42 protein-coding genes are annotated in these 49,231 nt (G+C 56.7%); 31 read left to right on the plus strand and 11 right to left on the minus strand.

Features of this window, described 5'->3' with window-relative positions; genetic code table 11:
- Positions 1–53: 53 nt before the first annotated feature.
- On the minus strand, positions 54–437 hold the full coding sequence (gene panM / locus GV764_RS16685) for an aspartate 1-decarboxylase autocleavage activator PanM (RefSeq protein ID WP_161661099.1): 384 nt from the start codon (positions 435–437) through the stop codon (positions 54–56).
- A 418-nt stretch (positions 438–855) separates the two neighbouring features.
- On the opposite strand from panM, the gene livK reads away from it, so the two are divergent.
- The 11 genes from livK (at position 856) to ugpQ (ending at position 11,222) form a co-directional block, all read left to right on the plus strand.
- Entirely contained in the window at positions 856–1,971 is a 1,116-nt protein-coding gene (livK, locus tag GV764_RS16690; RefSeq protein ID WP_161661100.1) for a high-affinity branched-chain amino acid ABC transporter substrate-binding protein LivK, read from the plus strand.
- A 48-nt stretch (positions 1,972–2,019) separates the two neighbouring features.
- Positions 2,020–2,946: a high-affinity branched-chain amino acid ABC transporter permease LivH gene (gene livH / locus GV764_RS16695; protein ID WP_161661101.1), complete on the plus strand. Its 927-nt coding sequence runs from the start codon at positions 2,020–2,022 to the stop codon at positions 2,944–2,946.
- Complete coding sequence (locus tag GV764_RS16700; RefSeq protein WP_161661102.1) at positions 2,943–4,220, plus strand: high-affinity branched-chain amino acid ABC transporter permease LivM; 1,278 nt, start codon at positions 2,943–2,945, stop codon at positions 4,218–4,220. The genes livH and GV764_RS16700 overlap by 4 nt, the downstream gene beginning before the upstream one ends.
- Positions 4,217–4,984 (plus strand): high-affinity branched-chain amino acid ABC transporter ATP-binding protein LivG, encoded by a 768-nt coding sequence (gene livG, locus GV764_RS16705; protein ID WP_161661103.1) that lies wholly within the window; start codon positions 4,217–4,219, stop codon positions 4,982–4,984. Before GV764_RS16700 ends, livG begins: the two co-directional genes overlap by 4 nt.
- A 1-nt stretch (position 4,985) precedes the next feature.
- Positions 4,986–5,699, plus strand: coding sequence for a high-affinity branched-chain amino acid ABC transporter ATP-binding protein LivF (livF, locus tag GV764_RS16710; protein WP_161661104.1), 714 nt, complete (start codon positions 4,986–4,988; stop codon positions 5,697–5,699).
- 116 nt (positions 5,700–5,815) lie between these two features.
- Positions 5,816–6,115: a hypothetical protein gene (locus GV764_RS16715; RefSeq protein WP_161661105.1), complete on the plus strand. Its 300-nt coding sequence runs from the start codon at positions 5,816–5,818 to the stop codon at positions 6,113–6,115.
- 197 nt (positions 6,116–6,312) lie between these two features.
- Positions 6,313–7,626: a sn-glycerol-3-phosphate ABC transporter substrate-binding protein UgpB gene (ugpB, locus tag GV764_RS16720; protein WP_161661106.1), complete on the plus strand. Its 1,314-nt coding sequence runs from the start codon at positions 6,313–6,315 to the stop codon at positions 7,624–7,626.
- Between the two features lie 60 nt (positions 7,627–7,686).
- Positions 7,687–8,574 (plus strand): sn-glycerol-3-phosphate ABC transporter permease UgpA, encoded by an 888-nt coding sequence (ugpA, locus tag GV764_RS16725; protein ID WP_161661107.1) that lies wholly within the window; start codon positions 7,687–7,689, stop codon positions 8,572–8,574.
- Positions 8,571–9,416: a sn-glycerol-3-phosphate ABC transporter permease UgpE gene (gene ugpE / locus GV764_RS16730; RefSeq protein WP_161661108.1), complete on the plus strand. Its 846-nt coding sequence runs from the start codon at positions 8,571–8,573 to the stop codon at positions 9,414–9,416. Before ugpA ends, ugpE begins: the two co-directional genes overlap by 4 nt.
- A gap of 1 nt (position 9,417) precedes the next feature.
- On the plus strand, positions 9,418–10,485 hold the full coding sequence (locus GV764_RS16735) for a sn-glycerol-3-phosphate import ATP-binding protein UgpC (RefSeq protein WP_161661109.1): 1,068 nt from the start codon (positions 9,418–9,420) through the stop codon (positions 10,483–10,485).
- Entirely contained in the window at positions 10,482–11,222 is a 741-nt protein-coding gene (gene ugpQ, locus GV764_RS16740) for a glycerophosphodiester phosphodiesterase (protein WP_161661110.1), read from the plus strand. Before GV764_RS16735 ends, ugpQ begins: the two co-directional genes overlap by 4 nt.
- On the opposite strand, the gene GV764_RS16745 is transcribed toward ugpQ, so the two are convergent.
- Positions 11,219–11,695, minus strand: a complete 477-nt coding sequence (locus GV764_RS16745; protein ID WP_161661111.1) for a DUF2756 family protein — start codon at positions 11,693–11,695, stop codon at positions 11,219–11,221. The genes ugpQ and GV764_RS16745 overlap by 4 nt on opposite strands.
- Before the next feature lie 122 nt (positions 11,696–11,817).
- Here GV764_RS16745 and ggt point away from each other — a divergent pair, with 122 nt between their 5' ends.
- The 3 genes from ggt (at position 11,818) to GV764_RS16760 (ending at position 15,795) form a co-directional block, all read left to right on the plus strand.
- Positions 11,818–13,557 (plus strand): gamma-glutamyltransferase, encoded by a 1,740-nt coding sequence (gene ggt / locus GV764_RS16750; protein WP_161661112.1) that lies wholly within the window; start codon positions 11,818–11,820, stop codon positions 13,555–13,557.
- A 194-nt stretch (positions 13,558–13,751) separates the two neighbouring features.
- The gene (locus tag GV764_RS16755) at positions 13,752–15,395 is read left to right on the plus strand and encodes a methyl-accepting chemotaxis protein (RefSeq protein ID WP_161661113.1); all 1,644 of its coding nucleotides are present in this window, start codon (positions 13,752–13,754) and stop codon (positions 15,393–15,395) included.
- Between the two features lie 82 nt (positions 15,396–15,477).
- Positions 15,478–15,795, plus strand: a complete 318-nt coding sequence (locus GV764_RS16760; RefSeq protein ID WP_161661114.1) for a DUF2623 family protein — start codon at positions 15,478–15,480, stop codon at positions 15,793–15,795.
- Here GV764_RS16760 and yhhY read toward each other — a convergent pair.
- Positions 15,767–16,267, minus strand: a complete 501-nt coding sequence (yhhY, locus tag GV764_RS16765) for an N-acetyltransferase (protein ID WP_161661115.1) — start codon at positions 16,265–16,267, stop codon at positions 15,767–15,769. The genes GV764_RS16760 and yhhY overlap by 29 nt on opposite strands.
- Before the next feature lie 342 nt (positions 16,268–16,609).
- Here yhhY and GV764_RS16770 point away from each other — a divergent pair, with 342 nt between their 5' ends.
- From GV764_RS16770 to gntU, 4 genes are all read left to right on the plus strand, one after another.
- Positions 16,610–17,305 carry a pirin family protein gene (locus GV764_RS16770; RefSeq protein WP_161661116.1) on the plus strand — a complete coding sequence of 232 codons (696 nt, stop codon included), beginning with the start codon at positions 16,610–16,612 and terminating at the stop codon, positions 17,303–17,305.
- A gap of 144 nt (positions 17,306–17,449) precedes the next feature.
- Positions 17,450–18,445, plus strand: a complete 996-nt coding sequence (gene gntR / locus GV764_RS16775; protein ID WP_161661117.1) for a gluconate operon transcriptional repressor GntR — start codon at positions 17,450–17,452, stop codon at positions 18,443–18,445.
- A 145-nt stretch (positions 18,446–18,590) separates the two neighbouring features.
- On the plus strand, positions 18,591–19,124 hold the full coding sequence (gntK, locus tag GV764_RS16780) for a gluconokinase (RefSeq protein ID WP_161661118.1): 534 nt from the start codon (positions 18,591–18,593) through the stop codon (positions 19,122–19,124).
- Complete coding sequence (gntU, locus tag GV764_RS16785; RefSeq protein ID WP_161661119.1) at positions 19,121–20,461, plus strand: gluconate transporter; 1,341 nt, start codon at positions 19,121–19,123, stop codon at positions 20,459–20,461. Before gntK ends, gntU begins: the two co-directional genes overlap by 4 nt.
- A 44-nt stretch (positions 20,462–20,505) precedes the next feature.
- Here gntU and GV764_RS16790 read toward each other — a convergent pair whose 3' ends face one another.
- Positions 20,506–21,099: a YhgN family NAAT transporter gene (locus tag GV764_RS16790; RefSeq protein ID WP_002436499.1), complete on the minus strand. Its 594-nt coding sequence runs from the start codon at positions 21,097–21,099 to the stop codon at positions 20,506–20,508.
- Between the two features lie 175 nt (positions 21,100–21,274).
- On the opposite strand from GV764_RS16790, the gene asd reads away from it, so the two are divergent.
- The 6 genes from asd (at position 21,275) to glgP (ending at position 32,097) form a co-directional block, all read left to right on the plus strand.
- Positions 21,275–22,381, plus strand: a complete 1,107-nt coding sequence (gene asd / locus GV764_RS16795; protein ID WP_125292591.1) for an aspartate-semialdehyde dehydrogenase — start codon at positions 21,275–21,277, stop codon at positions 22,379–22,381.
- Positions 22,382–22,639: 258 nt separating this feature from the next.
- Positions 22,640–24,826: a 1,4-alpha-glucan branching enzyme gene (gene glgB, locus GV764_RS16800; RefSeq protein ID WP_161661120.1), complete on the plus strand. Its 2,187-nt coding sequence runs from the start codon at positions 22,640–22,642 to the stop codon at positions 24,824–24,826.
- Positions 24,823–26,805 (plus strand): glycogen debranching protein GlgX, encoded by a 1,983-nt coding sequence (glgX, locus tag GV764_RS16805; protein ID WP_161661121.1) that lies wholly within the window; start codon positions 24,823–24,825, stop codon positions 26,803–26,805. The genes glgB and glgX overlap by 4 nt, the downstream gene beginning before the upstream one ends.
- Positions 26,806–26,820: 15 nt before the next feature.
- Complete coding sequence (gene glgC, locus GV764_RS16810; RefSeq protein ID WP_125317941.1) at positions 26,821–28,104, plus strand: glucose-1-phosphate adenylyltransferase; 1,284 nt, start codon at positions 26,821–26,823, stop codon at positions 28,102–28,104.
- A gap of 92 nt (positions 28,105–28,196) precedes the next feature.
- A complete protein-coding gene (gene glgA / locus GV764_RS16815; protein WP_125292589.1) occupies positions 28,197–29,630 on the plus strand; it encodes a glycogen synthase GlgA in 1,434 nt (477 codons plus the stop codon).
- 19 nt (positions 29,631–29,649) lie between these two features.
- Positions 29,650–32,097 (plus strand): glycogen phosphorylase, encoded by a 2,448-nt coding sequence (glgP, locus tag GV764_RS16820; RefSeq protein WP_161661122.1) that lies wholly within the window; start codon positions 29,650–29,652, stop codon positions 32,095–32,097.
- A gap of 41 nt (positions 32,098–32,138) precedes the next feature.
- Here glgP and glpD read toward each other — a convergent pair whose 3' ends face one another.
- Complete coding sequence (gene glpD / locus GV764_RS16825; RefSeq protein ID WP_161661123.1) at positions 32,139–33,644, minus strand: glycerol-3-phosphate dehydrogenase; 1,506 nt, start codon at positions 33,642–33,644, stop codon at positions 32,139–32,141.
- A gap of 217 nt (positions 33,645–33,861) precedes the next feature.
- Here glpD and glpE point away from each other — a divergent pair, with 217 nt between their 5' ends.
- The 3 genes from glpE to GV764_RS16840 are packed head-to-tail and all read left to right on the plus strand — an operon-like array spanning position 33,862 to position 35,851.
- A complete protein-coding gene (gene glpE / locus GV764_RS16830) occupies positions 33,862–34,191 on the plus strand; it encodes a thiosulfate sulfurtransferase GlpE (RefSeq protein WP_144131671.1) in 330 nt (109 codons plus the stop codon).
- A 46-nt stretch (positions 34,192–34,237) separates the two neighbouring features.
- Positions 34,238–35,068 (plus strand): rhomboid family intramembrane serine protease GlpG, encoded by an 831-nt coding sequence (glpG, locus tag GV764_RS16835; RefSeq protein WP_161661124.1) that lies wholly within the window; start codon positions 34,238–34,240, stop codon positions 35,066–35,068.
- Between the two features lie 24 nt (positions 35,069–35,092).
- Complete coding sequence (locus GV764_RS16840) at positions 35,093–35,851, plus strand: DeoR/GlpR family transcriptional regulator (protein WP_161661125.1); 759 nt, start codon at positions 35,093–35,095, stop codon at positions 35,849–35,851.
- Between the two features lie 25 nt (positions 35,852–35,876).
- On the opposite strand, the gene malT is transcribed toward GV764_RS16840, so the two are convergent.
- On the minus strand, positions 35,877–38,582 hold the full coding sequence (gene malT / locus GV764_RS16845; RefSeq protein ID WP_161661126.1) for an HTH-type transcriptional regulator MalT: 2,706 nt from the start codon (positions 38,580–38,582) through the stop codon (positions 35,877–35,879).
- 490 nt (positions 38,583–39,072) lie between these two features.
- On the opposite strand from malT, the gene malP reads away from it, so the two are divergent.
- The gene (malP, locus tag GV764_RS16850; RefSeq protein WP_161661127.1) at positions 39,073–41,475 is read left to right on the plus strand and encodes a maltodextrin phosphorylase; all 2,403 of its coding nucleotides are present in this window, start codon (positions 39,073–39,075) and stop codon (positions 41,473–41,475) included.
- Between the two features lie 9 nt (positions 41,476–41,484).
- Positions 41,485–43,593: a 4-alpha-glucanotransferase gene (gene malQ, locus GV764_RS16855; RefSeq protein ID WP_161661128.1), complete on the plus strand. Its 2,109-nt coding sequence runs from the start codon at positions 41,485–41,487 to the stop codon at positions 43,591–43,593.
- Between the two features lie 63 nt (positions 43,594–43,656).
- Here the strand turns inward: malQ and nfuA are convergent, their stop codons facing one another.
- Positions 43,657–44,232, minus strand: a complete 576-nt coding sequence (gene nfuA / locus GV764_RS16860) for a Fe-S biogenesis protein NfuA (protein ID WP_002436473.1) — start codon at positions 44,230–44,232, stop codon at positions 43,657–43,659.
- Between the two features lie 58 nt (positions 44,233–44,290).
- A complete protein-coding gene (gntX, locus tag GV764_RS16865; protein ID WP_161661129.1) occupies positions 44,291–44,974 on the minus strand; it encodes a DNA utilization protein GntX in 684 nt (227 codons plus the stop codon).
- Between the two features lie 35 nt (positions 44,975–45,009).
- Here gntX and bioH point away from each other — a divergent pair, with 35 nt between their 5' ends.
- Both bioH and GV764_RS16875 read left to right on the plus strand, forming a co-directional pair.
- The gene (gene bioH, locus GV764_RS16870) at positions 45,010–45,795 is read left to right on the plus strand and encodes a pimeloyl-ACP methyl ester esterase BioH (RefSeq protein ID WP_161661130.1); all 786 of its coding nucleotides are present in this window, start codon (positions 45,010–45,012) and stop codon (positions 45,793–45,795) included.
- A 115-nt stretch (positions 45,796–45,910) separates the two neighbouring features.
- On the plus strand, positions 45,911–46,180 hold the full coding sequence (locus tag GV764_RS16875; protein WP_161661131.1) for a YdgH/BhsA/McbA-like domain containing protein: 270 nt from the start codon (positions 45,911–45,913) through the stop codon (positions 46,178–46,180).
- A gap of 58 nt (positions 46,181–46,238) precedes the next feature.
- Here GV764_RS16875 and feoC read toward each other — a convergent pair whose 3' ends face one another.
- From feoC to feoA, 3 genes are read right to left on the minus strand one after another with little or no spacing between them, the layout of a single operon-like run.
- The gene (gene feoC / locus GV764_RS16880) at positions 46,239–46,475 is read right to left on the minus strand and encodes a [Fe-S]-dependent transcriptional repressor FeoC (protein WP_161661132.1); all 237 of its coding nucleotides are present in this window, start codon (positions 46,473–46,475) and stop codon (positions 46,239–46,241) included.
- A 9-nt stretch (positions 46,476–46,484) separates the two neighbouring features.
- On the minus strand, positions 46,485–48,803 hold the full coding sequence (gene feoB, locus GV764_RS16885) for a Fe(2+) transporter permease subunit FeoB (protein ID WP_161661133.1): 2,319 nt from the start codon (positions 48,801–48,803) through the stop codon (positions 46,485–46,487).
- A gap of 19 nt (positions 48,804–48,822) precedes the next feature.
- On the minus strand, positions 48,823–49,047 hold the full coding sequence (feoA, locus tag GV764_RS16890) for a ferrous iron transporter A (protein WP_161661134.1): 225 nt from the start codon (positions 49,045–49,047) through the stop codon (positions 48,823–48,825).
- Positions 49,048–49,231 lie beyond the last annotated feature (184 nt).

Raw genomic sequence — 49,231 nt, forward strand, 5'->3', positions numbered from 1 at the left:
CGTTGACTGCGTTCGAAAACCCCGGTCACTGATAGTCAGCGACCGGGGTTTTTTTAGCGCTTCTCCCAACCACCTTCCTCGATCGAAAACCCCAGCGCCTGCATAAACGCATTCATTACGTTGCGGTCTTCGACGCCGACGTCGGAAATCCACCAGTGGTTGATTGCGGGGTTATCGCGGATCACCTCTTCAATCAGATAGTGTCCGACGCCGCGTCGGCGCGTCACTTCCCGGACCCGCAGTGAATCCATCGCGCCCTGATCGGCGGTTAACGTCACGCGGACCGCGCCCAGCAGCCGCTCGTTGAAACGCGCGGCGTAAATACGGTGGCCTTCATCAATTTTCAACGATGCGCTGGAGTATTCCGGCCAAATTTTGCCCAGGTCGATATGGTCCTGCGGCGTTAATGTCTGCAAACGAATAATAGTGAGTTTCATAGTGGCATCCCGAAGGCAGTTTGTCGGAGTGTATCCAAATTATTGACCATAACGCCTGCTCTTTTTTAACGGATTCAGTAGTTGAATAGTTTTTATCACGTATCAAAAGCAGTGCGAATCTTCCGGGAATGAAATTTAACCAGGTTTTTACTCTGACAGGTAGTGATTTGTTCGGCTTATTGCACCAATATTTTATGCTGAAATCTCTGCTTTTTTTTGTTTAACTCTGGCTGAATCCAGAATATTATCTTTGCTTAATGCCATGATATATAGACGTTTTAGCCTGTTGAGTAGCGAAATTTAGCGCTAACTCATTAAAGAGACAGGTAAAAATAGTGTTGTTTACAAAAACAGCAGAACATTTTTTAACCATAATAAAACCAGAAATTTACAACTGGCATGAATGGGGATGCACGGAATGAAATACAACGCGAAAACAATACTCGCAGGGATGGTTGCGCTGGCACTGACTCACACGGCAGCAGCGCAGGAGATTAAGGTCGCGGTCGTGGGGGCGATGTCCGGCCCGGTCGCCCAGTGGGGCGATATGGAATTTAACGGCGCGCGCCAGGCGATTAAAGACATTAACGCTAAAGGCGGGATCAAAGGCGATACCCTGGTGGGCGTGGAGTATGACGACGCCTGCGATCCAAAACAGGCGGTCGCGGTAGCCAACAAAATTGTTAACGACGGCATTAAATACGTGATCGGCCACCTGTGTTCATCATCGACCCAGCCGGCTTCTGATATTTACGAAGACGAAGGCATTCTGATGATCACCCCGGGCGCGACTAATCCGGAACTGACCCAGCGCGGCTATCAGATGATCATGCGTACCGCCGGGCTGGATTCCGCACAGGGCCCAACGGCGGCGAAGTACATTCTGGAAACCGTGAAGCCGCAGCGCATCGCCATCATCCATGACAAACAGCAATACGGCGAAGGCCTGGCGCGTTCCGTCCAGGACGGCCTGAAAAAAGGCGGCGCCAACGTGGTGTTCTTTGACGGCATCACCGCGGGCGAGAAAGATTTCTCCGCGCTGCTGGCGCGTCTGCAAAAAGAAAATATCGATTTCGTGTATTACGGCGGTTACTACCCGGAAATGGGCCAGATGCTGCGCCAGGCGCGCGCTACCGGCCTTAAAACCCAGTTTATGGGCCCGGAAGGCGTGGGTAACGCGTCGCTTTCCAATATTGCGGGCGATGCGGGCGAGGGCATGTTAGTGACCATGCCGAAACGCTATGACCAGGAAGCCTCCAACAAGGCTATCGTGGATGCCCTCAAAGCCGATAAAAAAGATGCCAGCGGCCCGTATGTGTGGATCACCTATGCCGCCGTACAGTCACTGGCGACGGCGATGGACAGAAGCGGTTCAAAAGAACCGGCTGATTTAATTAAGGATTTGAAACAGCACGGGGCTGATACCGTGATAGGGCCGCTGAACTGGGATGAAAAAGGCGATCTGAAGGGATTTGAATTTGGTGTATTCCAGTGGCATGCCGACGGGTCGTCGACCAACGTGGCGGCGAAATAAACGCGCACCGTGGATCGCTGACCTGAACGAGTGATAAAAGGTTACGTTATGTCCGAGCAGTTCCTCTATTTTTTGCAGCAAATGTTTAATGGCGTCACGCTGGGGAGTACCTACGCGCTGATCGCCATCGGCTACACCATGGTGTACGGCATTATCGGCATGATTAACTTCGCCCACGGCGAGGTATACATGATCGGCAGTTACGTCTCCTTTATGATCGTGGCGGCGCTAATGATGATGGGTATCGACGCCAGCTGGCTGCTGGTGGGCGCGGCCTTTATCGGGGCGATTGTCATCGCCAGCGCCTACGGCTGGAGCATCGAGCGGGTCGCCTACCGACCGGTGCGTAGCTCCAAGCGCCTGATCGCGCTGATTTCCGCCATCGGGATGTCCATTTTCCTGCAAAACTACGTCAGCCTGACCCAGGGCTCACGCGATGTGGCGCTGCCGAGCCTGTTTAACGGCCAGTGGCTGGTGGGCAGCAGTGAAAACTTCTCTGCCACCATCACCACCATGCAGCTTGTTATCTGGATCGTCACCTTCCTGGCGATGCTGGCGCTGACCCTTTTCATCCGTTACTCCCGTATGGGCCGCGCCTGCCGCGCCTGTGCGGAAGACCTGAAAATGGCCAGCCTGCTCGGCATTAATACCGACCGCGTCATCTCGCTGACTTTTGTGATCGGCGCAGCGATGGCGGCGGTAGCGGGGGTGCTGTTGGGCCAGTTCTACGGCGTCATTAACCCGTACATCGGCTTTATGGCGGGGATGAAAGCCTTTACCGCCGCAGTATTGGGCGGAATCGGCAGCATTCCTGGCGCGATGATCGGCGGCCTGATCCTCGGCCTGACCGAAGCGCTGACCTCTGCCTATCTGAGTACCGAATACAAAGATGTGGTCTCTTTCGCCCTGTTGATTGGCGTGTTGCTGGTCATGCCTACCGGTATTCTGGGCCGTCCGGAGGTAGAGAAAGTATGAAACCGATGCATTTTGCCATGGCGCTGCTCTCTGCCGTGATGTTCTTCGTGTTGGCCGGCGTGATGATGGGCGTTCAGTTAAGCCTGTCCGGCACCAGACTGGTGGTGGACACCGCCTCCGCGATCCGCTGGGAGTGGATCGCAGTGGGTACGGCAGTGGTGTTTCTGTTCCAGCTGCTGCGTCCCTTCTTCCAGAAAAGCTTCAAAAAAGTTACCGGGCCGAAGTTTATTCTGCCCGCGATTGATGGTTCCACGCCGAAGCAGAAACTGTTCCTGGTGGCGCTGCTGGTACTGGCGGTAGCCTGGCCGTTTATGGTGTCGCGCGGCACGGTGGATATCGCGACTCTGACCATGATTTACGTAATCCTCGGGCTGGGCCTGAACGTGGTTGTGGGGCTGTCTGGCCTGCTGGTGCTGGGTTACGGCGGCTTCTACGCCATCGGCGCGTACACTTTTGCGCTGCTGAACCACTATTACGGTCTCGGCTTCTGGACCTGTCTCCCGCTGGCGGGCCTGGTGGCTGCGGCGGCAGGCTTCCTGCTGGGCTTCCCGGTGCTGCGTTTGCGCGGCGACTATCTGGCGATTGTCACCTTAGGCTTCGGCGAAATCGTCCGTATTTTGCTGCTCAACAACACTGAAGTGACCGGCGGGCCGAACGGCATCAGCCAGATCCCCAAACCAACGCTGTTCGGCCTGGAGTTTAGCCGCACGCCGCGCGAAGGGGGCTGGGATACCTTCAGCAACTTCTTCGGTATGAAGTACGATCCCAGCGATCGCATTATTTTCCTCTATCTGGTGGCGCTGCTGCTGGTGGTGATCACCCTGTTTGTGATTAATCGCCTGCTGCGTATGCCGCTGGGCCGCGCCTGGGAAGCGCTGCGTGAAGATGAGATCGCCTGCCGTTCCCTGGGCCTCAACCCGACGCGCATCAAGCTGACCGCGTTTACCATCAGCGCCGCGTTTGCCGGTTTCGCCGGGACGCTGTTCGCCGCGCGCCAGGGCTTTGTCAGCCCGGAATCCTTCACCTTCGCCGAATCGGCGTTTGTGCTGGCGATCGTGGTGCTGGGCGGGATGGGCTCGCAGTTCGCGGTTATCCTGGCGGCTATCCTGCTGGTGGTGTCGCGCGAGCTGATGCGTGATTTCAACGAGTACAGCATGCTGATGCTGGGCGGCCTGATGGTGCTGATGATGATCTGGCGTCCGCAGGGGCTGTTGCCGATGACGCGTCCGCAGTTGAAGTTGAAGAATGGGCACGCTGAAGGAGAGAAAGCATGAGTCAGCCAATTTTAAGCGTTGAAGGCCTGATGATGCGTTTTGGCGGCCTGCTGGCGGTCAACAATGTCTCCCTGGAGCTGCGCGAACACGAAATCGTGTCGTTAATCGGCCCGAACGGCGCGGGTAAAACCACGGTATTCAACTGCCTCACCGGTTTTTATAAACCGACCGGCGGCACCATCAAACTGCGCGACAAGCATCTGGAGGGCCTGCCGGGCCAGCAAATCGCGCGCATGGGCGTGGTGCGTACCTTCCAGCACGTGCGTCTGTTCCGCGAAATGACGGTGATTGAAAACCTGCTGGTGGCACAGCATCAGCAGTTAAAAACCGGTCTGTTTTCCGGCCTGCTGAAAACCCCGGCGTTTCGCCGTACCCAGAGCGAAGCGCTGGATCGCGCCGCCACCTGGCTCGACCGCATCGGGCTGCTGGCGCACGCCAACCGCCAGGCCAGCAACCTGGCCTACGGCGACCAGCGCCGTCTGGAGATTGTGCGCTGCATGGTGACCCAGCCGGAAATTTTGATGCTGGATGAACCGGCGGCGGGCCTCAACCCGAAAGAGACCAAAGAGCTGGATGAACTGATCGTCGAGCTACGCGACCACCACAACACCACCATCCTGCTGATTGAGCATGATATGAAACTGGTGATGGGGATTTCCGATCGCATTTACGTGGTAAACCAGGGAACGCCGCTGGCTAACGGCACGCCGGAGCAGATCCGAAATAACCCTGATGTAATTCGCGCATACCTGGGCGAGGCATAAGATGGAAAAAGTCATGTTGTCTTTTGACAAAGTCAGCGCCCATTACGGCAAAATCCAGGCGCTGCACGACGTCAGTTTGCAGATTAAGCAGGGGGAAATCGTCACCCTGATTGGGGCCAACGGCGCGGGTAAAACCACGCTGCTCGGCACGCTGTGCGGCGATCCGCGCGCTACCAGCGGCCGTATCGTGTTCGACGGCAAAGATATTACCGACTGGCATACCGCGAAAATCATGCGTGAAGCGGTGGCGATTGTGCCGGAAGGGCGCCGCGTGTTCTCCCGGATGACGGTGGAAGAGAACCTGGCGATGGGCGGCTTCTTTGCCGATCGCCAGCAGTATCACGAACGCATCGAGCGGGTGTACCAGCTGTTTCCACGCCTGCACGAGCGCCGCATCCAGCGCGCGGGCACCATGTCCGGCGGCGAACAGCAGATGCTGGCGATTGGCCGCGCTCTGATGAGCCAGCCGCGTTTGCTGTTACTGGATGAGCCGTCGCTGGGACTCGCGCCGATCATCATTCAGCAGATTTTCGATACCATCGAACAGCTGCGCGAAGAGGGAATGACCATCTTCCTGGTAGAGCAGAACGCCAACCAGGCGCTGAAACTCGCCGATCGCGGCTATGTGCTGGAAAACGGCCACGTGGTGCTGGAAGATACCGGCGACGCGCTGCTGGCGAACGAAGCGGTGCGGAGCGCCTATTTGGGTGGTTAACCTGTCCGGTGCCGATGGTTAATCTGAAAAGGAGCCGGTTGGCTCCTTTTTTATCCTGTTTTGTTGTTGTCCGGGCCGCGTGAACCCCTTATTGCCGCATTAACAAGGAAAGCGTGATGAAACTGGCAAAGATAATGATGTTGATCACTTCACTGTTGTTTACTGCTTCTTCGGCGATCGCCGATCCCATTACCCCCTCAAAGCCCGATCTGCGCAATCCGGCGATCTGGCAGGAAAAGCCCGCCTCTGTAAGTACACAGGAACGTGAAGAGCAGTGTCGCACGTTTCAGGCCTCCGTTTGTCCTTATGCCCAGGACTCGCTGTCGGATGCCGAACGGGAAGCGCAGCGTCGCGATCTCAATCGCAACGTTAAGGTGCGTGAGGAAGGAGAATGGCGTCGGGTGAAGCCTCGTTGACCTGAGGATGTGGACGGACGGCGGCTTTCAGCCCTTTTCCGTCATTTTTTCATCATCCGGCAGACATCTTTCGTGTGCCTGGGTGTCATTTTATTGTAATCAAAAGGTTATTTTTCTGTCATTCGCGCATGTCATGTTACCTCGCGAGCATAAAACGCGTAGTTTCGCGCATCCGGCACAACAAGAGAGATAACCGCATGACATCGTTACGTACAGCTTCAGCTCTGGCGATTGGGATGGCGTTGGCCAGTCAGTCTTTCGCTGCTACCACTATCCCGTTCTGGCATTCCATGGAAGGCGAACTGGGTAAAGAAGTGGAATCTTTAGCGCAACGCTTCAACCAGACCCACCCGGATTACCAGATTACTCCAGTGTATAAAGGCAACTACGAGCAGAGCCTGGCGGCCGGGATTGCGGCGTTCCGCACCGGGAATGCCCCGGCGATTTTGCAGGTGTATGAAGTAGGCACCGCGACCATGATGGCGTCGAAAGCCATCAAGCCGGTGTACGAAGTGTTCAGCGATGCGGGCATCACGTTTGACGAATCCCAGTTTGTGCCGACGGTTTCCGGCTACTACACCGACGCGAAAAGCGGCCACCTGTTGTCGCAGCCGTTTAACAGCTCCACCCCGGTGCTGTACTACAACAAAGACGCCTTCAAAAAAGCCGGTTTAGACCCGGAGCAGCCGCCGAAAACCTGGCAGGAGCTGGCGGACTACACCGCGAAGCTGAAAGCCGCCGGGATGAAGTGCGGCTACGCCAGCGGCTGGCAGGGTTGGATCCAGATTGAAAACTTCAGCGCCTGGCACGGCCTGCCGGTCGCCACTGAGAACAACGGCTTTAACGGCACTAATGCGGTGCTGGAATTCAATAAGCCGGAGCAGGTGAAGCATATCGCCATGCTGCAAGCGCTGAACAAGAAAGGGGATTTCACCTATTTTGGCCGCAAGGATGAATCCACCGAGAAGTTCTACAACGGCGACTGCGCCATTACTACCGCCTCTTCCGGTTCGCTGGCAGACATCCGCCACTACGCCAAATTCAACTACGGTGTGGGGATGATGCCATACGATGCCGATGCCAAAGGCGCGCCGCAAAACGCCATCATCGGCGGCGCCAGCCTGTGGGTGATGCAGGGCAAAGACAAAGAAACCTATAAAGGCGTCGCCGAGTTCCTCGACTTCCTGGCGAAGCCGGAAAACGCCGCCGAATGGCATCAGAAAACGGGTTATCTGCCGATCACCAAAGCGGCCTATGACCTGACCCGCGAGCAGGGCTTTTACGATAAAAACCCCGGCGCGGATATCGCCACCCGGCAGATGCTGAACAAGCCGCCACTGGATTACACCAAAGGGCTGCGTCTGGGCAACATGCCGCAAATCCGCACCGTGGTTGACGAAGAGCTGGAAAGCGTCTGGACCAACAAGAAAACGCCTCAGCAGGCGCTGGACGCCGCCGTTGAGCGTGGCAACCAGCTGTTGCGCCGCTTCGAACAATCCACCAAATCCTGATAAGTCTCGCCCCTCACGCTGGCCGCGCGCCGGGTGAGGGGTTTTTTATTGAGTAACGCTATGTCCTCATCACGCCCGGTATTCCAGTCCGGCTGGTTGCCGTATCTGCTGTTATTGCCCCAACTTGTTATCACGGTCGTATTTTTTATCTGGCCCGCCGGGGAAGCGCTCTGGTACTCGGTGCAAAGCGTCGATCCCTTTGGCTTATCCAGCGAGTTTGTCGGGCTGGATAACTTCCGCCAGTTGCTGAACGACAGCTACTACCTGGACGCGTTCTGGACCACCATCACGTTCAGCGCCATGGTGACGTTTTTCGGCCTGATCAGCTCGCTGTTTTTCGCCGCGCTGGTGGATTATGTGGTGCGCGCCAGCCGCCTGTACCAGACCCTGATGCTGCTGCCCTACGCCGTCGCCCCCGCGATTGCCGCCGTGCTGTGGATTTTCCTGTTTAACCCCGGACGCGGGCTGATCACCCACTGGCTGGAGCTGATGGGCTATCAGTGGAATCACGCCCAGAACAGCGGGCAGGCGATGTTCCTGGTGGTGTTCGCCTCGGTGTGGAAGCAGATCAGCTATAACTTCCTGTTTTTCTTCGCCGCGTTGCAGTCGATCCCCCGTTCGCTGGTGGAAGCGGCGGCCATTGACGGCGCCGGGCCGGTGCGCCGGTTCTTTAAACTGTCGCTGCCGCTGATTGCCCCGGTGAGCTTCTTCCTGCTGGTGGTGAATCTGGTTTATGCCTTCTTCGACACCTTCCCGGTGATCGACGCCGCCACCGCAGGCGGGCCCGTGCAGGCCACCACCACGCTTATCTACAAAATCTACCGGGAAGGCTTTGCCGGGCTGGATCTGTCGGCCTCGGCGGCGCAGTCGGTGGTGCTGATGGCGCTGGTGATCGTGCTGACTGTGGTGCAGTTCCGCTACGTTGAAAAAAGGGTGCGATACCAATGATTGAACACCGTCGCGGGCTGGATATCTTCAGCCATTGCATGCTAATTCTCGGTATCGCCGTGATCCTGTTCCCGATGTACGTGGCGTTTGTGGCCGCCACCCTGGACAGCAACGCGGTATTTGAGACCCCAATGACGCTGATCCCCGGCGGCCATCTGTGGGAAAACCTCAGCCATATCTGGCAGCACGGCGTGGGGGCCAACAGCGCGCCGTTCGGCCTGATGCTGTTTAACAGCCTGGTGATGGCGCTGACCATCACGGTGGGCAAAATCGCGGTGTCGATCCTGTCGGCGTTCGCCATCGTCTGGTTCCGCTTCCCGCTGCGTAATCTCTGCTTCTGGATGATTTTCATCACCCTGATGCTGCCGGTGGAAGTGCGTATTTTCCCGACGGTAGAGGTGATCGCCAACCTGAAGCTGCTCGACAGCTATACCGGCCTGACGCTGCCGCTGATGGCGTCCGCCACCGCCACTTTTCTGTTCCGCCAGTTCTTTATGACGTTGCCTGATGAGCTGATCGAAGCGGCGCGCATTGACGGCGCATCGCCGATGCGCTTTTTCCGCGACATCGTGCTGCCGCTTTCCCGCACCAATCTGGCAGCGCTGTTTGTCATCACCTTTATCTACGGCTGGAACCAGTATCTGTGGCCGCTGCTGATCGTCAGCGACGTCAATCTGGGCACCGCCGTGGCGGGGATTAAAGGGATGATTTCAACCGGCGAAGGCAGCACCCAGTGGAACCAGGTCATGGCGGCGATGCTGCTGACGCTGATCCCGCCGGTGGTGATTGTATTAGTGATGCAGCGTGCGTTTGTGCGTGGCTTAGTGGACAGTGAGAAATAACATGGCAGGGTTAAAACTACAGGCAGTAACCAAAAGCTGGGACGGCAAAACCCAGGTGATTAAGCCGCTGACCGTGGACGTGGCGGACGGCGAATTTATCGTGATGGTCGGCCCGTCGGGTTGCGGGAAATCCACGCTGCTGCGCATGGTTGCCGGGCTGGAGCGCGTCACCAGCGGTGATATCTGGATCGATCAGCAACGCGTCACCGAACTGGAGCCGAAGGCGCGCGGCATCGCCATGGTATTCCAGAACTACGCGCTGTATCCGCACATGAACGTCGAAGAGAACATGGCCTGGGGATTGAAAATTCGCGGCATGGGTAAAGGGCACATTGAGGCGCGGGTCAATGAAGCGGCGCGTATCCTTGAACTGGATGGTTTACTGAAACGCCGCCCGCGCGAACTCTCTGGCGGGCAGCGCCAGCGCGTGGCGATGGGCCGCGCTATCGTGCGCGATCCGGCGGTGTTCCTGTTTGACGAGCCGCTCTCCAACCTCGACGCCAAACTGCGGGTGCAGATGCGCCTTGAACTGCAACAGCTGCACCGTCGCCTGAAAACCACCAGCCTTTACGTCACCCACGACCAGGTGGAAGCGATGACGCTGGCCCAGCGGGTGATGGTGATGAACAAAGGCGTCGCCGAGCAGATCGGGACGCCGGTTGAGGTTTATGAGCGCCCCGCGTCGCGCTTTGTGGCGAGTTTTATCGGCTCGCCCGCCATGAATTTGCTGGAGGGGAGGATTAACGCGCTGGGTACCCATTTTGATGCTGACGGCTTCAGTTTGCCGCTGGGGGCGCGTCATCTGACGCTGGCCGGGCGCGTGATAACGTTGGGTATCCGCCCCGAACATATTGCGCTAAGCTCACAGGCCGCAGGCGGCGTGCCGCTCAATGTGCAAACCCTGGAGATGCTGGGGGCGGACAACCTGGCGCACGGGCGGTTCGGCGAGCAAAAAGTGATTGTGCGTCTTGCGCATCAGCACCGGCCTGTGCCGGGCTCGACGCTCTGGCTGCATCTGCCGCCGGAGCATCTGCACTTTTTCGATGGTGAAACAGGAATACGTCTATGAATAACTGGCCTTACCCTGCGATTGTCGCCCACCGGGGCGGCGGCAAGCTGGCTCCCGAAAATACCCTGGCGGCTATCGATGTGGGGGCGCGTTATGGGCACACCATGATCGAGTTTGACGTCAAGCTGTCCAGAGACGGGCAGATCTTTTTGCTGCATGACGATACGCTTGAGCGTACCAGCAACGGATGGGGGATCGCGGGCCATCTCGACTGGGATGACCTGTTAAAAGTGGATGCGGGTAGCTGGTACAGCGGCGAGTTCAAAGGCGAATCGCTGCCGCTACTGAAAGATGTGGCTGCGCGCTGTCGCAAGCACGGCATGATGGCAAATATCGAGATCAAACCGACCACCGGCGTGGACGCGCAAACCGGTAAAGTGGTGGCGCTGGCGGCACGTGATTTATGGCAGGGCATGACGCCGCCGCTGCTGTCGTCATTTTCCGTAACCGCGCTGGAAGCGGCGCAGCAGGCTGCGCCGGAATTGCCGCGTGGATTATTGCTGGATGAATGGCGCAGCGACTGGCGTGAATTGACGTCGCGCCTTGAATGCGTGTCGATTCACCTGAATCATAAACTGCTGGATGAGGCGCGGATCGCGGCGCTGAAGGCGGCGGGGCTGAAAATCCTGGTCTACACCGTCAACCATCCCCAGCGCGCCGCCACGCTGTTGCGCTGGGGGGTTGATAGCATTTGCACCGATCGCATCGACGAGATCGGCCCGCATTTTAACGCTTAAGGACCAAGGGTTTTCAGCGGGATATTCGGCTGCGGCATGGTGGTGACGCCCTGGTTACTCAGGGTGCCGTTATTGGGCCGCAGCATATCGCCGTTGGTTTTACCGGGTAACATATGCTGCTGATTATTCAGCATCCGGTCCTGACTGGATGAGCCGTTATTCAGCATGCTGCCGCTGGTATTGGGCAGCATCTGCTGGGTTTGCGGATTCAGCTCGCCCGGCGCGGATTCTCTGATGCGTTGCGTATTGGTGTTGATCTGCGATTCCAGATGCTGCTGCTGAACCCGGGTTTGGGTCTGCAATTGCTGATTCAGCATCCCTTTCTGCTGGATTTGCTGGCTCTGCATCTGGGTTTGCATCCGCTGCTCGCTTGGATTGACGAATCCCGGCTGATTCGGGTTATTCAACACATTAATCGGCTGTGCAAAGCTACAGGGCGACAGAAGCGCCGCCAGAATTAACAGTTTTTTCATCATCATTCCTCCTTGTGAGGGATCTTCTAAGTTTACTCGCTTTCCGGCAGTACGATGATTTTTTAAGAGTTGTGAACCAGGCTTAAGCGGGGGACGAGCCCCGTGAAACCCGGAGAACAACAATGAAGATGATGTGGAAAGCCCTGCCTGCATTACTCATGGGTCTGTGTCTGTCGGCGTTTGCCGCACCGCCCCCCACGGCCGCACCCGTCTCCTATGGCGTGGAAGAGGATGTGTTCCATCCCGTTCGCGCCCGGCAGGGGATGGTCGCCTCGGTGGACGCCACCGCCACTAACGTGGGCGTTGAGATCCTGAAAAAAGGCGGCAACGCGGTGGATGCCGCCGTGGCGGTCGGGTTCGCCCTGGCGGTGACCCACCCGCAGGCCGGTAACCTCGGCGGCGGCGGGTTTATGATGCTGCGCACCAAAGACGGCAACACCACTGCCATTGATTTCCGTGAAATGGCCCCGCAAAAAGCCACCAAAGATATGTTCCTCGATGCTGCGGGTAACGCCGACAGTAAAAAGTCCCTGACATCGCACCTCGCGACCGGTACGCCGGGCACCGTGGCGGGCTTTGCGCTGGCGCTGCAAAAATACGGCACCATGCCGCTAAACCAGGTGGTGCAGCCAGCGATCCTGCTGGCGCGTGACGGCTTCGTGGTCAACGATGCGCTGGCAGACGATCTCAAAACCTACGGCAGCGAAACGCTGCCCAATCATCCCAACAGTAAAGCTATCTTCTGGAAAACCGACGGTAATCCGCTGCAAAAAGGCGACAAGCTGGTGCAGACCAATCTCGCCAAATCGCTGGAGATGATTGCCGAAACCGGGCCGGATGCGTTTTATAAAGGCGCGATTGCCGATCAGATTGCCGATGAGATGGCAAAAAACGGCGGGCTGATTAGCAAGGAGGATTTAGCGAATTACAAAGCAGTGGAGCGAACGCCAATCAGCGGTGATTACCGTGGATATCAGGTATTCTCGATGCCGCCGCCGTCCTCCGGCGGGATCCACATCGTGCAAATCCTCAATATCCTGGAAAACTTCGATTTGAAGAAATATGGCTTCGGCAGCGCCGATACGATGCAAATCATGGCCGAAGCGGAGAAATTCGCCTATGCCGACCGTTCGGAATACCTGGGCGACCCGGATTTTGTGAAAGTGCCCTGGCAGGCGCTGACCGATAAAGCCTATGCCAAAACCCTGGCGGATCAGATCGATCTGGCGAAGGCGCGCCCGTCAAAAGAGATCAAACCCGGTAACCTCGCGCCTTATGAGAGTAATCAAACCACCCACTTCTCGGTGGTGGATAAAGACGGCAACGCGGTGGCGGTCACCTATACCCTGAACACCACTTTTGGCAGCGGCATTGTGGCTGGCAATACCGGGATCCTGCTGAATAATGAAATGGACGACTTCTCGGCGAAACCAGGCGTCCCTAACGTTTACGGCCTGGTTGGCGGTGAAGCGAACGCGGTAGGGCCGAATAAACGCCCGCTGTCGTCAATGTCGCCCACTATCGTAGTAAAAGATGGCAAAACCTGGCTGGTTACCGGCAGCCCTGGCGGCAGCCGGATTATTACTACCGTATTGCAGATGGTGGTGAACAGCATTGATTTCGGCATGAATATTGCCGAAGCCACCAACGCCCCGCGCTTTCATCATCAGTGGCTGCCTGACGAGCTGTGGGTTGAAAAGGGTTTTAGCCCCGACACGCTGAAGTTGCTGAAAGAGAAAGGCCAGAACGTGGCGGTGAAAGAGGCGATGGGCAGTACCCAGAGTATTGTCGTCGGGCCGGATGGCGCGCTGTATGGCGCTTCCGATCCGCGTTCGGTGGATGATTTGACGGCGGGTTATTAATCCGTCAAAAAACAGGCTGGACGGCGAAATGCCGTCCAGTCCTCACTTTTCCTTATAATTAATGGGTATAAGGCTTACTCCTTTTTTACGATTTAAATACGAATTTCCCCGCCTCGCTTGTATACCTTTTGTTCATCCTGCCGATAACTGCTGTATCTGGTGGAAAATCCACGTTGTATACAAAGGAAATAGTTATGGGTTTACTTCAACATTTCACCATTCGTTCCGTCATGGTCGCCATCCTGGGGCTGCTGTGCTTGTTGTGGAGCGGTGCCGGGCTGTTTAGCGTGTTTTCGCTGAACCAGATGAGCCAGGGAAATGATGTGGATCGGCATCTGGTGCGCCAGATGACCGTGCTCAGTAAAGGCAACGATCAGTATTTTCGTTTCGTTACGCGGCTGTCGCGCGTGATGGACGGAACCAAACCGGGCATGCAGCCTGACCCAACGGTGATGAAACCGGTACAGAAAGCGCTGGAGAATATGGCGCAGGAGCTGGCGCAGTTTAAAGAACTGTCGCCGGGGCCAATGGATCAGGCCACCTCAGATAACGTCATCGCCAGCTGGCAGAAGCTGCTCGACGAGGGCGTTACCCGCCAGTTCCAGCTGGCCCAGCAGGGCGATCTGGATGCGTTTCGCGCCCACGCCAACAACATCACCCCTGCGCTCAGCCGGGCGTTTGGTGCCAGCGCCGAGGAGTTTAACGCCAATGCGGGCCGGATGCTGGATGAAACCCGCGTAACGGTGGATAACCAGACCTCGCTGACCCGCACGATTATCATCGCCAGCGTGGCGTTGGGCGTGCTGATGCTGATCCTGGCCGACCGCTACCTGGTGACCATGTTGGTGCGTCCGCTTAACCGGATCCGCGATCACTTCCAGCTTATCGCTAACGGCGATCTCAGCCAGCCGGTGCCGGTCAGGGCCAGCCGCAACTGCGTGGGTAAACTGGTGCCGCTGCTGACGGCAATGCAGGACAGCCTGCGCGATGCGGTGAGCGCCATCCGCCAGGGCAGCGAGCATATCTGGCACGGCGCGCGGGATATCTCCGCCGGCAATCAGGATCTCTCAACCCGTACCGAAGAGCAGGCGTCGGCGCTTGTGGAAACCGCCGCCAGCATGGAGCAACTGACCGCCACCGTGCAGCACAACGCCGATAACGCGCACGAAGCCAGCCAACTGGCGCAAAAGGCCTCGGCGACCGCCAGTAAAGGCGGGAAGCTGGTGGGCGATGTGGTAACCACCATGACCGGTATTTCCGGCAGTTCGAAGAAAATTGCCGATATCACCACGGTCATTAACAGCATCGCTTTCCAGACCAACATTCTGGCGCTTAACGCCGCGGTGGAAGCCGCGCGTGCGGGCGAGCAGGGGCGCGGGTTTGCGGTGGTGGCGAGTGAAGTACGCAACCTGGCCAGCCGCAGCGGGCAGGCGGCGAAAGAGATTGAAACGCTGATTGCCGATTCTGTTAACCGGGTCGAGAAGGGCGCGGAGCTGGTGAACCAGGCGGGGACCACCATGGCGGAAATCGTCGATGCGGTGGCGCAGGTCACGGCGATTATGGAGCAGATTGCTTCAGCGACTGACGAACAGAGTAAAGGTATTGCCCAGGTTGGCGTGGCCATCACCCAGATGGATAGCGTGACGCAGCACAACGCGGCGCTGGTGGAGCAGGTTTCTGCCGCCGCCGCCAGCCTGGAGCGCCAGACGGCGGAATTGCAGCAGTCCGTTGAGCATTTCCGTCTGGTAGAGCGCACGCTCGCCGCTGTTGAGGATAAACCGTCCTCCCGACCGGCGCCGCGCCAGACAGCGGCGCAAGAAGAGTGGGTAACGTTTTAACCCGCCAACTACCCCTAAAAAGTGATAGAGCATGACAAGCTCTTCGTTATATATTTAATTATATAACGAAGAGGGTAAAGCGATGAATCATTTTGGGAAGGGGTTAATGGCCGGTCTTGCCGCAAGCCAGGCCGCCAGCGCACAGCATGCGGCCCGTTTTTGTATGGATTACAAACGCGGCTTCGTGCTGGGCTACACGCACCGTATTTATGAAAACACCGGCGATAAGCTGCTCAGCGCGTGGGAGGCGGGCCTGCTGACCCGCCGCTACGCGCTGGATAAAGACGCGGTGATCGATTTCTTTACTGAAACCCAGGCGAGTTCGTCACGACGCTTTTTCATGGCGGGCTACCGGCTGGGCGGGCAAACGCTTAACGGGATGGGCGCAGGCGAGCCATAAAATAAGCGTCGACGTATTCGCCATCGCGCAGACCATACTGCTTGCCGGTGCCTTCGATTTCAAAACCGAGTTTATGGTACACCGCGATGGCCGGCGCGTTATCGACGAACACCGTGAGTTCGATGCGCTCAATCCGCAGCCAGTTGTCGCACATGGCGATCATCTCGCGCAGCAGGGCGGTAGCGATGCCCTGACTGGCGCGCGCAGAATCGACGCAAATGCCAAAACTGGCGACATGACTGCGGCGCGGACGCGTTTCGGCGGCGATGGCCAGATGCCCGACGACCAGGCCATCAATCAGCGCGACCAGGTGGTAATGACCGGGAGTTTTAACATTCATCCGTTCCTGCCACATCGTTAGTGACGGATGGGGAACCTGTAGCGTGTTGTAATACACCTCCGGTTGGGTAAACAGGCGGTGTACCGCCTCAACATCGGTCGGTTCGGCGTGCCGGATGACAATCTCGCTCATCCCTTTTGTCCTCAATAAGTTATAAAACCCTTTAAACATCATTGACTTTTAGATCGTCGTCAATCTGTTTTTTTTCAAAAAAAAGCTGGACACATGCGAATGATAATGATTATTATTGCCATGCGTTCAGGGAGACCCCTACGGTGTAAACCTGAAAGCACGACATTGCTCACATTGCTTCCAGTATTTCTTAGCCAGCCTTGCGCTGGCTTTTTTTTATCCTGAATTTGCCCCCGACAACTCATTCACATTTTTTGAACAGAGGCGTCAATTTTCGCCCTCTATCATCAACGGCGCTTCCGGTCCACACTACTTCCATCGCAAACGAACTGGGGGTACACAATGATTTACTTACGCAAAGCAGCCGAACGCGGCCATGCCAATCACGGTTGGTTAGACTCATGGCATACCTTCTCTTTTGCCAACTATTACGATCCCAATTTTATGGGCTTTTCCGCCCTGCGCGTGATTAACGACGACGTGATCGATGCCGGTCAGGGTTTCGGTACTCACCCGCACAAAGACATGGAAATCCTGACCTACGTGCTGGAAGGCGCGGTTGAGCATCAGGACAGCATGGGCAATAAAGAGCAGGTGCCTGCGGGCGAGTTCCAGATTATGAGCGCCGGGACCGGGGTGCGTCACTCCGAGTACAATCCCAGCGAGACCGAGCGTCTGCGCCTGTATCAAATCTGGATCATCCCGGAAAAAAATGGCATTGAGCCGCGCTATGAGCAGCGCCGCTTCGACGCAACGCAGGGCCGTCAGCTGGTGCTGTCGCCGGATGCCCGCGACGGTTCGCTGAAAGTGAATCAGGATATGGAACTGTCGCGCTGGGCGCTGTTGAAAGACGAGCAGGGCGTATACCCGATTGCCGCTGACCGCAATGTCTGGATCCAGGTGGTGAAAGGAAACGTGACCATTAACGGCACCAAAGCCACCACCAGCGATGGCCTGGCGATCCGCGACGAGCAGGCGCTTTCTATCCATGCCGACAGCGACAGCGAAATCCTGCTGTTTGACCTGCCACCGGTCTGATCGCTGCCATAACCGCGCACCGTGAAAACGGTGCGCGGGCCGCAAAAATCCGTGCTTTTTCCCGGGCTTCCTCTGTTACAGAGGAAGCCCGGGCGTCGTCCGTGATAAACTCGCTGAACAGATCCATTTTGCGCCTTCGAGACGATGAAAAAGAAAAGACCGGTACTACAGGATGTGGCTGATCGCGTAGGCGTGACGAAAATGACCGTCAGCCGCTTCTTGCGCAATCCCGAGCAGGTGTCCGAGGCGCTGCGCGGTAAAATCGCCGCTGCGCTGGATGAGCTGGGCTACATTCCCAACCGCGCGCCCGATATTCTTTCCAACGCCACCAGCCGCGCCATCGGCGTGCTGCTACCTTCACTCACTAACCAGGTGTTTGCTGAAGTGCTGCGCGGTATCGAAAGCGTGATTGACGCCCATGGCTACCAGACCATGCTGGCGCACTACGGCTATAAGCCCGAGCTGGAAGAAGAACGCCTGGAATCGATGCTCTCCTGGAATATCGACGGACTGATCCTCACTGAACGCACCCACACGGCGCGCACCCTCAAAATGATTGAAGTAGCGGGGATCCCCGTGGTCGAGCTGATGGACAGCGTTTCTCCGTGCCTGGACATCGCCGTCGGTTTCAATAATTTTGAAGCGGCGCGCCAGATGACGGCGGAAATCATCGTGCGCGGCCACACTCACGTGGCGTATCTGGGGGCGCGTCTGGACGAGCGAACCATTCAGAAGCAGCGCGGCTACGAGCAGGCAATGCGCGATGCGGGCCTGACGCCCTACAGCGTGATGGTCGAACAATCCTCTTCCTATTCCACCGGGATTGAACTGCTGCGCCAGGCGCGGCGCGAATTCCCTCAACTTGACAGTATCTTCTGCACCAATGACGATTTAGCTATCGGCGCGGCATTCGAATGCCAGCGGCTGGGGCTGCGTATTCCTGACGATATGGCGATCGCCGGTTTTCACGGCCACGATATCGGGCAGGTGATGGAACCCCGGCTGGCGAGCGTGCTGACGCCGCGTGAACGTATGGGGCGAATTGGCGCGGAACGCCTGCTGGCGCGCATCCGGGGCGAAATTGTAACGCCTAAATTGTTAGATTTAGGTTTCACATTGTCGCCAGGCGGTTCGATTTAACCTTGCCAAATTTGAACTAGCTCACACTTATTAACACTGGCGACGCACGGAGATTGCGTCGCTTCCGGTGCCGCATGACAATGTTACCGATAACTGTTACCCGTAACATTTCCCTTCCAACGTTTTGTGCCAGTGGAGCAACGCGATGAGCACGACTAACCATGATCACCATATTTATGTCTTGATGGGCGTATCCGGCAGCGGTAAGTCCGCCGTAGCCAGCGAAGTGGCGCACCGGCTGAAGGCCGCTTTTCTGGATGGCGATTTCCTGCATCCGCGCAGCAACATTATGAAAATGGCCTCCGGCGAGCCGCTAAACGATGACGACCGCAGGCCCTGGCTGAAAGCGTTGAACGACGCGGCATTCGCCATGCAGCGCACCAATAAAGTGTCGCTAATCGTCTGTTCATCCCTGAAAAAAGACTATCGCGACCAGTTGCGCGACGGTAACCCGAACCTTTCCTTTATCTACCTGAAAGGGGAGTCTGCGGTGATCGAAGAGCGTCTGAAAGCGCGTAAAGGCCACTTCTTTAAACCGCAGATGCTGGTAACGCAGTTCCAGACCCTGGAAGAACCGAAAGCCGACGAGACCGATGTCATCGTGATTGATATCGATCAGCCGCTGGAAGGTGTGGTGGAAAGCACCATCGCCGCAATTGGAGAAGGCAAGGCGGCGTGAATACATTAACATTGGTGTTAACAGCAGTCGGCTCCGTGCTGTTGCTGCTGTTTTTAGTGATGAAGGCCCGGATGCATGCCTTCGTTGCTTTGATGGTGGTGTCTATTGGTGCAGGACTTTTCTCTGGTATGCCGCTCGATAAGATTGCGGCAACCATGGAAAAAGGGATGGGCGGCACGCTGGGTTTTCTGGCGGTCGTGGTGGCGCTGGGCGCCATGTTTGGCAAGATCCTTCATGAAACTGGCGCGGTCGACCAGATCGCCGTCAAGATGCTCAAATCCTTCGGGCACAGCAAAGCGCACTACGCCATTGGCCTCGCGGGCCTGATCTGCGCGCTGCCGCTGTTCTTCGAAGTGGCGATTGTTCTGCTGATAAGCGTGGCGTTTTCTATGGCGCGTCACACCGGGACCAACCTGGTGAAGCTGGTGATCCCGCTGTTTGCTGGCGTGGCGGCGGCAGCGGCGTTCCTGCTGCCCGGGCCTGCGCCAATGCTGCTGGCCTCTCAAATGCACGCCGATTTCGGCTGGATGATCCTGATTGGCCTGTGCGCCGCAATACCCAGTATGCTGATCGCCGGGCCGCTGTTTGGCAACTTCATCAGCAAGCATGTTGAACTGCATATCCCGGATGACATCAGCGAACCGCATTTGGGCGAAGGCAAACTGCCGTCGTTCGGCTTCAGCCTGGCGCTGATCCTGCTGCCGCTGGTGCTGGTAGGCCTGAAAACCATCGCCGCGCGCTTTACCGAACAGGGCTCGCAGCTCTATGAATGGTTGCAGTTTATCGGCCATCCGTTTACCGCCATCCTGATTGCCTGCCTGGTGGCGATGTATGGCCTGGCGATGCGTCGCGGCATGCCGCGCGAACGGGTGATGGAAATCTGCGGTCACGCGCTGCAACCCGCCGGGATTATCCTGCTGGTGATCGGTGCCGGCGGCGTGTTCAAACAGGTGCTGGTGGATTCAGGCGTGGGTCCGGCGCTGGGCGAAGCGTTAACCGGCATGGGCCTGCCGATTGCTGTAACCTGCTTTGTGCTGGCAGCGGCGGTGCGCATTATTCAGGGTTCCGCCACGGTCGCCTGCCTGACGGCGGTTGGCCTGGTGATGCCGGTGATTGAGCAGTTGCATTACTCCGGCGCGCAGCTGGCGGCGCTGTCCATTTGCATCGCGGGCGGATCGATTGTGGTGAGCCACGTTAACGACGCCGGTTTCTGGCTGTTTGGTAAATTTACCGGCGCGACTGAAGGGCAGACCCTGAAAACCTGGACGCTGATGGAGACCATCCTCGGCACGGTTGGCGCAATTGTCGGGATGATCGCGTTTGCGATAGTCAGCTAAGCGTTAACCCGCTGGCGTGCCTTGCGCACGCCAGTTTTCCCACGCTACCCCTTCATCCACGCCCGAATACCGTCCAGGAACATCTGCGTGGAGAGCATCACCAGCACCAGCCCCATCAAACGCTCCAGCGCATTGACCCCTTTCTCGCCGAGCAGCCGCAAAAACAGCGATGACTGCAACAGGATCGCCACCGTGCCGCCCCAGGCAATCAGCAGCGCGATAACCAGATGGCCCATCTGATTGGGATACTGGTGTGACAGCAGCATCAGCGTCGCCAGAATCGTCGGCCCCGCCACCAGCGGGATCGCCAGCGGGACGATAAACGGCTCTTCACCGGCGGGCAGGCCGCTGGCGTTGCCTTCCTGGCTGGGGAAAATCATTTTGATGGCGATCAGGAACAGAATAATCCCCCCGGAGATAGAGACCGTCTCGGCGCGCAAATTCAGAAAAGCGAGTATTTTTTCGCCCGCGAACAGGAAAATCAGCATCAGCAGCAGCGCGATTAACAGCTCGCGTATCATGATGGCCCGCCGCCGTTTTGGTTCTGTGTGTTTCAGGACAGACATAAAAATAGGCAAGTTGCCCAGGGGATCCATAATGAGGATCAGCAAAACGGCGGCGGAGATAATGTCATTCATGTACGCATTTCCTGTAAATCGGGTCCACTGCCCGCTTAAATAAGTTGCTTTACTGATGATCGCGCGATCATTGATTTATTTCACTTGCGACTTTAGCTGCATTTTGTAAGGTGAAAGGATGCCCGGCTTCTCCCGGCACGCACAACACGCACACACCTCGCAGGAATGATTCGCTATGAAAAATGTTGGTTTTATCGGCTGGCGCGGAATGGTTGGCTCCGTACTCATGCAACGCATGGTTGAAGAGCGCGATTTTGACGCCATTCGTCCCGTCTTCTTTTCCACTTCCCAGCTTGGGCAGGCTGCGCCGTCTTTTGGCGGCCATCAGGGCGGCACGCTTCAGGACGCGTATTCTATCGACGCGCTGAAGGCGCTGGATATCATCGTGACGTGCCAGGGCGGCGATTATACCAACGAAATTTACCCAAAGCTGCGTGAAAGCGGCTGGCAAGGATACTGGATTGATGCCGCCTCGTCGCTGCGTATGAAAGATGACGCCATCATTATTCTTGATCCCGTCAACCAACATGTCATTACCGAAGGTTTAAACAAAGGCGTGAAGGCGTTTGTCGGCGGCAACTGCACCGTCAGCCTGATGCTGATGTCGCTGGGCGGCCTGTTCGCACAGAACCTGGTGGAGTGGGTGTCCGTCGCGACCTATCAGGCGGCGTCCGGCGGCGGCGCGCGCCACATGCGCGAACTGCTGGCGCAGATGGGCCAACTGTATAACGGCGTGGCGAGCGAACTGGCCGATCCGGCCTCGGCTATTCTGGATATCGAACGTAAAGTCACGGCGCTGACCCGCAGCGGCCAGCTGCCGGTGGATAATTTCGGCGTACCGCTGGCGGGCAGCCTGATCCCGTGGATCGACAAACAGCTGGATAACGGGCAGAGCCGCGAAGAGTGGAAGGGCCAGGCGGAAACCAACAAAATCCTCGGCACTTCGTCGGTGATCCCGGTGGATGGTCTGTGCGTCCGCGTTGGGGCGCTGCGCTGCCATAGTCAGGCGTTCACCATTAAACTGAAAAAAGATGTTTCGCTTTCGTCTATCGAGGAGATGTTGGCAACGCATAACGACTGGGTAAACGTGGTGCCAAATGACCGCGACATTACCGTGCGTGAACTGACCCCTGCGGCGGTGACCGGTACGCTGGCGACCCCGGTTGGCCGCCTGCGTAAACTCAATATGGGCCCGGAATACCTGTCTGCCTTTACCGTCGGCGACCAGTTATTGTGGGGCGCCGCCGAGCCGCTGCGTCGTATGTTACGGCAGTTGGCCTGACGGGAAATCATAACGGGAGTGCGTAAGCGCTCCCGTTTTTTTTGGTGCAGGCGAATGTAAACCAGTTTGTTGCAATTTTTCTCAGGAGTCAGATAGCGCGTTGGCTATGCTTAAGGTTCGGGTGGTTTAACCGCTGAAATTTATAGGTGGGAACGGTCGGCCATAGGATGACGAATTGGTTGCTCGTTCAGGTCAAGAGAAGTATCACGACCAGACGCTCAGGCGTAGGGCGATACATAAAAACAGGATGACGAAACCATGTCTGATCGCATCGATAGAGACGTGATTAATGCGCTTATTGCGGGCCATTTTGCGGATCCTTTTTCCGTACTGGGCATGCATAAAACCGAGGCCGGGCTGGAAGTCCGCGCGTTGTTGCCGGACGCCACCGAAGTGTGGGTTATCGAACCAAAAACCGGCCGCAAGGTCGGCAAGCTGGAATGCCTTGATTCCCGTGGATTCTTCAGCGGCGTGCTGGCGCGCCGTAAAAACTTTTTCCGTTATCAGCTGGCGGTCATCTGGCACGGCCAGCAAAACCTGATTGACGACCCGTATCGCTTCGGCCCGCTGTTGCAGGAAATGGACGCGTGGCTGCTGTCGGAAGGGACGCACCTGCGTCCTTATGAAACGCTTGGCGCGCATGCGCAAACCATGGACGGCGTCACGGGCACCCGCTTTACGCTCTGGGCGCCCAACGCGCGGCGCGTTTCCGTGGTCGGGCAGTTCAACTACTGGGACGGACGACGTCACCCGATGCGTTTTCGCAAAGAAAGCGGCATCTGGGAACTGTTTGTCCCCGGCGCGCATAACGGTCAGCTCTATAAATTTGAAATGATTGATGCCAACGGCAATCTGCGTATTAAAGCTGACCCTTACGCGTTTGAGGCGCAGATGCGCCCGGAAACGGCATCAATGATTTGCGATCTGCCGGAAAAAACCACTATCAGCCCGGCGCGGCAAAAAGCCAACCAGATGGATGCGGCGATTTCCATCTATGAGGTGCATTTAGGCTCCTGGCGTCGCCATACCGATAACAACTTCTGGTTGAGCTATCGTGAGCTCGCCGAGCAGCTGGTGCCCTATGTAAAAGGCATGGGATTCACCCATATCGAACTGCTGCCGGTTAACGAGCATCCCTTTGACGGCAGCTGGGGTTACCAGCCGCTGGGGCTGTATGCGCCGACCCGCCGCTTCGGCACCCGCGATGACTTCAAATACTTTATTAATGCTGCCCATGCCGCCGGGCTGAACGTGATCCTCGACTGGGTGCCGGGGCATTTCCCGAGCGATGAATTTGGTCTGGCAAATTTTGACGGCACTGAACTTTACGAGCACAGCGACCCGCGCGAAGGCTATCACCAGGACTGGAACACGCTGATCTATAACTACGGTCGCCGTGAGGTCAGCAACTATCTGGTGGGCAACGCCCTGTACTGGACCGAACGTTTCGGCATCGACGCTCTGCGCGTGGATGCCGTGGCGTCGATGATTTATCGCGATTACAGCCGCGCCGAAGGCGAGTGGATCCCCAATGAATACGGCGGACGCGAAAACCTCGAAGCCATTGAGTTTCTGCGCAATACCAACCGCGTGCTGGGGGAACAGGTGCATGGCGCGGTGACCATGGCCGAAGAGTCCACCGATTTCCCGGGCGTGTCGCGCCCTCCTTCAGCGGGCGGCCTTGGCTTCTGGTTTAAATGGAACCTGGGCTGGATGCACGACACCCTTGACTACATGAAGCTCGATCCGGTGTACCGTCAGTACCATCACGACAAAATGACCTTCGGGATGCTTTACAACTACACCGAAAACTTTGTGCTGCCGCTGTCGCACGATGAAGTGGTCCACGGCAAAAAATCGATTCTCGATCGTATGCCTGGCGACGCGTGGCAGAAATTTGCCAACCTTCGCGCCTATTACGGCTGGATGTGGGCGTTCCCGGGTAAAAAGCTGCTGTTTATGGGTAACGAATTCGCCCAGGGCCGCGAGTGGAACCACGACTCCAGCCTCGACTGGCATCTGCTGGAAGGCGGCGACAACTGGCATCACGGCGTTCAGCGGTTAGTGCGCGACCTGAACCATACCTATCGCCACCATAAAGCCATGCATGAGCTGGATTTCGATCCCAATGGCTTTGAATGGCTGGTGGTGGAAGATAAAGCCAACTCGGTGTTTGTTTTCGTGCGCCGCGATCGCGAGGGCAATGAAATCATCGTCGCCGCTAACTTTACGCCGGTACCGCGCCATGAGTACCGCTTCGGCGTCAATCAGCCGGGCCGCTGGCGTGAAGAGCTGAACACCGACTCGATGCACTATCACGGCAGCAATACCGGCAACGGCGGTATCGTGCAGACCGACGCTATCCCGAGCCATGGACGCGATAACTCGCTGTGCATCACCATTCCGCCGCTGGCGACTATCTGGCTAGTCCGGGAGGGGGAATGAGCCTGCTGGCTACCGGTGATCCAGCGCCGCTCGGCGCGCACTTTGACGGAAAGGGCGTGAACTTCACCCTGTTTTCCGCTAATGCGGAAAAAGTTGAGCTGTGCTTGTTTGATGAGCAGGGGAATGAGCATCGCTATGATTTACCGGCGCGTACCGGCGATATCTGGCACGGTTATCTGGCCAATATCCGCCCCGGACAGCGCTACGGTTATCGGGTTCACGGTCCCTGGGCCCCGCACCAGGGGCATCGTTTTAATCCCGCTAAATTACTGCTCGACCCCTGCGCGCGCGCCGTTGACGGCGATGTTGAAGATTCGCCGCTGCTACACGGCGGCTATCAGGAGCCGGACCACCGCGACAGCGCGCTCATCGCGCCGAAGGGCGTGGTGATTCAGGACGACTACGACTGGGAAGATGATCAATTGCTGTATACGCCCTGGGGCGAGACGGTGATTTATGAAGGCCACGTGCGCGGCCTGACGCAGCTGCATCCGAAAATTCCCACGGCCATGCGCGGCACCTATTCCGCGCTGGGCCATCCGGTGATGATCGACTATTTCAGGCGCCTGGGGATCACGGCGCTGGAGCTGCTGCCTGTCGCCAACTTCGCTAACGAGCCGCGACTTCAACGCCTGGGGTTAACCAATTACTGGGGATACAACCCGTTCGCATTATGGTGCGTGTCCCCGCGATATGCCATAAATCAGGATGTTAGCGCGGCGCTCAATGAATTTCGCGATGCGGTTAAAGCGCTGCATCGCGCGGGAATCGAGGTCATCCTGGATATCGTTCTCAACCATACGGCGGAGATCGATGAAGAAGGGCCGACCTATTCCATGCGCGGAATCGATAACCGTAGCTATTATTGGTTACAGGATAACGGCGACGATCATAACTGGACCGGTTGCGGCAACACCGTGAATTTAAGCCATCCCGGCGTGGTGGATTTCGCCATGGGCTGCCTGAAGTTCTGGGTGGAAGAGTGCCATGTCGACGGTTTCCGCTTCGACCTGGCGTCAGTGATGGGGCGTACCCCGGAGTTCCGTCAGGATGCGCCGCTGTTTGAGGCTATCCGCCAGGATCCGGTGTTGTCGAAAGTGAAGCTGATTGCTGAGCCGTGGGATATCGGCGCAGGCGGCTACCAGGTGGGGAACTTCCCGCCGCTGTTCGCGGAGTGGAACGACCATTTTCGTGACGGGATGCGACGCTTCTGGTTGCAACAGGATCTTTCGTTAGGCGGTTTCGCCTGCCGGTTTGCCGGCTCCAGCGACATCTTTCGCGACGATGGCCGCCCGCCGTCCGCCAGCGTTAATTTAATCACTGCCCATGACGGTTTTACGCTGCGCGACTGCGTGAGCTTTAACGGCAAACACAACGAAGCCAACGGTGAAGATAATCGCGACGGCACTACCCACAACTATAGTAATAACTATGGTTTTGAAGGGCTGGAGGCGGGGCAACATATTAAAGAGCGGCGGCGCGACAGCATCCACGCGCTGCTAACGACGTTATTGCTTTCTCAGGGCACCCCGATGCTGCTGGCCGGTGATGAACACGGCCATAGCCAGCACGGCAATAATAACGCCTACTGTCAGGACAACGAATTAACCTGGCTCGACTGGGCCCATAGCAATGACGGTTTAACGAACTTTACAGCGGCGCTCATTCACCTGCGCAAGACGATTCCGGCGCTGACCGCGAACCGCTGGTGGGATGAAGGTGACGACAACGTCCGCTGGTTGAATCGAGAGGGTCAACCTCTCCGGGCTGATGAGTGGCAAGGGGGTCCGCGCTATCTGCAGATCCAGCTTTCCGATCGTTGGCTTATTGCGATCAATGCAACCGATGTGGTGTCAGAGATCGTCTTACCCCAAGGGGAATGGCGTGCTATCCCCCCATTTGCCGGAGAGGACAATCCGGTAGTAATGGCTGTATGGCATGGGCCCGCGCACGGAGTGTGCGTATTCCAAAAGTCATAATAAAAGGAGTCAGTCATGGTTAGGTTTGAAAAGAACGATCCTCTGATGTTAGCGCGGCAACTGCCTATAAAATCTGTCGCTTTGATACTGGCGGGTGGACGTGGCACGCGCCTCAAAGATTTAACCACTACCCGAGCAAAACCCGCTGTTCACTTTGGCGGTAAGTTCCGCATCATCGACTTTGCGTTATCCAACTGCATTAACTCAGGCATCCGCCGGATTGGGGTGATCACCCAGTACCAGTCTCATACGCTGGTCCAGCATATCCAGCGCGGCTGGTCGTTCTTCAGCGAAGAGATGAACGAGTTTGTCGATCTGCTGCCCGCGCAGCAGCGCGTACATGGCGAAAACTGGTATCGCGGCACGGCAGATGCCGTCACCCAGAACCTCGATATTATCCGGCGCTATAAGGCTGAATACATCGTGATTCTGGCGGGAGACCACATCTATAAGCAAGATTACTCGCGCATGTTGATCGATCATGTGGAAAAAGGCGCGCGTTGTACCGTGGCCTGTATGCCGGTTCCTAAGGCGGAAGCGACGGCATTTGGCGTAATGGATGTTGACGAGCACGACAAAATTATCGATTTCGTCGAAAAACCGGCCGATCCGCCGACCATGCCGAACGACCCGAGCAAATCGCTGGCCAGTATGGGGATTTATATCTTCGATGCTGAATATCTGTATGAGCTGCTGGAAGAGGATGACAACGATCCAAACTCCAGCCACGATTTCGGCAAAGATATTATCCCTAAACTGACGGCGGCGGGGGAAGCATATGCCCACCCGTTCCCGCTCTCCTGCGTACAGTCCGATCCGGACGCAGAGCCCTACTGGCGTGATGTCGGGACGCTGGAAGCCTACTGGAAAGCCAACCTCGATCTGGCGTCGGTCACGCCTGAACTGGACATGTACGATCGCGATTGGCCTATTCGTACCCACATGGAACCGCTACCGCCTGCTAAATTTGTACAGGACCGATCCGGCAGTCACGGGATGACGCTGAACTCGCTGGTGTCCGGCGGATGCATTATTTCCGGCTCTGTGGTGGTGCAGTCGGTGCTGTTCCCCCGGGTTCGGGTGAATTCATTCTGTAATATTGATTCTTCAGTATTGTTGCCAGACGTCTGGATTGGCCGTTCGTGCCGCCTGCGTCGCTGCATTATTGACCGTGCCTGCGTGATCCCTGAAGGTATGGTAATTGGCGAAAATGCGGAAGAAGATGCTCGCCGGTTCTATCGTTCCGAAGAAGGGATTGTCTTGGTTACGCGCGAGATGCTCAGGAAACTGGAAGGGTAATTGCGCAGGGAATAACCGCGCGGCGCAGGTCGCGCGGTTGAGTTTCGCGTTTGGCGCGCTTTTTCGCGCCGGGTAATTGAACGGGAGCCATAATGCAGGTTTTACACGTTTGTTCTGAAATGTTTCCGCTACTGAAAACAGGTGGTCTGGCGGATGTAATTGGGGCGTTGCCCGCCGCGCAGATTGCCGATGGCGTGGATACCCGCGTGCTGTTGCCCGCCTTCCCTGATATTCGACGCGGCGTCACCGATGCTCAGCAGGTCGCGCATCGCGACACCTTTGCCGGGCCGGTTACGCTGCTGTTCGGGCATTTCAACGGCGTCGGTATCTACATGATTGACGCACCGGATCTGTATGATCGCCCGGGGAGCCCTTATCACGATACCAACCAATATGCGTATCCGGATAACGTCATCCGCTTTGCGCTGCTGGGTTGGGCAGGCTGTGAAATGGCGTGCGGATTCGATCCCTTCTGGAAGCCGGACGTGGTACACGCCCACGACTGGCATGCGGGCCTTGCGCCTGCGTACCTTGCCGCGCGCGGCCATCCGGCGAAATCGGTGTTTACGGTGCATAACCTGGCCTATCAGGGCATGTTCTATGCGCACCATATGAGCGAAATTGGTCTGCCGTGGTGGTTCTTCGACATTAACGGTCTGGAGTTCAACGGACAAATTTCATTCTTAAAAGCCGGGCTTTACTACGCCGACCATATCACGGCGGTCAGCCCGACTTATGCCCGCGAAATTACCGAGCCGCAGTTCGCTTACGGTATGGAGGGGCTACTGCAACAGCGCCATCGCGAAGGCCGGCTGTCCGGCATCCTCAACGGGGTGGATGAGAATATCTGGGACCCGTCAACGGACCTGCTCTTGTCTGCCCGATATAACCGCGATACGTTAGAAGAGAAAGCAGAAAACAAACGCCAGCTGCAAATTGCCATGGGACTGAAGGTGAATGACAAAGTCCCGCTGTTTGCGGTGGTGAGTCGACTTACCAGCCAGAAAGGTCTCGACCTGGTGCTGGAAGCGCTGCCGGGCCTGCTGGAGCAGGGCGGGCAGTTGGCATTGCTTGGCGCGGGTGATGCGGTGTTGCAGGAGGGTTTCCTTGCCGCCGCTGCCGAACATCCGGGTCAGGTTGGGGTACAGATTGGTTATCACGAAGCGTTTTCCCACCGCATTATGGGCGGCGCAGATGTGATCCTGGTGCCCAGCCGTTTTGAGCCGTGCGGTTTAACGCAGCTCTACGGTTTGAAATATGGCACGCTGCCGCTGGTGCGCCGCACCGGTGGCTTAGCGGATACCGTGTCAGATAGCTCGCTGGAGAATTTAGCCGATGGAATGGCCAGTGGTTTCGTGTTTGAAGATAGTAATGCCTGGTCGCTGCTACGTGCGATTCGGCGTGCTTTCGTGTTGTGGTCGCGTCCATCACTTTGGCGGTTTGTTCAGCGTCAGGCGATGGGCATGGATTTTAGCTGGCATGTTGCGGCGAAGTCTTACCGCGAACTTTATCAACGCTTGATGTAACTATCCTGGAATCACATGTATGAATGCACCCTTTTCCTATTCATCCCCCACAGTCAGCGTTGAGGCGCTAAAGCATTCCATTGCTTATAAGCTGATGTTTACCATTGGTAAAGATCCGGCTATCGCCAATAAACACGAATGGCTGAACGCCACGCTGTTTGCCGTGCGGGATCGGCTGGTGGAGCGCTGGTTGCGCTCCAATCGTGCGCAGCTCTCGCAGGAAATGCGCCAGGTTTACTACCTGTCGATGGAATTTCTGATTGGCCGCACCCTCTCTAACGCGTTGCTGTCGTTGGGTATTTATGACGATGTTAAAGACGCGCTTGAAGAGATGGGGCTCGACCTGGAAGAATTGATCGATGAAGAGAACGACCCTGGCCTCGGCAACGGCGGTCTCGGGCGGCTCGCCGCCTGCTTCCTGGACTCGCTGGCGACCTTAGGGCTGCCGGGCCGCGGTTACGGTATTCGCTACGACTACGGCATGTTCCGGCAGAATATCGTCGATGGCCGTCAAAAAGAGTCCCCGGATTACTGGCTGGAGTATGGCAACCCGTGGGAGTTCAAACGTCACAACACCCGCTACAAAGTGCGCTTTGGCGGGCGTATCCAGCAGGAGGGTAAGAAAACCCGCTGGATCGAAACCGAAGAGATCCTGGCGGTGGCGTATGACCAGATCATCCCCGGTTACGATACTGACGCCACCAACACGCTGCGCCTGTGGAATGCCCAGGCGAGTAGCGAAATCAATCTCGGTAAATTTAACCAGGGCGACTACTTCGCGGCGGTGGAAGATAAAAACCACTCCGAAAACGTCTCCCGCGTGCTTTATCCCGATGATTCAACCTATTCGGGGCGCGAGCTGCGGTTGCGTCAGGAGTATTTCCTGGTGTCGGCCACTATTCAGGATATCCTGAACCGCCATTACCAGATGCATAAAACCTATGCCAATCTGGCGGATAAAATTGCCATCCACCTGAATGACACGCACCCGGTGTTGTCGATTCCGGAACTGATGCGTTTACTGATCGACGAACATAAGTTTGGCTGGGATGAAGCCTTCGAAGTCACCTGCCAGGTGTTCTCCTACACCAACCACACGTTGATGAGCGAGGCGCTGGAAAGCTGGCCGGTGGATATGCTGGGCAAAATCCTGCCGCGCCATCTGCAAATCATTTTCGAGATCAACGATTACTTCCTGAAAACTGTTCAGGAGCAGTACCCGAACGATACCGCGCTGCTGAGCCGCACCTCGATTATCGACGAATCCAATGGCCGTAAAGTGCGTATGGCCTGGCTGGCGGTCGTTGTGAGCCACAAGGTCAACGGCGTGTCGGAGCTGCATTCAAACCTGATGGTGCAATCGCTGTTCGCCGATTTCGCGCGCATTTTCCCGATGCGTTTCTGCAACGTGACCAACGGCGTCACGCCGCGCCGCTGGCTGGCGCTGGCGAACCCGGCGCTATCCGAAGTGCTGGATGACAACATTGGCCGCAACTGGCGCACCGATTTGAGCCAGTTGAGCGAGCTGAAGCAGCATATCGATTATCCGCTGGTGAACCAGGCGGTGCGTCAGGCCAAGCTGGAAAATAAAAAGCGGCTGGCGAACGTCATTGCCCAGCAGCTGGATGTGGTGGTGAACCCGAAAGCGCTGTTTGATGTGCAGATTAAGCGTATTCACGAGTACAAACGCCAGTTGATGAATGTCCTGCACGTGATCACCCGCTATAACCGCATCAAAGCCGATCCAAATGCCGACTGGGTGCCGCGCGTAAATATTTTTGCCGGTAAAGCCGCCTCGGCGTACTACATGGCCAAGCACATTATTCACCTGATCAACGATGTGGCCGAGGTGATCAATAACGATCCCGACGTGCGTGACCATCTGAAAGTGGTGTTTATCCCGAACTACAGCGTCAGCCTGGCGCAGGTGATCATCCCGGCAGCGGATCTCTCCGAGCAGATCTCACTGGCGGGTACTGAAGCGTCCGGCACCAGTAACATGAAGTTTGCGCTTAACGGCGCGCTGACTATCGGCACGCTGGATGGCGCCAATGTGGAAATGCTGGAGCACGTGGGGGCGGAGAATATCTTTATCTTCGGCAACACGGCGGAGCAGGTCGAAGAGCTGCGTCGCAAAGGGTATAAGCCGCGTGAGTACTACGAGCAGGATGAAGAGCTGCATCTGGCGTTAACGCAGATCGGCACCGGCGTCTTTAGCCCGGACGATAAAAACCGTTACCGCGATCTGCTGGATTCGCTGATTAACTTTGGCGATCACTATCAGGTGCTGGCGGATTACCGCAGCTACGTGGACACCCAGGATAAAGTTGACGAGCTGTATCGCCAGCCGGAAGCCTGGTCGACCTGCGCGATGCAGAATATCGCCAATATGGGGTATTTCTCATCCGACCGGACGATTCAGGAGTACGCCGAAAATATCTGGAATATCAAGCCCGTCAGGTTGTAAACATTATAAAAAAACGGCGGAGATCCTCCGCCGTTTTTATTTTAAGACGCTAATGACAGCTCTTGTTTGGTGTATTTGGTAAGCCAGGCCGCAATGCGCGACTCCTGCCCGGCATCCAGCCACATGCCCAATTTGGTGCGACGCCACAGCGCGTCATCCAGACGGCGCACCCATTCGTGGTCCACCAGGTAACGCAGTTCCGCTTCGTAAAACTCATGGCCGAAATCCTCGCCCAGTTCGTCGAGACGACTGCTGTTGCCCAGAATCAGCTCGCTGTTAGAACCGTAGGTCCGCGCATAGTGGCGCGCCAGCGATTCGCTGATGAACGGATAACGACGACGCAGTTTCGCGGCATAGTCATCGCGATCGCCATTCAGTTCTCCGCCGGGCAGAACACAGCTTTTTGTCCAGGCCGGGCCCATAGAAGGATAATAGTTAGCGAGTTTCTCCAGCGCATGTTCCGCCAGCTTGCGGTAGGTGGTCAGCTTGCCGCCGAACACCGACAGCAGCGGCGCCTGGCCGTTTTCATCGTGAATATCCAGCGTGTAATCGCGGGTGATGGCCTGCGGCGAATCGGATTCGTCATCGCACAGCGGGCGCACGCCGGAGTAAGTCCACACCACGTCATCGCGGCTAAGCTGCTTTTTAAAGTGCAGGTTGTACACCTTCAGCAGGTAGTTGATTTCGCTTTCATCAATCGCCACCTGTTTCGGATCGCCTTTATACTCCACATCGGTGGTGCCGATGATCGAAAACTCGTCCATCCACGGGATCACAAACACGATGCGCTTGTCTTCATTTTGCAGGATATAAGCCTGCTTCTGTTGATGGACGCGCGGCACCACAATGTGGCTGCCTTTGATCAGGCGGATACCGTAAGGCGACGGCAGTTTCAGCCCGTCATCGAAGAAGTTTTTCACCCACGGGCCGGTGGCGTTAACCAGGCCACGCGCGCGCCAGGTATAAGTTTTACCGGTGTCGATATCCTCGGCTTCCACCACCCACAGGCCGTTTTCGCGGCGGGCGGAGGTGGCTTTGGTGCGGGTCATGACTTCGCCGCCTTTCTTCACCACCATCTGCGCGTTCGCGAGCACTAAACGCGCATCGTCCACCCAGCAGTCAGAATATTCGAAACCGCGCACGATCTCCGGCTTCAGAACCGAATCCGCGCCAAAGCGCAAACCGTGCGAGCGCGGCAGGCTGGTGCGTTTACCAAGGTTATCGTACATAAACAGGCCTGCGCGGATCATCCAGGCCGGGCGTAAATGCGGGCGGTGCGGCAGGCGAAAACGCATCGGGAACGCGATATGCGGAGCCATTTTCAGCAATACTTCGCGCTCCGCCAGCGCCTCGCTGACCAGACGGAATTCGTAATGTTCCAGGTAGCGCAGGCCACCGTGGATCAGTTTCGAACTTGCCGATGAGGTGGCACAGGCCAAATCCTGCGCTTCCAGCATCAGCACTGATAAACCGCGCCCGGCCGCATCCACCGCAATGCCTGCGCCGTTAATGCCTCCGCCTATCACAATCAGATCTTTGGTTTCCATGCTTGCCTCTTGCACTTTCGTTAAAGCTCAAAAATGTTCGTTATCGCTCATAATAGCAAATCTCCCGGTCGTTTGGTAACAAGAAAAAAACAATTTCGCGTGATACACATAACAATATGGCGCGCCGCCCTGCTCAACACGTACACTTAAACGGTAAACCTGAAACAACCGGTCTATGACCGGGTCATGTGAATAACCGTAGAGAATGAGAGCGACCATGGATCACTTTGAATGTATTGGTGTTGAAGAAGCGCACCAGAAAATGCAGCGCGGCGCCGCCGTGCTGGTGGATATTCGCGATCCGCAAAGTTATGCGATTGGTCACGCGCCCGGCGCGTTTCATTTAACCAACGACACGCTGAACAACTTTATGCAGCAAACGGATTTCGACACCCCGGTAATGGTGATGTGCTATCACGGCAACAGCAGTAAAGGCGCGGCGCAGTATCTGCTGCAGCAGGGCTATGAAAATGTGTATAGCGTGGATGGCGGTTTTGATGCCTGGCATCGGCACTTTCCTGCTGAAGTGGCTTATAAGCTGGGTTGATTAGCGTATATACTCCCTTTCTTTGTGTGGAAAACGGCGTTTATTGATGGTACTGATTACGACTTTTGCCAATCCGCGAATGGCCCAGGCCTTTGTGGACTACATGGCCACGCAGGGCGTTGTTCTGACCATTCAGCAGCACAGCCAGACAGATGTCTGGCTGGCTGACGATCAACAGGCCGATCGGGTGCAGGGCGAACTGGCGAAATTTCTCGACGACCCGAACGATCCGCGCTACCTGGCTGCCAGCTGGCGCACCGGCCATACCGACAGCGGCCTGCATTATCGCCGTTATCCGTTTATGGCAACGCTGCGCGAACGCGCCGGTCCGTTCACCATTGGGCTTGCCTGCGTTTGTATCGCGGTTTATGTCCTGATGCTGATGGTGGGCGACCAGGCGGTGATGGTTTGGCTGGCCTGGCCTTATGACTCAAGTCTCGATTTTGAATTCTGGCGCTACTTTACCCACGCGCTGCTTCACTTCTCGATCATGCATATCACCTTTAATTTGTTATGGTGGTGGTATCTCGGCGGGCCGGTGGAAAAACGTCTTGGCAGCGGCAAACTGATTGTGCTGACGCTGGTTTCCGCGCTATTGAGCGGCTACGTACAGCATCAATTCAGCGGCGCCTGGTTTGGCGGCTTATCCGGCGTGGTCTATGCGCTGATGGGCTACGTCTGGCTACGCGGTGAGCGCGATCCCGACAGCGGCATTGTTATGCCGCGCGGTTTAATGGTTTTTGCGCTGCTGTGGCTGGTTGCCGGTTGGTTCGATCTGTTTGGGTTCTCAATTGCCAATGCCGCGCACCTGACCGGGCTGCTGGTAGGGCTGGCGATGGCGTTCGTTGACTGCCTTAATTTGCGAAAACGAACATAATTCAGTGCAGTGCAGGAGAAAAGAGTGAAGCAAACACAGCGTCATGACGCCATTATTGAACTTGTTAAAAAACAAGGGTATGTCAGCACTGAAGAGCTGGTGGAGCAATTTTCCGTCAGCCCGCAGACCATTCGCCGCGATTTAAACGATCTGGCCGATCAAAATATGATTCTGCGCCATCACGGCGGCGCGGCGCTGCCGTCCAGTTCCGTCAACACCTCATGGCACGACCGTAAGGCCACCCAGACCATGGAGAAGGCGCGTATCGCCCAGCGCGTCGCCAGCCAAATCCCTAATGGCGCTACGCTGTTTATTGATATCGGCACCACGCCGGAAGCGGTAGCCCACGCGCTGTTGAACCATGAAAACCTGCGTATCGTGACCAACAACCTCAACGTCGCCAATACGCTGATGGTAAAGGATGATTTCCGTATCATTCTGGCGGGCGGCGAACTGCGCAGCCGCGACGGTGGGATCATCGGCGAGGCGACTCTGGATTTTATTTCCCAGTTTCGGCTGGATTTCGGCATTCTCGGGATCAGCGGCATCGACAGCGACGGCTCGCTGTTAGAGTTCGATTACCATGAAGTGCGCACCAAGCGGGCGATTATTGAAAACTCGCGCCACGTGATGCTGGTGGTGGATCACTCGAAGTTTGGCCGTAACGCCATGGTCAATCTGGGCAGTATCAGCCTGGTGGATGCGGTTTATACTGATACTGCGCCGCCTGCGGGGGTGTTGCAGGTGATCCGCGAACATAACATCCAGCTGGAACTCTGCTGACAGCACCCAGCGTTGCCGGGTGCCTTTATACCCCGTATCCCATCATTTTAAGCAGTTGCTGGGCATGCTGCACCGCTGCCTGGCGATGGGCGACGCCCAGTTTCTGATACAAATTGCGGATATGGGTTTTGATGGTAGTGGCCGCTACGTCCAGCTCGCCAGCGATTTGATCGTTGCTGTAACCGGAATAAATCAGCCCCAGCACCTGCCATTCGCGCTGGGTGAGCGGGCTGGTGCGGATCAGTTCCGGCACTTCAGGATGGGTTAATAAACGCGTGACAAAATTCTCGTCAAAATGGGCGAACTTGTGCCGATGATGCTGGTTGATTTCGCGCAGAATCAACTGCGCGCGATGCTGCTCCAGCTCCGGCAGGGTATTGAGTTGGATCAGCTGACGCAACTGCTGCGCCATGGCTTCGCCCTCAATCACGAAATGGCTGACGAAACCGGTGCGGTTGGAGAGCGTGAGCGCTTCCAGCAGCACGCGCTGGGCGTCGCTCTTGCGGCCTGATTGCCAGTAAAGCTGATTCAACAGCAGCAGATTGCGGTTGATATCGCTCATCAGGCGCAGGCTACGCGCGTTTTCGTTCAGCTCTTCCAGCACCATCTCCGCCGGATCGAAATCCCCCAGCAGAATTTGCGCACGGGCGATATTGCGCCACTGACTCTGCAGAAAATGATTATCCGCTGAGCCGGGCTTTGGCGTCTGGCGCAGCCAGTTGGCGGCGGCGGTTTTATCGCCGGTCATTTGCCAGTAGATCACCCGCACTTTATCGGCGTTCGACACCCAGTCGCTGTGATACGGGCCGTTGCCTAACAGGTTTTCCAGACGGTTGAGATGGCTGCGGGCATTATCCAGCGCGCCGCGCGCCAGCGAGCTTTGCACCAGCAGCGCAAGGCACTGCAACTGCTGCTGGGGCTGGTAATTCGCCAGAACCTCAATGCCCTGACGGGCGCAGGCTTCCGCCTCATCCAGACGCGCCCAGGCCCACAGCAGCTGTGCCCGGATACGCAGCAAAAATTCATGCAGGGGTAGCTGTTCCAGATGCTGTTCGCGAATAAGCGTGAAGGCTTTATCCTGGGTTTCCCAGGCGGCCTGCAAAAAGCCCTGGGCAAACAGGATTTCGCTTTGCTGGATCAGACTCCACAGGGCGTAGTGCCAGACGTCATGGCGACGGGCCATCATCTCGGTTTGCTGCATCACCGCCAGCGACTGGCTAAGCTCGCCTTTGCAGTGCAGCACTTCGCCGTGTACCGAGGTGGCGACAATACGGCTGTAGTAGCTAGCCAGCGGTAGCATTTCCAGCGCGATAATCGACAGCCGCTCCGCCTCTTGCGGATCGCCGTCGTTAATCGCCACCTGGGCGCGCAGCGCGTTAAATTCGCCCTGTAATGTCTCGTCCATCTCACCGTTCATTTCCTGTTCGGCGCGGGCGAGCAGGGTGTTGACTTCGCCGTAGCGATGCTGGCTTTGCATCAGCCAGGCCTGCAACAGCACCAGTTTCGGGTTAGCCAGCAGGCTCTCCCAGGGCAGCGCTTTCAGGGACTCTTCCAGCAGCGTCAGTTCGCTGTGGTTGAACAAGCCCCAGGCGTGATTGAGCAGAATATCGCGCAGCATGGCGGCATCGCCTGCCGCCAGCGCGTGATGAATGGCTTCGCCAGGGAAACCCTGCGCCATCCAGCCTTCAGCGGCAGCGCGATGAATTTCCGGCAATTGCGTCGCCAGTTCCCACTGGCAGCGCTGGCGCAGGAAGTTACCAAACAGAGGATGATAGCTGAACCACTCGCCGCTATCGTCCATGCGTTGCAGGAAAAGACCCTGGCGCTCAATCTCTTCCAGCCGCATCTGGCCGTTTTCTTCGCCCGTAACGCGCACGATCAGCGCATCGTTCATCGAGCGCAGCAGCGCGCTTTTCAGCAGAAATTTGCGCACATCAACATCGATATTATCCAGCACTTCATCCACCAGATAATCAGACAGATGGCTGGCATTAATCCCCGCCAGGCGACGGGCGGACTGATGCGCCGAGGTATTATTTTGACGGGCGGAGAGGGCGATAAGCTGCAACGCGGTCGCCCATCCGGCGACGTCATCGCACATCTTGTTGCTTTCAGCCGGTTCGATAGGGGCGTTCAGGCGACAATCAAAAAACTGTCTGGCTTCCTGATGGGTAAAAGCCAGTTGCTGGCTGCCGATTTCCAGCAGTTGGTCGCGCACCCGCAAGTTAGCAATGCCGAGCTGGGGCAAATTGCGCGATAGCACCACCAGACTGACATTTTCCGGCTGATGGCGCAGAAAGAAACGCATGGCATCGTGGATCACCGGGTTGGTGATGAGATGATAATCGTCAATCACCAGATACAGCGGACGTTCCCAGTCAGAGAGTTCAATAAATAACTGGGCAAACAGGGAGTTAAGGCTGGCGTACTGGCGTTTTTGCGCCATCACCTCGCTGGTCGGGCAATGGCCGCCCGTGGCCTGTTGGATCGCCGCAATCAAATAAATGGCGAAGCGCTCTTGTTGGTTATCTCCTTCATCCAGAGAAAACCATCCGAGATACTGTTTACCGGAGGCCCACTGGGAAACCAGCGTGGTTTTGCCATAGCCCGCCGGGCTGGTGACAAGCGCCAGTCGATAGTGATGCGCGCTACTCAATTTCGCTAAAAGCCGTTCACGTAAAACGGTATTTTCCAGGCGAACCGGGCGACTTAATTTAGACGGTATCAACATAGATGGTCACTTCACTGTGTAATCCAGGCCGAAGGATTTATTTTGCGCCTCGTAATTAATACAGGCATTAGGGTCGGACACCCTAAGAAGTATTGCAAGTTATGTCGATTTTAATAGCGGGTAAAGTTGCACTAAGTCACATTTCGATAACTATTATAAATGTTACTACGACATTTGAATGAGGTGAGACGGGGCTTGCAGAAGCGGTAGCGATGGCTTCCCCGGTTTTTGAGAGTTATCGCTAATGTAAATATATACATCATGAATTATGGCACGGGGCCGACAGGGGTATTTACAGATTGTGATGGCTGAGAAGATTTACAGAAAGCGGTTGAAAGGTAATTTGAGACTGTATTGAGTGTCTGGGATCACATTTTTGCCTACTCCCCACTACTCCTCCCTGCCTAATCCCCCGCAGGATGAGGAATTCGCCGTGGCTGCCAGGCACACTAGCGCTAATGCCATTACTTTTTACAGGACCCTTGTTTCTATGTCGCAGACGACGTTTGACAATACCCAGTTTGAGGCCGCCCTGACGCGTCAGTGGCGACGTTTTGGTTTATCTGCCGCCAGTGAGATGACGTCCCGCCAGTGGTGGCACGCCGTCAGCGCCGCGCTGGCGGAAATGCTGCGCGCCCAGCCGAGGGTTCAGCCTGAAGCCAACCAGCGCCATGTAAACTACATCTCAATGGAATTCCTGATTGGCCGTCTGACCGGCAACAACCTGCTCAACCTGGGCTGGTATCAGGCGGTGAGCGACGCGCTGGCGAGCCACAGCGTCAACCTGACCGATCTGCTGGAAGCGGAAACCGACCCGGCGCTGGGTAACGGTGGTCTTGGGCGTCTGGCGGCCTGTTTCCTGGACTCTATGGCGACGGTCGGCCAGGCGGCAACCGGCTATGGCCTGAACTATCAGTACGGCCTGTTTCGCCAGTCCTTCGAAGACGGCAAGCAGATGGAAGCGCCGGATAACTGGCATCGCGAAGGCTACCCGTGGTTCAGCCACAACGAGGCGCTGGATGTGCAGGTGGGCATTGGCGGCAAACTGGTGAAAAACGGCGGCCAGCAGGTCTGGGAACCGGGTTTTATCATCACCGGTCAGGCCTGGGATTTGCCGGTGCTGGGCTATCAGAACGGCGTGGCACAGCCGCTGCGCTTGTGGCAGGCCACCCACGCGCATCCGTTCAACCTGACCAAATTCAACGATGGCGACTTCCTGCGCGCCGAGCAGCAGGGCATCGATGCGGATAAGCTCACCAAAGTGCTCTATCCGAACGACAACCATCAGGCCGGTAAAAAGCTGCGTCTGATGCAGCAGTATTTCCAGTGCGCCTGCTCCATTGCCGATATCCTGCGCCGCCATCACTATCTGGGCCGCTCGCTTAACGAACTGCCGGATTATGAAGTGATTCAGCTCAACGATACCCATCCGACCATTGCTATCCCGGAACTGCTGCGCGTGCTGATTGACGAGCACCAGATGAGCTGGGATGACGCCTGGGCTATCACCAGCAAAACCTTCGCTTATACCAACCACACCTTAATGCCTGAAGCGCTGGAGTGCTGGGACGAGCGGCTGATCCGCACCCTGCTGCCGCGCCACATGCAAATCATTAAAGAGATCAACGCGCGCTTCAAAGTGCTGGTGGACAAGACCTGGCCGGGCGACGAGGCGGTGTGGGCCAAACTGGCGGTGGTGTATGACAAACAAGTGCGTATGGCGAACCTGTGCGTGGTGAGCGGTTTCGCGGTCAACGGGGTGGCGGCGCTGCACTCGGATCTGGTGGTGAAAGATCTGTTCCCGGAATATCACCAGCTGTGGCCGACCAAATTCCACAACGTGACCAACGGTATTACGCCGCGTCGCTGGATCAAACAGTGCAACCCGGAACTGGCGACGCTCATCGACAAGACGCTGAACAAAGCGTGGGTGAACGATTTAGATGCGCTGGCGGATCTGGAAAAGTATGCCGATGACGCCGATTTCCGTAACGAATACCGCGCCATCAAACAGCGCAACAAGGCCAGGCTGGCTGCTTTCGTTAAAGCGCGCACCGGCATTGAAATCAGCCCGGAAGCCCTGTTCGATATCCAGATTAAACGCCTGCACGAATACAAGCGCCAGCACCTTAACCTGCTGCATATTCTGGCGATGTACAAGGAAATCCGCGAAAACCCGCAAGCTGACCGCGTGCCGCGCGTGTTCCTGTTCGGCGCGAAAGCCGCGCCGGGGTATTACCTTGCCAAAAACATCATCTACGTGATCAATAAAGTGGCCGATGCGATCAACAACGATCCGCGAGTGGGCGACAAACTGAAAGTGGTGTTCCTGCCGGATTACTGCGTGTCGGCAGCGGAGAAAATGATCCCGGCGGCGGATATTTCCGAGCAAATTTCTACCGCCGGTAAAGAAGCTTCCGGCACCGGCAACATGAAACTGGCGCTTAACGGCGCGCTCACCGTCGGCACACTGGACGGGGCGAACGTTGAAATTGCCGAGAAAGTGGGCGTGGAAAACATCTTTATCTTTGGCCTGACGGTAGACGAAGTCAAAGTGCTGAAAGCCAAAGGCTACGACCCGGTGAAATGGCGTAAAAAAGACAAACTGCTGGATGCGGTGCTGAAAGAGCTGGAAAAGGGCGTCTATGCCGATGGCGACAAGCACGCTTTCGACCCGATGCTGCAAAGCATCGGCAAAGCGGGCGGCGACCCGTATCTGCTGATGGCCGATTTCGCCTCCTACGTGGCGGCGCAAAAACAGGCGGATTTACTGTACCGCGACCAGGAAGCCTGGACACGAGCTGCTATCCTGAATACCGCGCGTTGCGGCATGTTCAGCTCTGACCGCTCGATTCGCGACTACCAGACCCGTATTTGGCAGGCCAAACGTTAAGGATATGCCATGGATAAACGCCTGAATAATGCCGCCCTTGAGGCGGGTATTAGCGCTAATTACATTAATGCTCACGGCAAAGCTCAGGCGATTGGTCTGGAAACCAAGCGCCGCCTGCTGGAAGCGATGAACCGCACCCATGCGGTTAAAAAACCGGCTGCGGCGCCGATCCCCGGCGTAAAGGTGCTGCGTTCCAGCACCCGCATGGCGATTACCCTTGAGGGTAAAGGTGAATTTGAATGGCTGCTGACCACGGAAGCGGGCAAGCAGCATAAGGGAAGCGCGACGGGCGGCGACAGCCTGCGGCTTCCCGCCAAATTAGCGTTGGGCTACCACACCCTGACGCTGAAGCAGCAATCTCAGCAGTGGGAATGCCGGTTGATCGTCGCGCCAAAACGCTGCTTTGAACCGGAAACTATCGTTAAAGGCGAAAAAATCTGGGGTGCCTGCGTACAGCTCTACACTTTGCGCTCGCGCACCAACTGGGGGATTGGCGATTTCGGCGATCTGAAACGGATGCTGGTGTCCGTGGCGCAACGGGGTGGCAGCTTTATCGGCCTGAACCCGATCCACGCGCTCTATCCTGCTAATCCGGAAAGCGCCAGCCCTTACAGCCCGTCATCGCGCCGCTGGATGAACGTCATTTATATCGACGTTAACGCCATTGACGATTTCCAACAAAGCGAAGAGGCGCGCAGCTGGTGGGAAATGCCTACCACCCAGCAGTCTCTGAAAGCGGCCCGGGATGCGCAGTGGGTGGATTATTCTGCGGTGACCGCCCTGAAAATGGCGGGCCTGCGCATGGCCTGGAAGCAGTTTTCCCTGCGTGGCGAGGATGATCAACAGGTGCGCGCGTTTCGCGATTTTGTCGACAGCGAAGGCGACAGCCTCTACTGGCAGGCCGCGTTTGATGCGCTGCACGCCGAACAGGTGAAAGAGGACGAACTGCGCTGGGGCTGGCCGGTCTGGCCCGAAGGCTATCAGTCCATCGACAGCCCGCAGGTGAAAGCCTTTTGTCAAGCCCATGCCGACGACATCCGCTTCTATCTGTGGCTGCAATGGCTGGCCTGGAAACAGTTCGCGGAGTGTTGGGAAACCAGTCAGTTACACGGTATGCCGGTCGGCCTGTATCGCGACCTGGCGGTGGGCGTGGCGGAAGGCGGCGCGGAGACCTGGTGCGACCGCGAGCTGTACTGCCTGAAAGCGTCGGTCGGCGCGCCGCCGGATATTCTCGGGCCGCTCGGTCAAAACTGGGGATTGCCGCCGATGGATCCGCACGTGATGACCGCGCGTGGTTACGAGCCGTTTATCCAGCTATTGCGCGCCAATATGACCCACTGCGGCGCGTTGCGCATCGATCACGTGATGTCCATGCTGCGGCTGTGGTGGATCCCTTACGGCGAAACCGCCGATCAGGGCGCTTACGTACATTATCCCGTGGATGATTTACTGGCTATCCTGGCGCTGGAAAGCGAGCGCCACCAGTGCATGGTGATTGGCGAAGATCTGGGCACCGTGCCGGTGGAGATCGTCGGCAAACTGCGCCAGAACGGGGTCTATTCCTACAAAGTGCTCTATTTCGAAAACGACTCCCGCAAGCATTATCGCCCCCCCCAGTCCTGGCCTGAGCAGGCGATGGCGGTGGCGACCACCCATGATTTACCGACGCTGCGCGGTTACTGGGAGAGCGGCGATTTAACGCTGGGTAAAACGCTGGGCCTTTACCCGGATGAAATCGTGCTGCGCGGGCTGTATGAAGATCGTGAACGTGCCAAACAGGGGCTGCTGGACGCGCTGCATCAGTACAACTGCCTGCCGAAAAGCGTGGGACGTAAAGCCAAAGGGATGAAGATGACGCCGCTGCTTAACCGGGCGATGCAGCGTTATATCGCTGATACGCACTGCGCCTTGCTTGGTTTGCAGCCGGAAGACTGGCTGGACATGGCGGACCCGGTCAACATTCCCGGCACCAGCTATCAGTATAAAAACTGGCGGCGTAAGTTATCCGCGCCCCTTGAGAAGATGTTCGCCGACGAAGGCGTCAACAAGCTGATTAAGGATCTGGATAAACGGCGCCGCGCGGCCTCGCGCAAACGTGAGGCACCGAAAACGAAGTAAACGGCAGACATAAAAAAGCCGCTGAATACCTCAGCGGCTTTTTTGTCTGCGGCGGTCAGCAGATTAGTAGTAAGAGTGCTCGCCGCGCTGGTGTTCGGTCAGGTCGCGCACGCCTTTCAGTTCCGGGAACTCGTTCAGCAGCTGCTTTTCGATCCCTTCCTTCAGCGTTACGTCTACCATCGAACAACCGTTACAGCCGCCGCCGAATTGCAGGATGGCGAAGCCTTCGTCGGTGATTTCCATCAGCGACACGCGGCCGCCGTGGCCAGCCAGCTGCGGGTTAATCTGCGATTGCAGCAGATACTCCACGCGCTCCATCAGCGGGGCGTCGTCGGATACTTTACGCATTTTGGCGTTCGGCGCTTTCAGCGTTAGCTGCGAACCTAACTGGTCGGTGACAAAGTCGATTTCCGCGTCTTCCAGATACGGAGCGCTTAACTCGTCCACGTAAGCGGTGAGATGTTCAAAGGTCAGCGCCGTGTCGCTGGCTTCGACCGCATCCGGCGGGCAGTATGACACGCCGCATTCTGCATTCGGCGTACCTGGGTTAATCACGAACACGCGGATTTGGGTGCCTTCTTCCTGGTTAGCCAGAAGTTTGACAAAGTGCGCCTGGGCAGCATCGGAAATACGAATCATAGCAATGGCCTAATAGTTGACTATTTTACCTGGTTATAATACGCCCATCATCGACCCTCTACAAGGTTCGACACAGGCACCATACCTGGACAGTCGCCGCGCCATGGCGATGCAATAATTTGGCAATTTCTCCCACCGTACTGCCCATTGTTACGACGTCATCCACAATAACGATATGGAGATCGCGCACGGGCAATTCAAGGCGAAATGCCGCGCGCAGGTTCTTTTTCCGCCATCGGGCACTGAGATGGTGCTGAACCCGCGTACTCCTGACGCGGCTTAATGCCCGCGCCTCATAGCGACAGCCCAGCCAGCGGGCGAGCGGTTTCGCCAGCAGCGCGCTCTGGTTAAACCCTCGTCGCCAGGCTCGCCGTCGATGTAGCGGCACGCTAATAATTAAATCGGGGGGCGGCAGCGCCAGTTCCTGCCGGGCCTGACGCACGCGCAGTAATATCAGCCGCGCCAACGGCTGGGCCAGGGCGGTTTGCCGGTAAAACTTCAGTCCCTGCACCAGCGTGCTCAATGGCGGACAGTAATCCGTTACGTAGAGCAACCGCTGCCAGGGCGGGGATTTTCGCAAGCAGCGGCCGCAGGGCAAGGTGGTGACAACCGCAGGCAAGCCGCAGATTGGGCAGCAGGGCGGTGGGGCGGGCAGCGCCGCGTAACAGCAGGAGCAGATCCCCCACCGGGAAACAGCAAGCGGCATCCTGCATAGCCAACACAAGGCGGGTACTGTTAGCATCGTGGTCTTCCTGACAAAAAAAGAGACTTTAGCGAATGAATGACATCTGGTGGCAGACCCGGGGAGAGGGAAATGTTGATCTTGTGCTGTTGCACGGATGGGGCCTGAATGCCGGCGTGTGGGATTGCATCAGCGAGCAATTAGCCTCGCAATTTACGCTGCATCTGGTTGATTTGCCAGGTTATGGGCGCAGTACCGGTTTCGGCGCGATGGATCTCGCCGCGATGGCGGATTGCGTGCTGCGTCAGGCCCCCCGCAATGCCATCTGGCTGGGCTGGAGCCTGGGCGGGCTGGTGGCGAGCCAAATCGCGTTAACGCACCCGGAACGGGTAGATGCGCTGGTGACCGTTGCCTCATCTCCTTGCTTCAGCGCCCGCGAAGAAGAGCAGTGGCCGGGGATTAAGCCCGCCGTGCTGGCCGGTTTTCAACAGCAGTTGAGTGAAGATTTTCAGCGTACCGTCGAGCGCTTCCTGGCGTTACAGACGCTGGGCACGGAAAGCGCCCGCCAGGACGCCCGCAGGCTGAAAGCGATTGTGCTGGATGCGCCGATGCCTTCCGTCGACGTGCTGAACGGCGGCCTGGAAATCCTCAGATCGGTGGATTTGCGCGACGAACTCGCCTCATTAACGATGCCGTTCTGGCGTTTATACGGGCGGCTGGATGGGCTGGTGCCGCGCAAGGTGGCGGCGTTGTTGGATGCGCGTTATCCGGGCAGCCAATCGGTAATGTTTGATAAAGCCGCCCATGCGCCATTTATTAACTATTCCGAAATGTTCTGCGAGGTGCTTTTTAGCCTGCGTCAGTCTCTGGTAAAAGTATAAATAACAGTCAATACTTAGAAAGTGGTTGTCCCACGGGCAATTTTTATTTTTTCGGCGCAGAGTCGCCCCCGCCAGGCATCACAAAACAACAAACCTTTCTAAGGAGTGTGAAGCTATGAAATTAGTTACTGGCCTTGTTACTTCTTTAGTTATCGGCTCGCTTTCTTTCGGCGTATTCGCAGCGAAAGAACTTGAGAAAGATAAAGTGGCAGGAATGAATTTGACCAAGATTGGCACGATTTCCACCAGCGATGAAACTGCGCCGATGGATGCCAAAAGAGAACTGTCGAAAAAAGCCGATGAAATGGGTGGCACCTACTATGTGATCACCAGCGCTGATAAGAAAACGCAGGATATCCGCGCAACCGCAGACGTCTACAAATAATGAAAAAGGCGGGGTAACCCGCCTTTTTTAGTGCCACTGCTTTCTTTATTTTGTGGTGCTATTGAAGCGTCCAGAACGTTTTTTGGCAAGCATTTCCTTCAGGGCAGCGTTGACAACTGCCTGACAAACACCCGCTCAAATCTTCCGTTACGCGTTTTGCCCGACCCATGGCTTCGAGTCGCGCCAGCATCGCGTCAATCATCGGACGCGGCGTGGCGAGCAGTTCGCTCATCCTGCTTGCCTCAAGACGTCCCTGCAACGCCAGCAAATCCCGTACCTGTATCAACGTTGCCATACGTTTACCTTAATGACAGTGGCTGGAGGAGGTTTCACAGCAGCCCTCCGCCGCCTTGCGCTGACCCAACACGCCGAGATCAACGCGGCTGCGCGCCCGGCGCAACAGCGTCAGCACCAGCACGTTAAACAGCACGACCGCCAGGATGCATACCAGACTGTATTGAGGATGCTGCTGGAAAGAGACGGTCTGGTAGTAAAGCGTCGAAAGCGAGTAAGCGATATTCAGCCCCCACAGAATAGAGAAGCCCATCCAGCTGCGGCTGGTTTCGCGGGCGATCGCCCCCATCACCGAAATGCACGGAATATATAACAGCACAAAAATCAGGTAGCTGTACGCCGACGCGCTGCTGCCGAATTTTGCGCTCATTACGCCCATCGTGCCGCTTTCCATTTCGCCGTCGCCTTTGCTGGCCTCAATGGGGTTCATCAGCACGCTCAGGCTGAAGGTCTCTTTCAGGCTCTGCCAGGTTTCTTCTACCGCGCCGCCCAGCTCATCGAGCAGGTTAAAGCTGGCGGCGTCGAATTCTTCCTGATGGATATTTTCGGCGGTGTACAGCGTGTTTAACGTGCCGACCACCACTTCTTTCGCCATCGCGCCGGTAAACAGCCCCACGGTGGCCTGCCAGTTATCTTCCTGGACGCCGATGGGCTTCAGCAGCGGGGTAAGCACCTGGCTCACCGACGCCAGTGCAGAGTCGTTGATGTTATCTACCGGCTTGCCGCTAAACGAAAAACTGTTTAACGCGCCGACGAAAATACTGACCACCACAATCACCTTCCCGGCGCGCATCACGAAGGACTTCAGGCGCTGCCAGGTTTGCAGCACCAGGCTTTTCAGATGTGGGACGTGATAAACCGGCAATTCCATCACGAACGGCGTCGCTTCGCCGCGCATGATGGTGTGCTTCAGCATCAGGCCGGTGAGGATCGCCATCACGATGCCCAGCAGATACAGCGAAAACACGACCAGCGCGCCCTGTTGGCCGAAGAACGCGGCGGCAAATACCGCGAAGATCGCCAGCCGCGCCCCACAGGACATAAACGGCGCCATCATCACGGTCATCAGTCGCTCGCGTGGAGCATCCAGGGTACGGGCGCCCATCACTGACGGCACGTTGCAGCCGAAGCCGACAATCAGCGGGACGAAGGATTTGCCGGGCAGGCCGAGGGACTGCATCAAACGGTCCATCACAAACGCCGCGCGCGCCATATAGCCGGAATCCTCAAGAAACGAGAGGAACAAATACATCATGCCGATTTGCGGCACCAGCGGCAGAACGGTATTGATACCCCCGCCAATTCCCTGCGCGAGGAAAATCGTCAGCCACTGGGGGAAATGGAACGTGGCGCCGACCCATTGCAAACCGTGAATAAAGATCGCTGCCGAACCGACGTCAAACAGCGGCTGCAACGCGCCGCCAATGTTAATCGCCAGCAGAAACATCAGGTACATCACCAGTAAAAACACCGGGATGCCGAGAAAACGGTTGATGACGATTTTATCCAGCACGGTAGTTAAGTGGTGGGGTTCCGCGGTTAAGCTGTTGCTGACGCTGTCGCAAATGGCGGCGATGCTCTGGTAACGCGCGTCGGCGATGTGCAGCGCCGGATCGTCCATTTCTTCGTTGAGTCGCGCTAACGCCACGCCCAGCTTTTGCGCCGCATCACCGGCAAACGCGCGGCTATAGATATCGCCTTCCAGCATCTGCAAACCCAGCCAGCGGCGCTGGGTGAACGGCATCTCGCCGGGCATCAGGTCAGCCAGATAGTTGGCTTCATGGCAAAGCGGTGCCGCGTAATGAACGTCGATCGCGCTTTGCATCTGATGGTCGCGATCGATAATCCGTTTCAGGGTATCGATGCCGCGCCCGCGCGTAGAAACCAGCGGCACCACAGGGCAGCCGAGGCGATTCGCCAGCGCGTCCACATCAATGCGAATTTGTTGTTTCTCGGCAATATCCAGCATGTTCAGGGCAACAATGCAGGGAATACCCAGCTCGCGAAGTTGTAGCGTCAAATAGAGGTTGCGTTCAAGATTTGAGGCGTCCACCACGTTAATCAGCAGATCGGCGTCGCCGCTCAGGAGGTAATGGCAGGCAATTTGTTCATCGAGCGAGGTCTGAGAGGAGATCGTCGTCAGAGAGTAGGTGCCGGGTAAATCCACCAGCGTGACCTGATGCTCGGGCGTGACGAAGAAGCCCTCTTTACGTTCAACGGTGACGCCAGCCCAGTTGCCTACCCGCTGCCGGGAACCGGTTAACTGGTTAAACAGAGTCGTTTTGCCCGAGTTCGGGTTGCCGATTAATCCAATGGTTAGCTTTTTCATAGGTCACTTTGAGTTCAAATCAGGACGTTGCTTCAACCTGTACCAACGCTAAATCCTTTTTGCGTAACACGAGGTTTACCCGGCGAGTGGAAATATGAATCGGATCGCCCAGCGGGGCGACGCGCACCACGTCAAAAGAGGAGCCGGGGAGTAAACCTAACGAAAGTAATTTTTGGCGGTAAGCCGGGCTAATTTCCCGGGCAAAGCCGGTGATTTTCCAGGTACTGTTAGCGCAAAATTGCATAGGGCCTTCTTGTCTTTCGTCGTCGGAAACACGGTTTCCATGACTGGAGGGCAGGCACAGGAAACCAAATTCATTTGCAGAAAAGGAATAATCTTGATGGAAAGGTATGATAATGAGAATGGTTTCTATCTTCAATGCAGAATATGTTGCTAAATACAATATTTAACCATTCATTGTTTTGGCG

Origin of the sequence: Atlantibacter hermannii (assembly GCF_009907385.1) — a bacterium.
GTDB lineage: Bacteria > Pseudomonadota > Gammaproteobacteria > Enterobacterales > Enterobacteriaceae > Atlantibacter > Atlantibacter hermannii_A.

Bases quoted from the DNA above. Each gene is read 5' to 3' on its own strand.
- panM (WP_161661099.1), bottom strand. From the start codon at position 437: ATGAAACTCACTATTATTCGTTTGCAGACATTAACGCCGCAGGACCAT.
- livK (WP_161661100.1), top strand. From the start codon at position 856: ATGAAATACAACGCGAAAACAATACTCGCAGGGATGGTTGCGCTGGCA.
- livH (WP_161661101.1), top strand. From the start codon at position 2,020: ATGTCCGAGCAGTTCCTCTATTTTTTGCAGCAAATGTTTAATGGCGTC.
- GV764_RS16700 (WP_161661102.1), top strand. From the start codon at position 2,943: ATGAAACCGATGCATTTTGCCATGGCGCTGCTCTCTGCCGTGATGTTC.
- livG (WP_161661103.1), top strand. From the start codon at position 4,217: ATGAGTCAGCCAATTTTAAGCGTTGAAGGCCTGATGATGCGTTTTGGC.
- livF (WP_161661104.1), top strand. From the start codon at position 4,986: ATGGAAAAAGTCATGTTGTCTTTTGACAAAGTCAGCGCCCATTACGGC.
- GV764_RS16715 (WP_161661105.1), top strand. From the start codon at position 5,816: ATGAAACTGGCAAAGATAATGATGTTGATCACTTCACTGTTGTTTACT.
- ugpB (WP_161661106.1), top strand. From the start codon at position 6,313: ATGACATCGTTACGTACAGCTTCAGCTCTGGCGATTGGGATGGCGTTG.
- ugpA (WP_161661107.1), top strand. From the start codon at position 7,687: ATGTCCTCATCACGCCCGGTATTCCAGTCCGGCTGGTTGCCGTATCTG.
- ugpE (WP_161661108.1), top strand. From the start codon at position 8,571: ATGATTGAACACCGTCGCGGGCTGGATATCTTCAGCCATTGCATGCTA.
- GV764_RS16735 (WP_161661109.1), top strand. From the start codon at position 9,418: ATGGCAGGGTTAAAACTACAGGCAGTAACCAAAAGCTGGGACGGCAAA.
- ugpQ (WP_161661110.1), top strand. From the start codon at position 10,482: ATGAATAACTGGCCTTACCCTGCGATTGTCGCCCACCGGGGCGGCGGC.
- GV764_RS16745 (WP_161661111.1), bottom strand. From the start codon at position 11,695: ATGAAAAAACTGTTAATTCTGGCGGCGCTTCTGTCGCCCTGTAGCTTT.
- ggt (WP_161661112.1), top strand. From the start codon at position 11,818: ATGAAGATGATGTGGAAAGCCCTGCCTGCATTACTCATGGGTCTGTGT.
- GV764_RS16755 (WP_161661113.1), top strand. From the start codon at position 13,752: ATGGGTTTACTTCAACATTTCACCATTCGTTCCGTCATGGTCGCCATC.
- GV764_RS16760 (WP_161661114.1), top strand. From the start codon at position 15,478: ATGAATCATTTTGGGAAGGGGTTAATGGCCGGTCTTGCCGCAAGCCAG.
- yhhY (WP_161661115.1), bottom strand. From the start codon at position 16,267: ATGAGCGAGATTGTCATCCGGCACGCCGAACCGACCGATGTTGAGGCG.
- GV764_RS16770 (WP_161661116.1), top strand. From the start codon at position 16,610: ATGATTTACTTACGCAAAGCAGCCGAACGCGGCCATGCCAATCACGGT.
- gntR (WP_161661117.1), top strand. From the start codon at position 17,450: ATGAAAAAGAAAAGACCGGTACTACAGGATGTGGCTGATCGCGTAGGC.
- gntK (WP_161661118.1), top strand. From the start codon at position 18,591: ATGAGCACGACTAACCATGATCACCATATTTATGTCTTGATGGGCGTA.
- GV764_RS16790 (WP_002436499.1), bottom strand. From the start codon at position 21,099: ATGAATGACATTATCTCCGCCGCCGTTTTGCTGATCCTCATTATGGAT.
- asd (WP_125292591.1), top strand. From the start codon at position 21,275: ATGAAAAATGTTGGTTTTATCGGCTGGCGCGGAATGGTTGGCTCCGTA.
- glgB (WP_161661120.1), top strand. From the start codon at position 22,640: ATGTCTGATCGCATCGATAGAGACGTGATTAATGCGCTTATTGCGGGC.
- glgX (WP_161661121.1), top strand. From the start codon at position 24,823: ATGAGCCTGCTGGCTACCGGTGATCCAGCGCCGCTCGGCGCGCACTTT.
- glgC (WP_125317941.1), top strand. From the start codon at position 26,821: ATGGTTAGGTTTGAAAAGAACGATCCTCTGATGTTAGCGCGGCAACTG.
- glgA (WP_125292589.1), top strand. From the start codon at position 28,197: ATGCAGGTTTTACACGTTTGTTCTGAAATGTTTCCGCTACTGAAAACA.
- glgP (WP_161661122.1), top strand. From the start codon at position 29,650: ATGAATGCACCCTTTTCCTATTCATCCCCCACAGTCAGCGTTGAGGCG.
- glpD (WP_161661123.1), bottom strand. From the start codon at position 33,644: ATGGAAACCAAAGATCTGATTGTGATAGGCGGAGGCATTAACGGCGCA.
- glpE (WP_144131671.1), top strand. From the start codon at position 33,862: ATGGATCACTTTGAATGTATTGGTGTTGAAGAAGCGCACCAGAAAATG.
- glpG (WP_161661124.1), top strand. From the start codon at position 34,238: ATGGTACTGATTACGACTTTTGCCAATCCGCGAATGGCCCAGGCCTTT.
- malT (WP_161661126.1), bottom strand. From the start codon at position 38,582: ATGTTGATACCGTCTAAATTAAGTCGCCCGGTTCGCCTGGAAAATACC.
- malP (WP_161661127.1), top strand. From the start codon at position 39,073: ATGTCGCAGACGACGTTTGACAATACCCAGTTTGAGGCCGCCCTGACG.
- malQ (WP_161661128.1), top strand. From the start codon at position 41,485: ATGGATAAACGCCTGAATAATGCCGCCCTTGAGGCGGGTATTAGCGCT.
- nfuA (WP_002436473.1), bottom strand. From the start codon at position 44,232: ATGATTCGTATTTCCGATGCTGCCCAGGCGCACTTTGTCAAACTTCTG.
- gntX (WP_161661129.1), bottom strand. From the start codon at position 44,974: ATGCTAACAGTACCCGCCTTGTGTTGGCTATGCAGGATGCCGCTTGCT.
- bioH (WP_161661130.1), top strand. From the start codon at position 45,010: ATGAATGACATCTGGTGGCAGACCCGGGGAGAGGGAAATGTTGATCTT.
- GV764_RS16875 (WP_161661131.1), top strand. From the start codon at position 45,911: ATGAAATTAGTTACTGGCCTTGTTACTTCTTTAGTTATCGGCTCGCTT.
- feoC (WP_161661132.1), bottom strand. From the start codon at position 46,475: ATGGCAACGTTGATACAGGTACGGGATTTGCTGGCGTTGCAGGGACGT.
- feoB (WP_161661133.1), bottom strand. From the start codon at position 48,803: ATGAAAAAGCTAACCATTGGATTAATCGGCAACCCGAACTCGGGCAAA.
- feoA (WP_161661134.1), bottom strand. From the start codon at position 49,047: ATGCAATTTTGCGCTAACAGTACCTGGAAAATCACCGGCTTTGCCCGG.